This window comes from Calditrichota bacterium (assembly GCA_013151735.1).
Taxonomy (GTDB): domain Bacteria; phylum Zhuqueibacterota; class JdFR-76; order JdFR-76; family BMS3Abin05; genus BMS3Abin05.
The window spans coordinates 1-57671 of sequence record JAADHR010000137.1; the positions used below are offsets into that span (position 1 = coordinate 1).

Sequence of the window (57671 nt, forward strand, 5' to 3'; positions counted from 1 at the left end):
GGGATGAAATTCCGAATTTCAATAGCCAAATAAATTCCAAAATTCAATTATCAATAACCAAAACAAGAGAATCTCCAAAAAACACCGAAGGCGTTGAACATTTGTAGATCTTAATTTCACCCAAAAATATTGGTTCTACTGGCTTTTTTGTAGATTTATTTTCTTAAAACACAAAAAGCATTCCATTCTGACCCTCCCTCTGGCCCTCTCCCTGAGATCAGGGGGGGAGTCAGGGGGTGGGTTCAAAAGAGGCCGTGCCTCACTATTCAGGAATATTGCTTTTCCCATAAAAATTTCAGTAGAGTCCAAAATATTAAACCTTTTTTTACTGTGGTGTGTATTATTTGAAAAATGCAATCGGTTGCAGGCGGAATTTTTGAATATTTCATGTAAATCGCGGAGGAGAACATGAAAAAATCACTGATCTTCGTCTTCTTATTAGTTGCAGCAGGAGCTTCATTCACCCGCGCACAAAATCCCACTCACACCCTGATCATTACCCGAAATACAAGTACCGACACCCTTCTTCAACCCCTTTTGGGCGTCATTTCCGGCCCGCTTCCGGGAAACGGCTCACCCGCACCCGATTTGACCCCGCAGTTTCAGGACATTGGCGTCACAAGCATTCGAAACAACGCCTACTGGGACGACCGACTGGACATTGAATCCATTTTTAGTTGTCCGGACACCAGCACCTACCCATCGTGGGATTGCGACCCGGACAATGATGCGTACTACCATTGGGGACCCAGCGATACCCTTTTCCAGAGTTTTATTGACGGAGGATTCGAACCCTTTTTCCGTCTGGGAGGGGAGGCGCACTGCAGCGTTCGTGAGCACGATTTTCACGGCCCCCAAAACGAAATCCAGGAAGACCACTGGATTACCGCTGCCCTGAAGATTGCCCGGCGCTACACCCATTGGCGGGGGAATAAATCGCCCATTCGCTATTTGAACATCTTTACCGAATGGCCCAACAAAGAATTCTGGGATCGGTCGGACCCGGAGTTTATTCACTTCTGGGCCAAGGCGTTCAAGGCCGTCAAATCGGCTTTCCCCGGCTATAAAGTAGGCGGGCCCGGTTTTTTAGCGCCAACAATGAATGTGATTAAGGGGGAGACCACGCACAATCCGGCCATTGCCTTTTTGACGGAATTGTACAATCAGCAGTTGCGCCCCGATTGGATCGGCTGGCATCTGTGGCAAAATAATCCCGAGCGCTATTACCAGGCCGGGCGCCAATTTCGGGATTTGCTGAATGGCGTCGGGGACTTTGCTTCGGTCCCCTGGGCCGGAACGGATTTTTTCAAAGGAGTGGAACTCATTTGCGACGCCTACGGTGTCAATCCGTATGAAGAAAACAGTGCGGGAGGATTGGTTGAATTGCCTCGCACCAAACTAAACGAGTTGATGAACAAAAAAGAGGGCGCGGCCATGTTTACGGGCATCTGGATTGCCCTCCAGCAAACCGATGTGGTGCGAGCGTATTACTATCACGCAGGAGATGCCCTTTCTGACCCCAGTGCCGGGCCCAACGACCAAAACATGGGCTGGACGGGTCTTTTCTACGGCGATCCCCGGGGCTCGTACAAACCCAAGGCCCTTGCCTTCCGCCTCTGTTCTCAAATGGTGAAAAATTACCCTAAACTTTTAAGCAGCGATTTTCCCTCGGTGGGAACGGACAGCTTGAAACTGTGGGTACTGGCAGGAAAGGGAAAAAGCGGCTATGGTGTGCTTATTTCGAATACGGAAGAACAGGCCCAAACCTATTCCCTGATTTTGGAAGGTGTACCGGTTCGCCCGGCCAATTTTCAGGTAGAGGTATACCAGGTGGACGACACCAATGACGGACGCACACCCATACGATGGACTGGAGGATCGTTTGAAATTCCGGCTGGCACCGTGCAGATGCTGGTTCTGAAGCGTGGCACAACCGGCGTCCGGGAAGCCGCCGCGGAACGTCCCGTCACCCCCACATTGCTGACCAACTACCCGAATCCTTTTAATGGGGTGACGACCATCCGTTTTTCGATTTCCCGGCGGGCTCGTGTTCGACTGGACATTTTTAATCTGACCGGGCAAAAAATTACGACGCTTTTTGATGGGGTTCTGCCGGCCGGCGAAAAATCGGTTTTCTGGGACGGAACCAACGCAAAAAATGCGGCGGTGCCGTCCGGCACCTATTTGTGTAAACTGGAAATCGACGGAAGGACACAGACCCTTCACAAATTGGTTTATCTGAAGTAGAGTAACGTGCCGCCGAATTTGCAAGAGGGATAAGCTATCAAACCTGCCTGCCCCAGTTTTGGGTTTTGTCAAAGGAATTCGCCCGCTCCAAAAAGCGGAAAACATTTCAAAGGGATGGCCATAAGGTTAATATTTTCATATTTGCTCGCTCCTTTTGCTGAACGAGGCAGGATGGACCTTTCCTTCGACTGGACGTTTCTTACTTGATTTTGAAGAAAGAATGTCCTATATTTAGAACAAAATTTTGTGTATCTTCGGGGCCAGGTGAAAATCCTGACCGGCGGTGAAAGCCCGCGAGTTGCTCAGGCGACAGATTCGGTGAAATTCCGAAGCCGACGGTGACAGTCCGGATGGGAGAAGGTGCACGGAGCATTTGGTATAGCCCAAAATGTACCCAATAAAGCCCCGAAATTGATTCGGGGTTTTTTGTTAGATGGAAAAAGCCAATGACGGATGATCAAAAATGGATGCGTTTGGCGCTCAACCTGGCCCGGAGGGGATTGGGTCAAACCTCACCCAATCCCAATGTGGGTGCCGTGATTGTCAAAAATGGGACGCTGCTCGGGAAGGGCTACCACCGTCAGTTTGGTGGTCCCCACGCAGAAGTATTTGCGCTCCGGGAGGCCGGTGAGGCGGCACGCGGCGCCACCCTGTACGTGACGCTTGAGCCTTGCTCCCACTACGGGAAGACGCCTCCCTGTGTCAATCGGGTGATTAAGGCGGGAATAAGCCGCGTGGTCATTGCTACACCCGACCCCAATCCGCTGGTCAACGGCCGGGGCATTCGAAAATTGCAACAAGCCGGGATTGCCGTGACCGTTGGGGTAGAGGGCGAGAAGGCGCGCCAACTCAACGAACCGTTCTTCACGTTTATGGAAACCGGACTTCCGTTTGTAAGACTCAAAATTGCCCAAACCCTGGACGGCAAAATTGCGACCCCGACGGGTGATTCCCGCTGGATTACAGGAGAAGCATCCCGCAGGCTGGTGCATCGGTGGCGCGCGCAAATGGATGCCGTTTTGGTGGGAATTGGCACCGTTCTGAAAGATAATCCTGCACTCACCGTGCGGATGGTTCGGGGAAGGAATCCCCGGCGGGTCATTTTGGACCCCGGATTACGGGTGCCGCTTTCGGCCCGAGTCGTCAGTGACGGGGAAGCCGCCCGAACGATTCTTTTTACCGCCGCGGCCAATCGCCAGAAAATTAGTGCATTACAGGGAAAAGGTGTGACCGTTTTTCAGATTGAAAAAAAGGCTGACGGCCATTTTGATTTAAAACAGGTGCTTGAAAAACTAACAGAATTGGGAATCATTTCGGTTTTGGTCGAAGGGGGAAGCGGGGTTTTTTCCTCGTTTCTAAACCAAAAGGCCTTTCACCGGCTGGCCGTGTTTCAGGCCCCCAAAATTGCAGGCAGCGGATTGGGACCCTTTGACGGCATTGGCTTTCAAAAAATGGAGGAAGCCATTCCGCTAAAGCTCCTGAAACAACGGAAAATCGGGGAGGACGGGCTATTCGAATTCAAGCAAATAGCCTGATCATAAATTTCGAAAAAAATCTCTAACAAAATAGAAAATCAATTCCGAAACTCATTGAGTATAAACAGGATTAAAGCTATGTTTACAGGTTTGGTTGAAGACGTTGGCACCGTGGACACCATCCGAAATGAAGGAGCCGGGGTACGGTTTCGGATTCGGGCCCCTCACATGGCCGGAGACCTGGTGTTGGGAGAGAGTGTCGCCGTGAACGGTGTTTGCCTAACAGTGATTTCTGCAAGTCAGGAATCATTTGAGGTTGATGTTGTTAAGGAAACCCTTTCAAGAACAACATTAGGTCAATTAAAAATCAATGATCCGGTCAATCTGGAGCGCTCGTTGCGCCCCTCTGATCGTCTGGGCGGCCATTTTGTCCAGGGGCATGTGGACGGTGTGGGACGCATTGAATCCTTTTCACGCGAGGAAACCGGAAATTTCAGGCTAACCCTTCATTTGCCGGAAGATCTGAGGCCGTTCGCTGTTGAGAAAGGTTCCATTGCCGTTGACGGTGTCAGTCTCACAATTGCCAAGATTCTGGAAACGGGTGTGGAACTAGCCGTGATTCCTTTTACGCTGGAGCACACAACATTTCGCACGAAGCGGCCCGGGGATTCCGTTAATGTGGAAATGGACCTTTTGGGCAAATACGTGTATCAATTCCTGAAAAACCAGCACGCCGCAGAGGATTCAAAAATCACTGAGGAGTGGCTGAGACAAGCGGGATTTTAGCAATGGAAATACAGAGCAAGAGACTATTTTTAAATCTCTGTGGTTTGCTTTCAAGCCGCGAATAACGCGAATTAGGGGACGTGTAAAATCTTTGGAAATAGAGGATTCTTTTAACGATCAATAAAGGAACAGATTAGATGAGTGATTTTAATACAATTGAAGAGGCTGTTGAAGCCATCAAAAAGGGCGAAATCATTATTGTGGTGGACGATGAGGATCGCGAAAACGAAGGCGATTTTATCATGGCGGCGGAAAAGGTGACCCCGGAAGCCATTAATTTTATGGCCAAACATGGGAGGGGACTCATCTGCGTGGCCATGACCCCCGAACGGCTTCAGGACCTCGATTTACAACCGATGGTTACGGAGAATACAGCCCATCTGGGAACGTCCTTCACGGTTTCCGTGGATGCCAAAAAGGGCGTAAAAACAGGAATCTCGGCCCACGATCGGGCCAAAACCATTCAGGTGCTGATTGATCCTCACACACGGCCCGGGGATCTGGCCCGCCCGGGGCACATCTTTCCATTGCGTGCCCGACGGGGAGGGGTTCTCCGGAGAGCCGGACATACGGAAGCAGTCGTGGATTTGGCACGCTTGGCCGGTTTGTACCCCGCAGGTGTGCTGTGTGAAATTATGGACGAGGATGGTTCGATGGCCCGCGTTCCCAAGCTGCTTGAAATCGCCGGGAAATTCAATCTGAAGATTGTTACCATTCGTGATCTGATCGAATATCGGCGCCGAAAAGAGCACCTGGTTCGGAAAGCGGCCGTAGCCAATCTCCCCACACGGTTTGGGCTGTTTGAGATTCACATCTACGAAAGCGATATCGATCCCAATGACCACGTGGCATTGGTCAAGGGAACCATCAATCCGGATGAACCCATTCTGGTACGGGTTCATTCTCAATGTCTTACGGGAGATGTGTTTCATTCTCTCCGCTGCGATTGCGGTGATCAGCTGGAGAAAGCGCTGCAAATGATTGCCGAAGAGGGCAAGGGGGTACTTTTATACATGCGTCAGGAAGGACGCGGAATAGGTTTGGCAAATAAGATTAAGGCCTACCATCTCCAGGAACATGGAAAGGATACTGTGGAAGCCAATGAGGCTCTTGGATTTAAACCGGATTTGCGCGATTACGGAATCGGAGCACAGATTCTGATAGACCTCGGTGTTCGGAAAATTCGATTAATGACGAATAATCCCAAAAAAATTGTGGGATTAAAGGGATATGGACTGGAAATTGTGGAACGGGTTCCCATTGAAGTGAAGCCCAATCCCATTAATTTAAAGTACCTTGAAACCAAACGCGATAAGATGGGTCATATTTTGAACGGATTGGCCGCAGAAAAGGATCCCCAAAAGAGCAAATAAGCGACAGGAATGGGAATGAGCCAATCCCTTACAAAATAACCATGGTGAATGGGGTTGAGCCGGCATTCCCCTCAACCTTCAGAAAGGGTGTTTGGGGACGAAACAATAAGCAAGGCAAGTCGTTAAACCCGTCCGTGCAATAAATCAAGTTGGGGTGGCCTTTTTAAGATGCGTAATTGCCAGCCTCACGAATTAAATCTTGATTTTTAAAGGGATTCATTTTACATTTAAATCAACTATTTCAGGAGGGACTATGCCAAAATTACTTGAAGGCCAATTAGAGGCAACCGGGAAGAAATTTGGATTTGTAGCCTCGCGGTTCAACGAACTCGTGGTTCGAAAACTGGTTGAAGGAGCCACTGACTGCATTGTGCGTCATGGCGGGGCCGAAGGGGATATCGAGATCGCCTGGGTTCCGGGGTCGTTTGAAATCCCGCTTGCTGCCCAAAAAATGGCGGCCTCCGGCCGGTACGATGCCGTGATTTGCCTGGGAGCCGTTATTCGTGGGGCAACGCCGCATTTCGAATACATTGCCGCAGAAGTAACCAAGGGAATTGCCCAGATAAATTTGCAAACAGGTATTCCGACCCTCTACGGAATTATTACGTCCGACACGCTTGAACAGGCACTTGAACGCGCGGGCACCAAAATGGGCAACAAGGGTTGGGATGCGGCGCTGTCAGCCATTGAAATGGTCAATCTGCTGTCACAAATTGAGGGAAAGTAATGTGAGGTATTTCGGACGATTACGTGGAATCGGGTGGGTAGTCCTGTTTTTTTTCCTCGGTGTACAGTTGGTGTGGGCCGATGTGGGGGATTGGAAAACGTTCACAAACAAATCACACATTCGTGATCTCACGTCCTGGAACCAATCCATTTGGTGTGCAACGAACGGCGGAGTCGTCGCTTTTTCACCCAACGGCAAGGAAACCCTTTCGCTGACGAATACAGAGGGATTAAGTTACAACGATGTGTCTCATATTGCCGTGGATCACACGGGGAGCCTCTGGTTTGGCTTCACAAATGGGCTCATCAATATTTACAATCCCCTGAACAAAAGCCTTAAGATTATTGATGATTTTAGTCGCAATCAGATAAAGGACATCGTGCCCCTGGGAGACAGCGTTTTTATCGGACTCAATATTGGGGTCAGTCTCTTCCTGCTGGACAAGATGGAAGTGAAGGAAACCTACAAGAATCTTGGATCGTTTCCTATTGAAGTGGCAGTCAATGCCGTGGCTGTGGATTATCCGTACATCTGGGTGGGGACACCGAATGGTATTGCCCGGGCAGATTTGCGTCAGGTCAATCTGAAAGCGCCTCAAAGCTGGGAAAACTTTACGACAAACGAAGGGCTGCCTTCCGATGGAATAACGGCGTTATTTGCGAAAGGTCAAACCATTCTGGCCGGAACCGATTTTGGCGTGGCCCAATTCGAGGGAGGACGCTGGGTTTATGCGTCTCAGGGATTGGGAAATAGCCAGGTTCAGCAGTTTTATCAGAAGGATCATACAATTTACGCGGTGACCGAAACCGGTCTTTACAGCTACCAATCTTCGGGGGAATGGAAGTTAGTTAAGGGACACCTGAATCGGGTCACGTCTGTTGCTGTTGATTCAACCGGAAATTTCTGGATGGGAACAGACGGTGAGGGAGTGACCTGGTATAATCCGCAAAAGGATTCGACAAAAATCCTGGTGCCGAATGGCCCCGGCGGAAACAATTTCAAGGCGCTTACAATTGATCAACAGAACACGCTGTGGACAGGATCGGCCAATATTTATGGATGGGGATTTGGCCGTTTCGATGGCCAAACCTGGACGGTCTTTAATCGAAAAAACTCAAACCTTCCTTCTGACAATGCGGAAGCGTCTGCTGTGGATTTGGCGGGTCATGTGTGGATGGGCACCTGGGGAGGCGGGGTTTATTTGGTTAAGGATAATCATATTCAGATTTTTAATCCTTCTACGGGGCACTTGGCGGGTATTCCTGTTGACACAAAATACGCTGTCGTTACAGATATCCAGGTTGAAAAGACAGGAACCGTCTGGATGCTCAATTACTACGCCTACAACCATCAGGTTCTGGCCGCCATGACGCCCGATTCTCAGTGGGTCTACTTTTCGGATTCCGAATTGGGGTTGTCGTCGGATAAAGTAACCTGTTTGTTGATTGACCATCGGGGGTGGAAATGGATTGGCACGGAGAACAGCGGGATCAGCGTTTTTTCCGACAACGGCACCCCCCTGGATAAATCGGATGACGAGATTATGGGCAATCTAACGACGGCCGACGGACTCGAAAGCAACGCCATTGCGGCGATCGCTGAGGACGATTTCGGGGCCCTCTGGATTGGGACAAAGGAAGGCCTGGATGTCTATCTGGATGGTACCGTCCAGCCTCGCTACGGCCTCATTACGAACGACATCAATTCCATTACGATTGATCCGCGAAATAACAAATGGATTGGTACAAGCGCGGGATTGAGTGTCTTGGATCCCGACGGCTATCGCTGGACCCACTACACGACGGAAAACAGTCCCATTGCCAGTAATAACGTCCAGGATGTGGCGTTCAATCCCCGAACGGGCGAGGCCTTTATCGGAACGACAAAAGGGCTCTCACGATTTGTGACCCCGTACACGGCCCCGAAAAATGACTTATCCGAATTGCGTGTCTATCCCAACCCTTTTTTGGTGGGGTCGGGAAATGAAAAACTCATTATCGATGATCTGGCAAAAGAAAGCAGTGTTTTTATTTTCACCGAATCCGGGAAAAAGGTGAAATCGTTCCCGGAGGAACAGGTATTGGGTGCCCGGATATCCTGGAATGGCCGGGATGAAAAAGGCACTCTGGTTTCCAGTGGTATTTATCTGGTAGTCGTGACTACTGCAGATGGAAAATCGAAAGTGGCAAAACTGGCTGTGGTGAAGGAATAGCGGGTGAGAAGGGGGAATCCCGAATTGGGAAGTAAATTTATAACCTGAATTTGGCTTTTATTTTTTCAAAGGATTTAAACGTGCAATACCGGTGTGACCAGAAATGCTAACCTCACTGTACATTAAAGACTTCGCCCTTTTTGATGAAGTAATGATTTCATTCCAAAAAGGGCTAAACATTATTACCGGTGAGACGGGTGCCGGAAAATCTCTCATAGTTGATGCGCTGAATATGCTTTTGGGGGAAAAAACGGATCGCTCAATTCTTCGGAAAAATGCCCCAAAAGCCATCGTGGAGGGTGTGTTTTCCCTTTCTCTTCCCGAGATTACCGTATTCCTCAGTGAGCATGATTTGGACATCCTGGATCATGAGATTCGGGTCAGGCGGGAAGTCCATGCCTCCGGCCGGTCCCGGTCTTTCATTAACGATACCCCGGTGACTGCCGAGATTCTTCGCGCATTCGGAGAATTGCTTGTGGATATTCACGGGCAACACGAGCATCAATCGCTTCTTAAAAACGAAAAACACATTGAATATTTGGATGCTTTTGCCGGCCTCCAATCTCAGGTACAGGAGATTGGGGCGAGTTACCGAAAAATCCGTTCACTCAAAAAGGATGTACAGTTTCTGATTGAGAAAGGCCGGCAACTTGAAGAGCGCCGGGACTATTTGCAATTTCAACTGGATGAAATCAAGCGAATTCAGCCTTTGCCCGGAGAAGATGAGGCATTGGAGAGAGAGGAAAGAATCCTTGCGAATAGTGAGAAGCTGTTTGGGTTGAGTTCGGATGCCTACCAGCTTCTGTACGAAAACGAGCCTTCTGCCTATGAGCTGTTAACGCGTGTTGAAAGCATTCTTTCGGAATTACAGCAAATCGATAAACAATTTGAAGAGTTTGCACAACTCAGCACGGAAGCAAAGATCAATGTGGATGAAATTGCGAAATTTCTTCAGCATTACACCACCCATTTCGAATTTAATCCGGAACGCTTGGAAAAAATTCGAAATCGTCTGAATACACTGGCTCGTTTGAAGAAGAAATACGGATCGACTATTGAAGATATCCTCGAAAAAAAGGCTGCAATTGAAAAGGAACTCCGGCTGGTCGATTCGGTAGAGGATGAAGTGGATCAGCTGAAAAAGAAAATAGACGCCGAAATTCATCGGTATACTGAACTTGCAGAGATTATTTCCGGTAAGCGAAAAGCGGCCGCGCAAAAACTTAAGCTCGAAATCGAAGGGCTTCTGAAAAAATTGGGCATGGAAAAGGCTGTTTTCCGCGTTCAGGTAGAGCCCCTTTTGGAGCCAGATGGCTGGGTTAAAATAGGTGAAACGTCTTATCAGGGAACAGCCAGAGGGATTGATCGCGTGCGGTTTTTCTTTTCGGCAAACCCCGGTGAAGCACCGCGGGAATTGTCCAGAATTGCTTCCGGAGGAGAAATCTCCCGAGTTATGTTATCCATCAAGTCGGTGTTGGCTGAGAAGGATCGCATTCCGGTGCTGATATTTGATGAAATTGACAACGGTATTTCCGGACGGATTGCACAAACAGTGGGGCGGCAACTGCATGCGCTGGCAGAGAGTCACCAGATTATTTGCGTTACCCACTTGCCCCAAATTGCCAGTGCCGGAGATGCACACTATACGGTTGAGAAAACGTTTGAAGCGAATCGGACGCACACGAAGCTGCGTGCTTTGAATGAGAGCGAGAGAGTAGTTGAAATTGCCAAATTAATTGGCGGTGAAAAAATAAGTGATGTCAATTTAAAAAGTGCTGAAGAGCTGTTAAAGGCCTTTGAAAACTCCTGATTATCTGTCTGAAAAAAGAGAACAACCATGTATAAATTTGTCATAAACGGCGGACGAACGCTTCACGGGCGGGTACCCGTCAGTGGCAGCAAAAATGCCACACTTCCACTCATGGCGGCCACGCTACTGGCAAGGGGGAAATATGTGATTACCAATATCCCCCTTCTACGGGATGTGACCACCATGAAGCAACTGCTTGAAATCATAGGTGTTTCCGTTGAGTTTGAGAATCACCGCATGGTTTTGGATTCCTCTCATTATGACAAATTAGAGGCTCCTTACGATCTGGTTAAAAAAATGCGGGCTTCCATTTATGTATTGGGGCCGCTACTGGCAAAAAATGGCTATGCGAAGGTTTCTTTGCCCGGCGGCTGCGCATGGGGGCCGCGACCGGTGAATTTTCATATTGAAAGCCTGAGGAAAATGGGCGCTGCCATCGATCTGGAAAACGGATATATCGTTGCCCGGGCCAAAAGATTGAAGGGGGCTGTTATTGCGTTTGACTTCCCGAGTGTGGGTGCAACCGGAAACGCGATGATGGCGGCTGCGCTGGCAAAGGGAACCACCGTTATTCAAAATGCGGCCATGGAACCAGAGATTACCAATCTGGGGGAATTCCTAAATGCCATGGGGGCAAAAATTAGCGGTCTGGGAACAAATCACCTGGAAATTGAGGGCGTGGACGAACTGCACCCGGCCGATGGAACAGTGATTCCGGATCGAATTGAAGCGGGAACGTTTCTGATTGCCGGAGCGATTACGGGGGGAGAAATCACCGTAGAAAAGGCCGAGGCCAAGCACCTCACGGCAATTCTGTCAAAACTGGGGGATACAGGTGCCCGAATTTCAGCGGATGAATCGTCCATTACATTGCGTGCAGGAAAAATAATCCGGTCCGTCAATGTTTCCACAGCCGTTTATCCGGGTTTCCCCACGGATATGCAGGCCCAATGGATGGCATTGATGTGCGTGGCTGATAAAACAAGTGTGATTACCGATACGGTCTACCTGGATCGGTTTGCCCACGTTCCGGAACTCATGCGCCTTGGGGCAAATATCACACTTGATGGCAATGTAGCTGCGGTGACAGGCGTGAAGAAACTGACCGGGGCAACGGTTATGTCAACGGACCTTCGGGCCAGTGCTTCACTTATTCTGGCCGGGCTGGTAGCCGAGGGGAAAACAGAGGTTCTGAGAATTTACCACATCGATCGTGGGTATGAGGCCATTGAAAAAAAACTGCAGGCTTTGGGGGCAGATATTCAACGCGTCAGAACGGAGGAGTTTTAACCCTGGGGTCTGAACAGGACCGTATCCCTTTTGATCAATTTCTAAATTGCCAGCGACGACAACACAAGGATAATATTTGAATTCTTTCAGATTCTCTTGCCATCTGCGATTCTTCACAGCGATTGAGATGTTGGGGGCTAAACGCAGGCCCTCTTACACGCTTAATTAACTAATCCTTAGTATTGTTTCCATAAAATCTCTATTCGCAAAAATAGGAAAATATTCCAAAAATAATCCCAAAAATAAGAATAATTCCCATGGCCCGTCTGCTGCTCTGACCATTCAATAAATGGATATATGTGTGTAAAATAAAGAGTAAAGGACACAGCGAGATAGACAGGCACGCTATTTGTAATCTATAGTAAAGAAAATAGAAATTCGAACACAGAAGAAGAAGGCCCCGTCGATGGAACTCACTATTGATGCAACGGAACCCATTTACACGATAGGAATTGCCGCTCAGAAACTTCACGTTGCCGTTCCCACGCTGCGCATGTATGAAAAAGAGGGATTACTCATTCCCCATAAAACCAAAACGGGACGGCGCGTCTATTCCGCAAATGATCTTGTTTGGGTTAATTGTATTCGTCGAATGATCAATGAAAAAGGATTGAATATTGAGGGAATTCGAAGGCTGCTTTCATTAATCCCGTGCTGGGAAATAAAAAATTGTCCCCCCGAAAAGAGACAGACATGCCCCGCCTATCAAAATAGTGAAAAGCCCTGTTGGATGCTTGCACAAGAAAAAAAACGGGTTGCTCCTGAAGTTTGCCGGTTATGCCCGGTCTATTCAAAGGCACTGAAATGTGATAATATGAAAGCATTTTTAAATGAGATGAGAGCCATTAATCCATAAGAAACAAAAAAGGAGAGTTTAAATGAGGACATTGGATAACGCACGGACAAAATGGTTCCTGGTTTTCTTTTTTATGGCAGCCATACTCATGGCAGCGGGTTGTGCTCCGAAGGCCGTTCGGGTCATGTATGAGAGGCCGGAGTTCAAACCCGAAAAGGTGAACGCCCGGCAGGTGATCGAAGAAGCCAAGAAAAAGGGATACGATCATGCGCTTCGATTTGAAAAATATGGAATTACGTCCTACGAGGGACCCAAAACCTGCCTAAAATGCCACAAAACCATCCGGGTTCAAAATCCGGATACAGGGGAATGGGAAGATGTGAAAACAATGGACAATGTTGTGGAATCGGTTCACATGAAGTGGTATTCGATTCCTCAATACACCTATGACGTCCATGGGAAAAAGGTTAAACTTCCCATGGGAATGATTGATCGCGCATGCGGTATCCCCGGAGCACAGTCAGGGATTGCATGGGCTCTTCAAATAAAAAACCGGGAGGACGGGAAAATCTATTCAGAGGGGTGTGGACAGTGTCACATTGGCGGAACGTACGGCCCCCCCGTTTATCGAATGATGCGGGAAGTGTCGCCCATGGGAAAAATCACAAAAAATGAAAAAGAATCTGTGGATTGTCTGATTTGTCATGCCAAAGAGTATGACATTTCCAAAAAGGTCGTGGTGAAGGATGAGCACGGCTACCGCTGGGCACAAGACAGAAGTCTCAAAGCGGCCGTTAGCGTTGGAATACCAACCACCTGGAATTGCCGATTGTGCCATGATCATAATTTTATTGGAGATAACAGTCCGGATAACGTCAAAACCGCCGCCGGAACCCATTCTATTATCCATCAATACGTGAAGCGCGGCAGCCCCTACACACCCAAAGAGGATGTTCATGCGGCCGCTGGCATGAGCTGTTTGGATTGTCACAAAACCTACGGCCATTTTATTGCAAAGGGAAAGAAAACGTGCGATTTGGTAGCAAACGATTTGCCTCAGGTGTCACTCACGTGTGAACAGTGCCACACATCTGCCCCGCATAAAAAGAATGAAGATATAGCAGACATCCTGAATACACATACGGAAAAAATATCCTGTACAACCTGTCACATCACCGGTCTTCCGGATAATAATATTCGGTACAATGACTGGCGGCATCCGGTTTATGAAGACGGTTTTTATGTTCCAAAGCCAACCATCAAAGGGGGAACAAAGGGCGTTATGGCGTTTTGCTGGTTTGACGGTACAGGCGGCATAATGGCCACACCTAATGGCAAGAAAGATGATGGCAAATCCAAAATTACGCCATTCAAGCTGTTTAATGCCATGATGACCGAAGATTCACACAATGCAACGCCAACCCAACAGGGATGGATCCTTTCGTTCGATACCAAAACCTACATGGAAACAGGAAATCCCGAAAAAGCCATTCAGGTTGCACAAGATAAACCCTACATGAGGATGTTCTATGGCCTCCCCATGAAGATCATGTTTATGGATGAACTGGCCCGTGATATGGGGTTTAAGTCCTGGGATCGATCCTATTACAAGCGCCCCGTGAAGGATCGCTATTTCTGGACGGAGATGCGCTCTGACGGCTACCTGATGCTGGACCACGGTATCAAGGCCAAAGGACGATCCTGCAACGAATGCCACTCAAAAGACAGCATTCTCAACTTTAAAAAACTGGGTTACTCGCCGGACGAGATTGAAGCACTCGAAGAACCGAGAGAATAGAAAAAGACATCCCTGTTTTCACAAAAGATTCTAAAAGGCCCCAACTTGTTTGGGGCTTTTTTTTATTTCAGGAATGAAAGAATTTACCAAAGACTAAAAACGGTTCACCCAAACGAAGCAGATAAAATTAATGTTGATTTTTTCCATCTTTTGTGTTAAGATGAAAAAGCAGTTGATAATCATTACTAATGCATTCAAACAGGGAGTATTTGTGAATCCAAAGAAGATTTTTCGATATGCAGGGGGCAGTGTGGCGGGGGGTGTGGCGGGGTTATTTTCTAAGCTATGCTCTTCGCTGTTCGGGAGGAACCTGCCCGCTCTCACGGAATTCATTTACGGGCATTTTTATTGGGGTCGTTTTGGGGCTCGTGTTGGTTTGGGAGGGACCCCGGCGGAAAAAGCCGGAATCCAAATAACCTAAAAGATTCATTAGCCACAAAGTCAAAAAAGCACAAGGGTAAAAAAAGATAAATCAGGATTTATTGAAATAGGAAATCGATTCAAAACAAACTGATTGCTGAATATTTTAATTATAATAATCTTCGTAACTTAGAGTTTTTGTGGCGAAATTTTGTAAATAATACAGGACAAATATCGTAAAATACTCAAAATCCTAATTTTCATCTTGCTTTTTAAAAATGGAAATTGTAAATTAATTAAACTTGGAGGAAAACATGAAAGCAAATGTTGGAAGTACGGACCGGTTGATCCGAATTCTTCTCGGAATTATTTTTTTAGTCCTGGCCTTTGCAGTATTCGCAGGTACATTGAAGTGGATTTTTATTGTTCTTGGAATTATTGCGCTTTTCACCGGTATTGTTCGTTTTTGCGCCCTGTATCCATTGCTTAAAATTAATACGGCCAAAAAGGAATAGGATTGTAAAACTGACTGTAATTTATTACAAACGTTAAATTAGGAGGAAATGAAGAATGGCTTTAATGATCACCGAGGAATGCATCAATTGCGGTGCTTGCGAACCGGAATGTCCCAATGAGGCGATTTACGAGGGCGGCGTACCGTGGGAATTGAATGGTGAGACCCACGATCCTTTATCGGATGATATTTATTATATCGTTCCGGATAAGTGTACGGAATGCGTCGGATTTTATGACGAACCGCAGTGTGCAGCCGTCTGTCCGGTTGATTCCTGTGTGCCTGATCCTGATCATGTGGAAGACCATGACACGTTGTTGGCCAAAGCCAAGAAGCTGCATCCGGATCAGAGTTTTGATTAAAGATACGAATTTAGCCACTTATAAGGGATTTCTGAACGATGGTCAGGAATCCCTTTTCTGTTTCAGAGATTAAAGAAATGAACACGCGGAGCCAAGAAGAATAAAAAATGGTTGTTTCGGGAACCAAAATAGTTCCTCCTGGAACGGGCCGTCCCCATGTCAGCGAATATGTTGCCCGATACCTTCTGCGGCAAGTTTCACGGGATAATTCGTTCAACGCATTTAGAATAGGGAAAATAGATGACTGGTTCTTCAGACGATAAAAATCTTATCTGGACGTCGGATCATTTTCCAACAGAGGAAGATTTCCGAGATTTTCGTCAGGCAGGGGATGGGGTGCTGGCCGTGGACGAGAATCTGATTGTAATCAGCTTCAGCGAAGCCGCTGAACGGATTTCCGGAATAACCAGCGATCAAATTGTGGGGAAATCCTGCTACGATGTTCTGAAAATGCCCATCTGTCAGAAGGATCAGTTAGTGGGGCAAACCCTGAAATCAGGACGCATTTTCTCCAATATAACAACCACGCTTCGACATGCGGCCGGCGAAACCCTTGAAGTGGTGGTTAGCGTTTCTCCATTAATGAGCGTTGAGGGCGGAATTGCTGGTGCGGTCCTTTCCTTTCGCGATCTGACTGAAATGGACCGCCTGGCGAGTGAACTCCTGATTCGAAATCGGGAGCTTTTGCGCGAAAGAAATAAGCTGACGGCCATTCTGAACAGCATTACCGACGGCGTTTTTACAATAAACACGGATTGGCAGATCACCTCTTTTAACCTTGCAGCGGAAAGAATTACCGGATATTCCAGCAACGAGGTTCTTGGCAAACACTGCTGGGAAGTTTTTAGAGGGAGCAACTGTGACACAAATTGTCCCATGCGGAGGGCCCTCCAAACGGGCGAACCAACCTTTAATTTGGAGGTTGAAATTGTTTCCAGAGAAGGAAAAACGATTCCTGTAAGCGTAACCAGTTCTGCCCTGATCAATGAAAAAGGAGAGGCCAGCGGGGCGGTGGAAACCTTTCGCGATTTGTCTCCATTGCGGGAACTGAAATCAGAATTGGAAGAGCGTTACCGATTCGACCAGATTATCGGCAAAAGCAAACCCATGCAGGATTTGTACGATCTTCTGGAGGACGTGGCAGCCACGGATGCCACAGTTCTGGTCCAGGGTGAAAGCGGCACCGGAAAAGAGCTCGTTGTAAAAGCTATTCATTTTAACAGCTTGCGGCGTTCGGGACCGTTTATCAGCGTCAATTGTGCCGCGCTTCCGGAAACCCTTCTGGAAAGTGAATTGTTCGGCTACGAAAAGGGTGCATTTACGGGCGCCGTTCGAGAAAAACCCGGTCGATTCGAATTGGCCGATGGCGGAACCCTCTTTCTGGACGAAATCGGCGAGATGAGCTATCCCTTGCAAGCCAAGCTCTTACGCGTATTGGATGAACACGTGATTGAACGTGTAGGCGGCATTAAATCCATTCGGGTTGATGTTCGAATTGTGGCCGCAACCAATAAAAATCTTCGGGACGCCGTTGAAACGGGCGCTTTCCGGCAGGACTTATTCTACCGCTTGAATGTGGTTCCCATTCATTTGCCCCCGCTTCGGGAACGGAAAGAGGACATTCCCTTGCTGGTAGATTATTTTATTCAGAAGTTCAACGAAAAAATGGGGAAACGGATTCGCGGCGTTTCATCGGAGGTTTTGCGAATTTTTATGGATTATAATTGGCCCGGCAACGTAAGAGAACTGGAGAATCTCCTGGAATTTTCTTTTATTCAGTGCAAGACGGAGATCATTACCGTTCAACATTTGCCAACAGAGTTTCAAAGGAATTTCAACACCCTCCGATTGACACAAGAAAAGCCGGGAGAGGCACTTCTGGAATATGAGAAAAACCTGATCTACCAAACTCTCATTCAAAATATGGGCAGCCGCGTAAAAACCGCCCGACAATTGGGAATGAGCAAAGCCACCCTCTGGCGAAAAATGACAAAATACGGTTTGTTGAAAAAAGACAAAACGGATTGAGTGAAGCGGCCTTGCCCGCCACTCAATCCGTTCTTGAACTTATTGAATTCACTCCACACCCCACTAAGTTCACTCATTTAATTTCAATCAAATCAATTCGTGAAAATTCGTGAAATTGGTGGGCAACGCTTTTTAGGGCAGACTCATTGTTTCATATGAAATTGAAGCCCCAGTTCCACATTCCTTCCGGGCATGGGATATCCCTCTTCCATTTGATAGGCCTCATCTGTGATGTTTCGGAGGGCCACTTGCACATCTGCCCACCGATTCAGGTGAACACGCCCCAGAAGATCCGTCACAAAAAAATCCGGGAGCTTTTCGCGATGGTTGTTTTCGCTGTACAGATTGTGTACCCACACAGATTTGATCCCAATATCCACTCTCTTGTTCCGGAAGGTGAGGAGATTGACCAGCTTATGCTGCGGATTGTAACCCGTCACAGAACCGACATCCTGATGCGTAAAGGAAAGCGTGTTGTTGATGTGAGCGGTTAACCGCAACTTAAGGGAGGTTTCAACTCCCGTAAAATCAAAGGTTCCCACGTTTCGGAATTTTTTATCCGGGAAATAGAACTGAATGAGATTTTGCCCCTTTAACCGGTAAGCGGCTACATCCACCTGAATAAACCGGGTGGAGTAGTTTACACCCATCTCGAAACTCTTGCTTGTTTCGGGCGTCAGGTCGGTGTTGGAAGGCGGATACAGGTAGAGCTGCATCACGGAGGGAGATCGAAATCCCTGACTAACATTGGCGCGAAGCGAGAGGCTGTTATTGGCCTGAAAAACCAGTCCGATGGAGGGAACGGATTTAAATCCGTAAACCTCGTGATGATTCAAACGGTATCCCACAGACGCAATAAGCTTTGAAAACAGCATTTGTTGGGTCAGGAAATAGGGGGCCCATTCCAAAACACTCCAGGATTTATTCCGATTGAGATCCGTTCCACCGTAGGATCTGAGATCAAATCCTACGACGGTTTGATTGTTTTTCCACGGTGAAAATGCCTGACTGAATTTTGCACCGTTTGTAAAATCGTCGGAGAGATAACCGTCGTAGATGGCATGATGACCGTCGCTTCGGTACACCAGAAGCTCGGTATGTCCAAGAAAAGATTTACCTTTCAATTGAAAGTCGTATCCGCTGCGGGTAAACCGAAACCAGTTGTTCGTTAAAGGATGACTTTCGGGCCCGGGGTCCAGCCAGAAGCCCCGATAGCGCTTAACCGATGCCTGAATGCGCCAGTCCGGCAGGGGAGTGGCAAAAACCTTGGCAAAAAAATCGTGGGCCTGATATCCGCCGGTTTCACGGTTGCTGTCCGTGCCATATCCGTTCCAGTAGACAGCAGCGCCCAATCGATCGGAACTGTAAACTTCTTGAATATTAAAAATGCGTTCGCGGAAGCTCCCGGTGGAGAATCGTACCGAAGTTTTCTTTTGATTGCGAATATCCGGTGTTAAGAGATTAATTACGCCGCCCGTGGCGTTTGAACCGTAAAGCACCGATGCCGGTCCGCGCACAATCTCAATCCGACTGACGAGGTAGGGGTTCAATGCATTGGAAATGGGGTGATCAAAAATCCCCATCATGGTTGGACGTCCGTCAATCATCGTAACGGCATTCGTCCCCCGGATCAGAATTTTGCTACCACTCAGATTCTTCGAGCCGGCCGGCCCGCTCTGGCTGACCGAACCCAGCGTTCCGAATTGAATGGATGTGACTCCCGGAACCTCATCAATAATTTGCCCCAGATTTTGAGCCATTTCCATCCGGATTTCCCCGGCAGGTAAAACGGACACACTGATGGAAAGATCCCGTGTGGATTGTGGAATCTTTGTGGCCGTAATCACAACGGGGGCCAATTGGTAGGTTGACGTAACGTGACGGGATGTGTCGCTCCGGGCAGGTTGCCCGGCCATCGCCGCAAGGAATCCGGAAAATACAAAAATCCCGACTAAAACGACCTGTTTTGCGAATCGATTCATCTTAGAACCCTCCTTTTCCTTAATCTGACTGCATTCAATCCTGCCGTCTCCGGACGGAGCATTGTCATGTGATTTGAGTTTTCGAAGGTTCTTCGTGAACCGAATTAGGGAATGAAACAAAAGAAGCAGACGACGAAACGGCTAAAATCCCAATCCGCTGGCAGATCAGGACGATTGCTTTCCTTCCTTAAATTGGAGCACTTTCTCCACAATCTGACGAATCATTTCGGGAAGGCTGTCGCTGTTTTTTCCGACCACGTCCACATTGCACGTGGTAATGGGCAAAACAATTTTGTGCGCCGGTGAGGATGCCACGGCTTCGGCAATGGCAGGAGTTACTTCACCCAGCATGGCATTTGCCAGAAGTATGCCGATGGGTCCGATAATCAAATCGACCCGCGGTGCATTCCGGCAGATGGCATTTTCACCGGAGGCCCCTTTTTGTGCCCCGGATTTCATCATCTGGGAGGTGGCAATGGCATTTGTACCGAATGCCAGAATTTCATCTTCGGATGAAAGATTTTCTTTTAATTTTTGAATAATACTGCTTCCAAGGCCCCCTCCCTGGCCGTCAATAATGGCAATTTTCATAGTGAAATAATTTATCCAAAATAGTCCCGAAAATCAAGACGGAAATCACAAAAATAGTCCTCGACCTGTTCCAAAGGCCTTTTCCTGCGTCTTGAGTTTTTCAAATCACCGGTGGAATTTAGCCATCCACACACCGATGGAATCCTGCACGGCGCGATAGGGCGAAGCCGAACCGACAAAGTTCTGCATCAGCATGGAAAAGGCCCAGACGTCTCCATCCTGTGTGGGCACATAGCCTGAAAGAGACGACACCCCCCGAAGGCTTCCGGTTTTGGCCCGCAATTTTCCCTGAGCAGCCGTTCCGATCATCCGCTTTTGAAGGGTTCCGTCTACACCTGCAATGGGCAGAGAGGTCAGGTACTCGGAGGAAACGGTAAAATCGCCGTACATGTGTGCGAGTAATCGGGTGATGAGATCGGCATTAATCACATCGTAACGGGAAACCCCCGACCCGTCGACAACGAAGTAAGACGTGGAATCGATCCCGATGCTCTGCAGAAACTGCCGCATGGCCTGAAGGCCCTTTTCGGCCGTTCCCGGTTCTCCACGTGTAACCGCCCCCACGGTTTTTAGCAAAAGTTCGGCTGAGAGGTTGTCGCTGATTTTATTGGTGTTTTCAACCACATCGCGCAGCGGATGCGATTTATGAACGGCCAGCGTTTCAGCCGCGTCAGGCGATATGCCCTTTAAAATGTGTCCGTCAATTTGAATGCCATTTTTTTTCAACAGCTCACCAAAAACGGTGGCCGTGTAGCGTGTGGGATCTTCAATGTTGAGCGTGATCTGATAAGGCGGCGCATTCACGGGGAGCGTGTCCTTAACGGTAATGACATTCTCGCAGGTCATCCATTTACGGGAAATTTTAAGGCTGTTAGCCTGAGCCGAATCACCGGTTACGCCATTATTTTCGACCGTAACGTAGTGTGTTTGAGGGAAGATGAAAAGCTTCACTTTATCGGAGATTTTTTCAGAGGGTTTGGCCAGCACATTCACGCAGTTGTCATTGAGCGTCAGGGCGCTCAAATGTGCGGCGTAATCATCCGGATCGTCATCCCACATCCAGCCTTTTCCGCGGGGGAGACTGTCCAGTGCCGCAGCATCGGCCACGAGATTTCCGGTGATGTGAGAGATACCGTCTACCTGCAGTTGATCAATGAGATCTTGAAGGTCTTCAACCACCAGGTCGGGATCGCCGCCGCCTTTCAGGTAAAGGTTGCCCGTGATGACGGAATCACCGACACTTGCGCTGTCTGCCAGCAAACAGGTCTTAAAAGTAAAATTGGGACGCAGAAGGGTCAGTGCGGTTGCCGTTGTCAACAATTTCATATTGGAGGCCGGATTTAAAAGGAGATCGCTGTTGCGATCGTAAATAACCGTGTGGTTTGTGAGTGAAATTATCTTTACGGCAGCCTGTGTTTCTTTAAAGAGAGGTGTCGTCAGCAGCGAATCGATTTTTTCCTGCAGATTTTTTACCGGATTGCGGGGCTTTACCCGTTCTTTTTTGGGAACGACACCGGCGCAGGAGGTAAAAAGAATGAGTCCTGCAAGAATTAAAATCGTCCTAAAAAACAGCCTGGAATAACCTTTGTTCATATTAACACTCCTGCCGATTTTGTTTGAAGATAGTTTGGATTGGTGGCAGTTCAATTCTCTTTGTTCGGATTTTGTGCCCAATTATTTGTTTCTCTCGAATCGCGTCGTTTTACGATTCGCTATCATTTTAACGGTTTTGCAAATAAAAATCAAGGCCTTTTTAAATTACTTTAGAAAGACTTGCCAAGAGCAAGAAAAAATTGTAATTTTAAGTAAACTGATTCTGGGCCCTTGAGAAAAAAGTCCACTTTCATAAAAAAGGCCGGTTTCTGTTGGAACACGCCCAGGCGTGACGGAAACCGCAGGTTTTGGCGGATTGGGAATCTAAAAAATGAAACGACGAGAATTTTTGGAAGTATCCGCTTTGGGGAGTGTGGGGTTGGGAGCACCCCTGGTGCCTCCCTTGATTATCAGAAAGAAGAAGAACGGCATCAAGGATTTAATTGATCACAAGCACATTTTTGTGGCCAAGGAAGCCCGATTCTACAAAAAGTTAGAGCACGAGAAGATTCAGTGCGAAATATGTCCCCGGAAATGTGTAATTGACAATATGGAACGGGGCTTTTGCGGAAATCGGGAAAATCGGGGCGGAACGTATTACGTTCTGGCGTATGCCAATCCCTGTGCGGCCCATATCGATCCGATTGAAAAAAAGCCGTTTTTTCATTTTCTGCCCGGCACACAGGCCTTCTCCATTTCCACCGCAGGCTGCAATCTCGTATGCAAGTTTTGTCAGAACTGGCAAATCTCCCAGTTTCGGCCCGAACAGACCGAGAATATTTACCTTCCGCCGGACAAAGTGGTGGAAATTGCAAAGGATCGAAGGGTAACCTCCATCGCCTATACGTACGCCGAGCCGGTGGTCTTTTACGAGTACATGTACGATACGTCTGTGGATGCACGGCGCGAGGGTATTCGCAGTGTCATGGTTTCTGCCGGATTCATTAACCCGGACCCGCTTCGGAAGCTGGTCAAACGATTGGATGCCATTAAAATCGATTTGAAGGCCTTTACGGAAAAATACTATCACGACATCTGTTCGGCGGAGCTTAAACCGGTTTTGAAAACGCTGGAGGTTCTGCATGACGAAAAAATCTGGTTCGAAATTGTGTACCTTGTGGTTCCCACGTTGAATGATTCGGTAAATGAAATTCGGCAAATGAGTCAATGGATTGTGAAAACGCTCGGACCCGACGTCCCGCTCCATTTTTCTCGATTTTACCCGCAGTACATGCTCAAGAATTTGCCGCCTACTCCGGTTTCGACTCTGGAAAAACTCCGGAAAACGGCCATGGAGGCGGGAATCCACTATGTTTACATCGGGAACGTTCCCGGGAATCCGGCGGAGAGTACGTACTGTCCCCATTGCGGGAAACGCCTGATTTACCGGATTGGTTACGAGATTATTGAAAATAAGCTGAAGAATGGTAAATGTCCCTACTGTGGAACCAAGATACCCGGCGTGTGGTCGTAGGGCAGAGAGGAACTTATCTCCACAAGCGATCACCACATGAATTGTGCTGATTGGTCAAAGATGGGCAGGATTTTTTATACGATCACCCTGCTTCAACGGGGTGAAAGATTAGTGGGACTTAGAGAGCGGATGAGGAAATGGAAGAAACGGGAATAATTCGTGAAGTTCATGGGGACGAGGCTGTTGTTGAGCTGACACCGGTATCATCGTGTTCAAGCTGTGCGCTTCATTCGGTTTGCAATCCCAGTGAAGTGGAGAAGCCCGTGTTAACGGCAACCAATCCCATTCACGCAAGAGAAGGGGATTGGGTGAAATTGGAAATGAATCCCGGAGCGGCCATTACGTCTGCCTTTTTAATTTTTATTTTCCCCCTGCTTGGCTTGGCTGTGGGGTACGTTGCGGGACACGCATTCGGGCGTCTGGCTGAGATCATTGGGAGTGTTCTGGGGTTTGCGCTGTTTCTGCTTGTCGTAAAATTTTTGGATCCGGTTCTAACCAAAAAACGCGCCTTTAAGCCCATTGTGATTCAAGTGTTGAGCAACAGCCTGCCCCTGAATATTGAAATAAAAGATAAATCTCCCAAAAACTGACGGGCCAAAAAGGAGGGTAAAGCGATTGGAATTTACAGTGAATGCCCGGGTAATTTGCACGAAGTGGGTTTTTGTTCTGGTTTTGCTTCTTGTTTCGATTGGACAGGCTTCCGGAATGCTGCCTGGCGGCAAAAACGTTCAGGCCCATCGCTCATTTTTTCGCCTGCCGGTTTCAAATGGCTGGGTGGCGGCCACCGTTAATGTCAGAAGCCAGTCCATTGATGGGTTCTGGCCGCACATTTACAGAGCCATTGATGAAACCCACCCGGTTAAGAACCTCATAAAAAATCTCTCATTTCAGATTTCCATCAACGGACAGAAGGTTTTGTTATCCGACTGCAAATTTAAGGAAGCCCGATATTTAACAGGTACGGGAATAATTCGTGCAAATTATGTGTGGAAGAGCTGGCCCATTGAATTGACCGTTTTTTCCCCCATGAGCAGACGCGGGGCCTCTTTTGTCGTCATCGTTCAAGTTGTTTCCCCGGAAAAGAATTCTCAAAAGGATCTGCAGATTACCTGCGTACCCGCACGTCTTCCGACTATTCACATATCGGAATCTTCGGAATGGACCAGACAACGGCTTTTTCAAAAGATGTTCATTTTTTCTGTTCAAAAACGTTCTTCCGACTTTTTAAGATGGGCACGAAAAAAAACACCGCAGGATGTTTTGCATTCGGAAATGATGTGGTGGAAGACCTGGCAAAAGCAGTCCAGAATCCCAAAAAATCTCACACAAAGCCAGCGACACCTTTTTTTGCAATCCCTGGTCGTACTTAAAATGGCGCAGTGCCGGGAAGAAGGGTTAGCAAAGGGGCAAATTCTGGCCAGCCTTCCGCCGGGCATGTGGAACATCGCCTGGGTGCGAGACGGTGCCTATTCCATTGTGGCGCTCGCTCGATCGGGACATTTCAAGGAAGCCCGAATGGGACTCCAATTCATGCTCCGGGCCAAAAGCGGCTTTTATGAGCATTTTATCTGGAAGGGAAAGGATTACGGTGTCGGGATGCCGTACCAAATTTCCGTTTGCCGTTATTTTGGATCGGGGAAAGAAGAAAGTGATTTTAATGAAAACGGCCCCAACATCGAGCTGGACGGGTTTGGCCTTTTTCTCTGGGCAATGGATGAATACGTTTCCCGTTCAAAAGACGTGGCTTTTTTACGGGAGAATTGGAAGGAAATCCTGGAAAAAGTGGCCGAACCGCTTTTAAGGTCGAGGGATTCTCTGGGGGTCATTCGGGCAGAATCCGGTCCCTGGGAACGGCACCTGCCCGGGGCTCATTTTGCCTACACGACGGCATCGGCCATCAACGGATTTAGAGCGGTGAGCCATTTGGCCGGACTTTTGAATGATGAACCACATCACCAGTTTTATGCCAACGTGTCGGCTGATTTAACGCAGCATTTTTCAAGAGTCTTTTTGGATTCCACCCGTCACATTCTCAAGGGTCGGTTGGAAGGATCGTTTCCCGGGACATTGGATGCTTCTGCCATTGAGGCTTTCAATTGGGCTGTTTTCCCCCCGGACTCCCCGCTTTCCCGGAAAACACTTGCCGTATACCGCAAAAATCTGCACATCAAAAACCGGTCGTTTGGTTTCTGCCGCTTGCTCAGCCCGGACTGGTATGATCGTCAGGAATGGGTGTTTGTGGATTTCCGGATGGCAAAGGCGCTTCGGGCTGTGGGACAAACAAAAGATTCTCAGCAAATTGTGGCTTGGATCGAGGATCAGGCGGCAAAGAATTTTGATCTGATTGCCGAATTATTCGAAGAAAAAACGGCTGACTACAAAGGCGCCGTTCCCATGGCCGGATACGGCGCAGGGGCCTATATTCTTAATTTTTTGGAATAATAGCGTCAGAATTCGCCGAATTTGTATTCGTGGTTTTTTCATATAAAATGAAGGAGAGTGCCAAATGAAGATTCAAATTGAAAAACCCGATGAAAAAAGGATCAGGGAATTGGGCATCAAAAATTGGCCCGTCTGGGAACACGGTGTGGGCAGTTTTCCCTGGCATTACGATATGACCGAAGTATGTTATGTTTTGGAAGGAAAAATTAAGGTTAAAACGGATGAAGAAACCGTTGAATTTGGGCCCGGTGATTTGGTTACATTTCCCAGGGGGCTGTCCTGCGAATGGCAGATTGAGGAGCCGGTGAAAAAACATTACACGTTTCGATAGGCTTACAAGATTTTTTGTGGAAGGTGTCTTTGGCGGGTGGAGCTAAATCTCCGGATCGTTTTCCTTTAATTTAAGATAGGCGCGGTAATAAACTGTCCATTTATGAATTTCATTCAAAAGATATTTTCCGCCCGGGTGAAGTGTTCCGGATTGTTTTTTTTGAAGCATTTCCGCGGAACTTAGGTGGTATTTGTTTTCCAGTTTTTTTAGATTGATCTTGAGATCTTCAATAAATTCGTAATAAATCGGTTTTCTTTTTCGAACTGTTTTCATAATAAGGCTGCTCAAATGTAATTGAATTAAACGATTGAAAAGGGTTTTGCGGGAAACCCTGCTTTTCAGCTGTATTTACGCCATAACCGGGTAAATATAGTAAAAAAACCCGACATTTTCCAGAGCGAAATTTCAAAAAAGTTTCCTTTTGGTTCACTTATTCAATCCCAAAAAAATCAAATACTTTTGAAAAAATTATGACGCCGGGGAGATTTAACTTGATTTTTTGAAAGTTTCTAATTAATTTCTAAATGGATTTTTCTTTAAATCTACAATAGACAAAGGATTCCGCCTTAATTGCATGAGGGTTGGTGGAAGATCAAATCCAAACATAAATCATTGAAAGCTCAATGGTAGCTTTTTCCTCAAATAGAAGGATTCCTCCTTTGGGAATTTCTTGTCTCTCTTGCAGGTGTTTCTCTATTTCCTTCAATTCACAGAAATATTTCCAGAATAAAAATATTAATGATGGAGGCATGACATGTTAATCCGCAAAGAAGATGCCCTTGAGTATCATAGTAAGGGTCGCAAGGGAAAAATTGAGGTCAAAAACACGAAACCTTGCGCCACTCAACGGGATTTGTCAATGGCATACACCCCGGGTGTTGCTGTACCGTGCCGCGAAATTGCGAAAAATAAAGAACTTGTTTTTGAATATACGGCCAAGGGAAATTTAGTCGCCGTTGTTTCGAATGGAACAGCCGTTTTGGGGTTGGGAGACATTGGGCCGGAGGCGGGTAAACCGGTCATGGAGGGAAAAGGGGTTCTGTTTAAGCGTTTTGCCGATGTCGATGTATTTGATATTGAAATTGACTCGCATGATCCTGATGACATTATCAAGGTCTGCAAACTGATCGAACCTACTTTTGGAGGAATTAATCTGGAAGATATTAAGGCTCCCGAATGTTTTTATATTGAGGAAACCCTTAAAAAGGAATTAAGTATTCCAGTTTTTCATGATGATCAGCATGGAACCGCCATTATTTCCGGGGCGGCCTTACTAAATGCTCTGGAGCTTACGGGTAAGAATATCAAAAAAATCAAAATTGTTGTAAATGGTGCAGGTGCGGCCGGGGTGGCTTGTGCCAAATTTTACATCCAATTGGGGGCCAAAAAAGAAAATATTATTATGTGTGATTCCAAGGGCGTCATTTATAAAGGCCGAAAAGAGGGAATGAATCCTTACAAGGAGCAATTTGCGGTCGAAACAGACAAGCGGACACTGGCTGAGGCATTGGAGGGAGCGGATGTTTTTATTGGAGTCTCAGTGGCCAATGTGGTGTCGAAAGACATGGTTAAATCAATGGCCGATCATCCCATTATTTTTGCGATGGCCAATCCCGATCCGGAGATCACGTATGAAGATGCAAGGGAAGCCCGGCCGGATGTCATTATGGCCACCGGTCGATCCGACTATCCGAACCAGGTGAACAATGTGCTGGGATTCCCCTTTATTTTTAGGGGGGCTCTGGATGTTCGCGCAAAGCACATTAACGAAGAGATGAAAGTGGCGGCTGCCCATGCGTTGGCTGATCTGGCAAAGGAGGATGTCCCGGACTCCGTTATCAAGGCCTACGGCGGACAGCCGATTACATTTGGCCCGGAGTACATTATTCCAAAGCCGCTCGATCCGCGGGTGCTTTTGTGGGAGGCGCCGGCTGTGGCAAAAGCAGCAATGGACACGGGGGCTGCACGGATCCAAATTGACCTTGAAAAATACAAGGAGCGTCTGGAAGCCCTTCTGGGCCGTTCCCGTGAAATTATGAGAATCATCCTGAATAAGGCCCGCTTGAATCCCAAACGGATTGTTTATCCCGAAGGGGAAGAGGAGAAAATCCTGCGGGCGGCACAGATTGTAGTGGATGAAAATATCGCGAGGCCTGTTCTTCTGGGTCGGGAAAAGGTGATTCGGGAAAAGGCCAAACTGCTGCATCTGGAGCTTCGGGGTGTGGAAATTGTGGACCCCTGGCATTACCCGAAACTGGAGGCGTATGTTCAGGAACTGTATCGCCTGCGCCAACGCAAGGGGGTTACACTGGTCGAAGCCCATGAATTAATGCGCAATAAGAACTATTTTGGGTCGATGATGGTCCATTTCGGCGATGTGGACGGGTTGATCTCCGGGCTAACCATGCACTATCCCGACACAATTCGTCCGGCTTTGCAGGTCATTGGCATGCGGGATGACGTGTCGCGGGTATCCGGCCTGTACATTATTATCGGTGAAAGCGGCGTTTACTTTTTTGCAGACACCACGGTCAACATTGAACCGACCGATGAAGAATTGGCAGAAATCGCCATTTGCTGTTCAGAAATCGCCAAGCGCTTTGATGTGGAACCGCGAGTGGCCATGCTGTCGTTTTCAAACTTTGGAAGCACCCGGCACCCGAATTCGGAAAAGGTGGCCAGAGCGGTTCAAATCATTAAATCCCGGAAACCGAACCTCATGGTTGATGGCGAAATGCAGGCGGACACGGCGGTTGTCCATGAAATTATCGAGGGAACCTATCCCTTCAGCGATTTGAAGAAACCGGCCAATATTCTCATTTTTCCGGATCTTCAATCCGGAAATATTGGTTACAAACTGATGCAGAGAATTGGAAATGCCGATGCTATCGGTCCTATTTTAATGGGCATGCGGCGTCCTGTGCATGTGCTCCAGCGCGGTGACGAAGTGCACGATATTGTCAACATGACAGCCATTGCCGTTGTGGACGCACAGGAACTTCCGTCGATGCGGTGTAAATAGATCAAATCCAAATGAAAAAAATGGAAGCCGGTTTTGCCGGCTTCCAGAATTTAATTGGAGGTGATGTTTATGAAAAAAATCCTCGTTGTGGAGGATGAAGATAGCCTTCGGTTGCTGTACCAACAGGAATTGGAGCAGGAAGGCTATGAGGTTGTGACCGTCGAATCGGGCGAAAAGGCCATTGAGGTGCTGGAATCCGGGCCGATTGACCTGGTGGTTCTGGACATCCGTTTGACGGGAATGAATGGCCTGGAAGCTCTGGAAGAGATGTTATTGAAGAATCGAAATCTGAAGGTCATCATCAACACAGCTTATGCCAACTACAAAGATGATTTCAGCTCGTGGTTAGCCGATGCATATTTGATTAAGTCGTCCGATTTGAGCGAATTAAAAGAAACCATTAAGAATCTACTGGAAGACAAGGAATAGGACATCTCTCATGAACGTTGGCGTTCTGAAGGAGGATTTTCAAAAAGAGGGCCGGGTGGCTCTGATTCCGGCCACAGTAAAGGCCCTTGTTTTGAGAGGGCATGCCGTTTTTGTGGAATCAAAGGCCGGCACCAAGAGCCGATTTCAGGATGAGGACTACATCAAAGAGGGGGCCCAAATTGTTTATTCCAGCGATGAAATCTTTGGTCGCTCGGATATTTTGCTGAAGGTGGCGCCGCCCACCCTGGAAGAATATCAGAAAATGAAAGAAGGGCAGATTGTTTTTTCGGCGTTTAATCTGGCCATTGCCCGCCCGGAAGCCATCAAATTATTGCTCAATAAACACATTGCAGCCATCGGCTACGAAATTATTCAGGAGGACGACGGGACCCTGCCCATTTTAATTCCCATGAGTGAGATTGCAGGTCAGATGAGCATCCTGTCGGCTTCCCAGTATTTACAATCCAATTATGAAGGAAGGGGGGTGTTGCTGGGGGGAGTTGCCGGGGTTCCGCCTGCGATGGTTGTTATTCTCGGAGCCGGTGTGGCCGGCACCTGTGCGGCCCGGACCGCCCTTGGGCTGGGGGCCCAGGTCATCATGCTGGATCGGGATATCAATCGTCTGCGGCGTATCGGGGAGCTTTTTCAGCGGCGTGTCATTACGAGTGTGTCGAACCATTATAACATTGAAAAGGCCGTTAAGTTTGCCGATGTGCTGATCGGGGCCGTTTTGGTTCCAGGGCAGCGGGCACCTGTCCTCGTAAAACGGGAAATGGTTCGATCCATGCGTCCCAAGTCCATTATTATTGATATCTCAATTGATCAGGGCGGATGCGTTGAAACCTCTCGTCCCATAACCATTTACGATCCTCCGTATCTTGAGGAAAATGTGTTGCACTTTCCGGTACCCAATATGCCTGCCATGGTTTCCCGTACGGCAACGTACGCCCTGTCCAATGCCTTTTTGTCCTATTTATTGCAGGTTGTTGAGATGGGACTTGAGCAGGCTCTTCAGAAAAATCGTGCCCTCTTCAGGGGTGTTTACACGTACAAGGGGTTCCTGGTGAATAAAAATCTTTCGGAAGCGTTTCATCTTCCGTTCAAATCTCTTGGGTCTATTTTATAGGAACGGCATTTATTTATGAGTTGGATTTACCAGTATCGCGAAAAAGTGGTTTCTCCCGAAGAAGCTGTTTCGGTCATAAAAAGCGGCGATCGCATTTACATGTCGGGGAATGCGGCGACTCCCTACATCTTGCTGCATGCCCTCGCCAAACGAAAAGACGAACTGAAAAATGTGGAAATCACGCACGTCCTGCTTCTTGGGGACGACCCGCTTTCCGGGCCCGGGATGGAAGGACACTTCCGCCATCGCTCGCTGTTTGTCGGACCGGCAGATCGGAAAGCAGTGAATGAGGGGCGGGCGGACTATGTTCCGGTTTTTTTGTATGAAATTCCCGATCTCTTCTCTTCCGGAATTTTACCCATTGACGTGGCTATTGTACACACCTCTCCTCCGGATGAACACGGCTTCCTGTCCTACGGTGTTGAAACGGTGGCCACGAAGGGAGCCGTAGAAAACGCCAAATGTGTCATCGCCCAGGTCAATGAAAAAATGCTTCTGGGAGATGCCTTTGTTCATATTTCGCGCGTCTCCAAAATTGTGGAGGTCTCGGAGGATTTACCGACTCTGGAATTGGGAGAATTCTCGGAAGTCGAAAAGAAGATTGGCCGTTCGATTGCAAACTTGGTGGAAGACGGCTCCACTATTCAGTTGGGCATTGGCGGCATTCCCAACGCCGTGCTGTTCTTTTTGAAGGATAAACGGGATCTGGGAATCCATTCGGAGATGTGTTCCGACGGCATGATGGAAGCCATCGAAGCCGGGGTTGTGACCGGCGCCAAAAAGACACTCCACCGGGGCAAAGTCATTGCCACGTTCATTATGGGGACCCAGAAATTGTACGATTTTGTTGACAACAACCCCGTTTTTGAACTTCATCCGGTCAATTACACGAATGACCCCTTCGTGATTGCCCAGAATGAAAAAATGGTGGCCGTGAACTCCGCACTGGAAATCGATCTGACCGGTCAGGTGTGCTCCGATTCCATCGGCTACCAGATTTACTCCGGATTTGGCGGGCAGGTGGACTTCATCCGTGGAGCGGCCCGCTCAAAAGGAGGAAAGCCGATTATTGCCCTGCGCTCGACGGCAAAGAATGATACCATTTCGCGAATTGTTCCCCATCTAAAAGAAGGTGCCGGTGTGGTTACCTCGCGCGGCGACGTGCACTATGTGGTTACCGAATATGGCGTGGCCTATCTGCATGGGAAAAGCATTCGTGAACGGGCGGAGGCGCTCATTAACATAGCCCATCCCAAATTCAGGGAAGAATTGCTTCGATTTGCAAAGGAAAAACACTACATTCCCTGAAATCCTACCATTTTTGACCGTTTTACCGGCATTATTTATTAATTCTTGCCACGAAGACCCCAAAACACGAAGATTATTAGAATTAAAACAAGTAACTTTTCGAAACTCAATTTATTTTGCCCGTTTTTTTGTTTTAATGAATAGTCATCTATCCTTATGTTTTTTATCCCTTTGTGCTTTCGTGGCAAATGAATTTTTCTGGTCAAAAAACCTGTCAATAAAAATGATGACGGTTTAGTGAAAATGACCCAAAATGAAGGCAGGGGAAGTGTCCTCTAAAAAGAGGGGATTTAGGGGTGTGTTTTGTGTTTGCCTTGAATGTCTTCGAGTTAAGACAGAGAATTCCCCCAGAAGTGCATCAGGAATGATTCCAATTTTTTATTGATTCAAACCGATATTTTGGTTACTTTAAATAGGATTTGGGTTGAACTGCTGTGGCGAATTACGGCAGGTGAATTTGTGGATTTTGAGTTGATTTATTCGGCATTTTTTTAACAGAGATAAATAAAAGAGTTCACTCTAAAAACCACGAATTACACAAATTACGCCAATTTAATTTCACTAAAATCAATTCGTGAAAATTCGTAAAATTAGTGGGCAGAGGCTTTTTAGAGCAGACTCATGACGATTTCCGATGAGACCGATTGGGCGGGGGCAACATCCAGAATAAAATCCCTTTTCCAAAAACTGGGGTGCACTCTGGTCGGGGTGGCTCCGGTTAAAGAGTTTCCTGAATTGGCGTTCTTTGAAACCTGGTTGAATCGCGGATTTGCGGGAGAAATGGCCTACCTGCAGCGGCATCTGGAAAAATCCAAGGAGCCGCGAAAAATACTGCCTTCTGTAAAAACGGTGTTGGTTTGCGGGCAGAATTACAACACGGCCTACCCGCGTTCCACGTCTGTCCGGAAGAAAAAATCCCGCGGGTGGATTTCCCGGTATGCCTGGGGCGAGGACTACCATGATGTCCTCAAAGCCATTTTGGTGAAGGGTGCGGAGGCGCTTCGAGATGTTTATCCCGACCTTGAATTTAAGGTGTATGTGGATACCGGGCCCACACGGGACAGGGTTTGGGCAAAGTATGCGGGACTCGGTTGGTTTGGGAAAAACAGTTGTTTGATCAACCCCAAAATAGGGTCCTATTTTTTTGTGGGTGAAATACTGTGGAACCTGCCGCTTTTGACCGATCAACCGGTTGCCGATCGCTGCGGAACATGCACCCGCTGCATCGAGAGTTGTCCCACGCAGGCCATTGTGGAAAACGGGGTGGTGGATTCCCGAAGGTGTATTTCCTATTTGACCATTGAATTGAAGGGCAGCATCCCGGAAGAGATGAGAGAAAAGATTGGCAATCACATTTTCGGATGCGACATTTGTCAGGATGTGTGTCCCTGGAACCGAAGTGCACCTGTGAGTGATTTTTCGTATTATCAGCCGCGGCCCGAATTTTTCAACCCCGATTTAAAGGACATTTACCGGACGGTTCGGGAAAATTTCAGCCAGGCCTTTCGGAAATCAGCGATGAAACGCACCAAAAAGAGGGGGTTGCTTCGCAACCTTGCCGTGGCGATGGGCAATTCAGGGAATATATCGTTTGTTTCGGATTTAGAAGAATTAAGGGAATGGGACGAGCCGGTTGTACAAGAACACGCCGAATGGGCCTTGCAAAAACTGGAAAATCAAATAGAAAAATAGAGAAATGTTGAGGTAAATGAACATGGTGGATTCGAAAAAGGTTGCGTCTGATTTAAGGGAATTGATTCAGGGAGATGTTCAATTTGATGAGATTTCGCGGGTGCTCTTCAGCACGGCCGCGTGCATGTACCAGATCAAGCCCATGGGGGTCGTGGCACCGAAGGACAAAAGTGATGTGATTCAAATTGTGCGCTACGCACATGAAAATAATATTCCCATCACACCGCGGGGAGCCGGGTCCAGCCTGGCGGGACAGGCGCTGAGCTCGGGAATTATTATTGATTTTACAAAATATATGAACCAGATTTTGGAGATCAATGAAGAGAAAAATTTTGTTCGTGTTCAACCGGGGGCCATTTTTGGGAATTTGCTTGCGGCGTTGAAGCCTTACCGGAAATTTTTTCCGCCCGATCCGTCCAGCGGCAAGTTTTGCACGCTTGGCGGAATGGTGGCCAACAATTCCGGGGGAGCCCACTCTGTAAAATACGGGACGACGAAAGACCATGTTCTGGAACTCGAAGTGGTTCTGTCGAATGGAGAGTTGATTCAAACCAAACCGATTCCTGCCTCCAATGGAACGGTGAAATCGCCGTATCCGGAAAACAGTTTTGCATCCACGGTTTTTGAAAAAGCCTACCAGATTATTTCCAGTCACAAGACTGTTATCGATAAGCATACACCGAATGTTTCCAAAAATGCCAGCGGCTACAACCTAAAAGAAACGGTGACTCACGGAAGCTACGATTGGTCAAAATTGTTTACCGGTTCGGAAGGAACCCTGGGCGTGGTGACGGAAATGACGCTCCGCTTAACGGATTTACCCCGGGAACGGGCTGCTCTTCTGGCGTATTTTGACAGCCTGGACAAGGCAGGCCAGGCGTTGGTGAAAATACTGAAAAGCGGTCCGAGCGCTCTGGAAATTATGGACCGCTATTTCTTTGATTTTGTGCGGGAAAATGATCCCCATTTTGATGAAATGCTGCCCAAAAATCTGGAAGCGGCGCTTTTGATCGAATACGAGGGGGACACCCTTGAGACCGTCAGGGAGCAAATTGAAGCCCAGGAGAAAGCGCTCATCCGGGAGACAAAACTGGCATTTGGGGCAGAAGCGGCCTACGATCCTGCCGAGCAAGCCAGGCTCTGGGCCGTGCGGAGCTCGGCCTGGTCGCTGATTAACAAAGTGAAAGGACGCCGCCGGCCGCAGAATTTTATCGACGATGTTGCGGTGGATCCCGCCAAAATACCGGAGTATCTTCGGGGTCTTTACAAAATCTTTGCCAAGTACGACGTGGTTGCCATCAATTACGGCCATGCCGGAAACGGGAATATTCACGTCAATCCGCTTCTGGATTTGAAGGATCCGGCCGATCTGGAACGCCTGCGCGGACTGGCAAAAGACGTGGCGGAATTGGGAATCTCCCTTGGCGGAACTATTTCGGGCGAGCACGGGGACGGCCTTGTGCGGTCTCCGTTTTTAAAGTCTTTGTGGGGGCCGGTTTACGATTATTTCGAAGAAATCAAGGCCCTTTTTGATCCTCAAAACATCATGAATCCCGGAAAAATTGCCGGTCCCCTGAAGTTTCGTATGGATGAAAATCTTCGGTACGGGGAAACCTACAAGCGGGTTAAAACAAACACGTATTTTGATCTGGAAGAGCTTCAGGATGAAATAGAAAAATGCCACGGCTGCGGTACCTGTTTATCCTATTGCCCAATGGCCCTGGAATTAAAAGAAGAAGCGGCTGCTGCACGTGCGAAGGCCAATCTGTTGCGGCATGTGATTTCAGGCCGGCTGGATTCCTCGTATCTTTTAAACGACGATTTTAAACGGGTCATCGATACCTGTTACAATTGCAAACTCTGCCTGACCGAATGTCCCACAAATGTGGATATTCCAAGGATTGCCATTGAGGCCCGAACCTACTATGTGGAACACAAGGGACAGACGTTTCAAAATAAGGTACTGGAGCAGTCTACTCTCAACTCAAAAGTAAACAGCCTGTTATCACCGGTTTCAAATTGGGTCCTGAAAATACCGATTACACGAACTGTAATGGAAGCCGTTGTGGGCATCCACCACGAGCGGGTTTTCCCGGAATTTCGGCGGCCCTCACTGGAGGCCTGGGCACGGAAATACAAACCCGTCGACGGCAAGAGAAAAGTCGTCTATTTTGCCGGCTGCTTTGCCAATTTCAATGATGTGGACGGTGAAGGGCGGGCAACGGTTCAGGTTCTGGAAAAAAATCACGTGCGGGTTGTCATTCCCAAGTTTAAGGACAGTGGTGTGGCAAAAATTACCCTGGGCGATCGGAAATCCGTCAAAGGGGATGCCGAGTACAACATCCGGATCATGAAATATTACATAGAACAGGGGTACGATATTGTGGCCAGTTCCGCCAGCCCGGGCCTGGTTATTAAGCGAGATTGGCCCGAGATGCTGGGAACGGCCGACGCCCGGCTGGTGTCGGAGCACACCTACGACATTCACGAATATCTGTGGAAATTGTATCAGGAGGGGGATTTAAATACGGATTTCCGTCCGATTCACAAACGGGTCGTTTACCACAATCCCTGCCATTTAAAGGCGCAAAACATTATGCAGGAACCGATCGAATTACTCAAACTGATCCCGGAACTGGAGGTCGTGGAAATTGAAGACTCCTGTTGTGGAATTGCCGGGACATTTGGGTTCAAAAAACAAAATTTTGAACTTTCCATGAACATCGGAAAGCGGCTTTTTGAGAATATCAAAAATGCCGAACCCGAATGGATTACCACCGGATGCGGGACCTGCAACGTTCAGATTAAGCAGGGAGTGGGCCAGGAGGTGCTGCACCCGATGAGCATCCTCAGGGAAGCCTACGGATTGGACAAAACGTCTCCGACACTTTAAAAGTGCCGGGAACATTACTAGTTGAAAGAAAAAGATGAAGCCCATTTATCTCGACTACAACGCCACCACTCCGATTGATCCCGAAGTGGCCGAGGCCATGATGCCTTACCTGCGCGAGGCGTTTGGAAATCCCTCCAGCTCGCACTGGTACGGAAATCAGACCAAAAAGGCCGTGGAAGAGGCCCGGCGGCAGCTGGCGGATCTTCTGGGATGCCAGCCGGATGAGGTTGTTTTTACCGGCGGGGGGAGCGAATCCAACAATTGGGCCGTGAAGGGTGTGGCGGAGGCCCATCGGGAAAAGGGGACCCACATTATTACCAGTCAAATTGAACACGATGCGATTCTGAATCCCTGTCGTTATCTGGAACACCACGGATTTCGCGTGACCTACTTACCCGTGGATGAATACGGAATGGTAAAGATGGAGGCCTTCCGGGAAGCGCTCACCGACGACACGATTTTGGTCACCATTATGACGGCCAACAACGAGGTGGGAACCATTCAGCCCATTGCAGAAATCGCCCGGCTTGCGCACGAAAAAGGGATTTTGGTTCACACAGACGCCTCTCAGGCGGTGGGGAAAATTCCGGTAAACGTTAATGAGCTGGGTGTGGATTTGCTGACCGTGGCGGGACACAAGTTTTACGCCCCAAAGGGAATTGGAGCCCTGTACATCCGCCGGGGTACGCAATTGGAACGGCTTATTCACGGAGCCGGTCACGAGCAGGGAAGACGTGCCGGAACCGAAAACGTCCTGGAAATTGTCGGGTTGGGAAAGGCGGCTGAGATGGCGAAGCGTGATCTGCAAAAGAACAGGACCCACTACACCCGCCTGCGCGATCGCCTCTGGAAGGGACTTAAAGAACAGATTCCGGATTTACGGCTCAATGGTCATCCGGAAAAACGCCTTCCCAACACATTAAATGTCACATTTCCCGGAATCGATTCCAATACGCTGCTTTCGGAATTGGAAGAGCTGGCCGCATCGGCAGGAGCAGCGTGCCACACGGATGTGACCGTGCCTTCGGGTGTACTAGTGGCCATGCATGTTCCGGTTGAAGCCGCTCTGGGCACCATTCGCTTTTCTGTGGGGAAGTGGAATACGGAGGACGAAATAGACCGCGCCATTCAGATGATTACCGATGCGGTGAAGCGGCTGCGGCCGCCGGAAGAAAAATCCGGGGGAATGGACAATTCCGTTACAGCGGACATGAAAGAAATCAAATTGACCCATTTTACCCACGGCCTGGGGTGTGCCTGTAAATTGCGCCCTCAAAATCTCGAAAAAGTCCTTCAATCGCTGCCCAAAATTACCGACCCAAATGTTGTTGTCGGAACGGAAACGGCGGATGATGCGGCTGTTTACCGGTTAAAGAACGGGACGGTTCTGGTGCAAACCGTGGATTTTTTTACGCCGATTGTGGATAGCCCTTATCATTTTGGTGCCATTGCTGCAGCCAATTCCCTGAGCGATATTTACGCCATGGGCGGGCGGCCCCTGTTTGGCCTGAACATTGTGGGGTTTCCGGAAAAACGCCTGCCGCTGTCGGTTCTGGAGGAAATTCTTCGCGGGGCTCAGGACAAGGCGGCTGAGGCCGGAATGACCATTCTTGGGGGACACACGGTTGAAGATTCCGAACCCAAATTCGGCCTGGCCGTGACGGGAGTGATTGAATCGGGGAGGGTGATTACAAATGCCGGGGCCCTGCCGGGGGACGCACTCATTTTGACAAAACCCGTGGGTGTGGGCATTATCTCCACGGCCATTAAGAAGGGGCTGGTGGATAGCAGCGCGGCGGAAAAAGCCATTTTGATTATGTCTGAACTGAACCGCGCCGCCGCCGAAGCAATGATCGAGGTGGGCGCACATGCTTGCACGGATGTGACCGGCTTTGGACTGCTGGGACATTTAAAGGAATTGACGGCCGGCAGTCGGGTAGATGCGGAAATCTTTGCGGAACGCGTCCCCATTATTGACGAAGCCTACGCCCTGGCAAATGCTGGTGTGGTTCCCGGAGGAACCCTTTCCAATCTGGATTACGTAAAAGAAGTGGTCGAATGGGATGACCGGATTCCCACCGTCATTAAACGGCTTCTTTGCGATGCCCAGACCTCCGGCGGGTTAATAATTTCCATTTCTCCCGAGAAAAAACAATCTCTGATCAATAAATTGAAGGAAAAGGGGGTTTTGGAGACGGCTTACATCGGAAATATTTTGGAGGCCGGTACGGGACAGATTCGTGTGAGGCATTGACCCCGATTCGAAGAATGGAATCTTTGAGCAAAAACTTGCGCAAAAAAGGAGCGAACATGTCCAATCATAAAAAAGCAGACAGTGTTCATCCACCGGTTCCCATGTTTACAATCGACGAGAATTACCGCATTCAAACATGGTCGCCGCAAATGATAGAGTTATTTGAAATCCCCGCTGAGGAGGCCATTGGAAAATATTGCTATTCCGTTACCAAATGCCAGCACACGCAGGATTGTATTATCGATCGATCCAGGGAGGAAACAGATATTTTGCATGTGTGCCCGGTGGCTTTTCGATTGTCTGACCGCAATCGGAAAAATATGGTGCTAAACGAATTGCCTATTTTTAATGAGTCAAAGGGTTTCGCCGGCGCGGTGGTGTACGTAACGCGGCTTCCGTCCAATTCAAAATCAAAAACCTACTGTGTGAGTGCCAAAGAGGAATTCTCAGCCATTATTAACAGCATTGCTGATGGCGTGTTCACAGTCGACCGGTCCTGGCGGATCACATCATTCAACCGGGCGGCGGAAGAAATCACGGGATTTAAGGCATCGGAAGTTAAGGGCAAATTCTGTAAGGACGTTTTCCGGACCAATCGCTGCGTGGAGGGATGCCCGTTGGCTCTGACGCTTGAAAAGGACCGTCAGATTTTTCGATACGAATTGGAAATACACGACCAAAAAAATCAGGAAAAGAGTATCAGCGTGAATACATCCGTTCTGAAAGACCTTGAAGGAAGGCCAATTGGGGGGATTGTCTCTTTTCATGATATTTCCACACTAAAACAGCTGGTTAATCACGTAAAGGGAGCAACCCTATTTGAAGGAATTGTAGGTCACAGCAAAAAAATGCAGGAGATTTTCAAACTGATTGAGGACATAGCGGACAGTCCTTCAACCGTATTGATTACAGGGGAGAGCGGCACGGGCAAGGAAATGATTGCTAATGCCATCCAGCGGCGGAGTAACCGGCGGAACAAGCCGTTTATTAAGGTTAATTGTAGCGTGTTTTCAGAGGGGGTTCTGGAAAGCGAATTGTTTGGCCATGTAAAAGGCGCCTTTACAGATGCCAAATTTGACAAACCCGGCCGGTTTGAACTGGCCAATGGAGGGACTATTTTCCTGGATGAAATTGGTGATACCACGCAAAGAATTCAGCTGAAATTGCTCCGCGTATTGCAGGAGCAGGAATTCGAACGCGTGGGCGGGGTCAAAACCATTAAGGTCGATGTGCGGGTTATTGCGGCCACAAATAAAAATCTGGAAAAGGCTATCGCGGATGGGGAATTTCGCCAGGACTTATTTTATCGGCTGAATGTCATTCCCATCCGCATCCCCCCGCTTCGTGAGCGGAAGGAAGACATCCCTCATCTGATTGAACGTTTCCTGGAAAAATATCGGCTTCTTACCGGAAAAGAGATCCGGGATATTTCCACAACTGCCATGGATATTCTCATGCTGTACGAGTATCCGGGTAATGTGCGCGAACTGGAAAATGCCATTGAATACGCCTTTAATATGGCAAAAGGAACGATTATTGAGGAAAGCCATCTGCCATTTAGTATTCGCAATTGCGGAACCCACTCCACGATTAGGAATCGGGAAAACATATTTTCTGAAAAAGATAACCTCTTAAAGGTGTTGGAAGATGTGCACTGGAACCGCCAAAGAGCCGCTGAGTTACTGGGAATCAGCCGGGTTACCCTCTGGCGTTATCTGAAGAAATATGGTCTTGAAAATGCGTAGCCAGTCTCCTGTGATTACACGTTTACAAAAAAATTTGGACAGGATTGACAGGATATGTTATTTGTAAATTCATTTGCAAAACCACGAACGATACAAATGAAACGAATTAAATTTCACTAAAATTAATTCGTGAAATTCGTGGGAAAAGCCTTTTGGGGTTGAACATTATTCATGGGCTTCTTCCTTTTTAATGGCATTCCAGAGATCGTCCATCTCCTTCAGCGTCGATTCCTCGGGAGATTTTCCCTGTGATTGAAGCCTTTCTTCCACCTTTTGAAAGCGTTTGCTGAACTTTCCGATGGTACGCCGAAGGGCATCTTCCGGATTGATTTTTAGAAAGCGGGATAAATTGACCAGTGCAAAAAGGACATCTCCAAATTCATCTTCAATTTTGTCAGTGTTTCCCGTTTTAACCGCTTCCTTGAGCTCGGCGCACTCTTCATCGACCTTTGCCCACACGTCAGAAATGTGATCCCAGTCAAAGCCCACCTGGGCCGCTTTTTGCTGGATGCGCCAGGCGCGGAGAAGAGCGGAAAGCTCTTTGGGAACGCCCTCAATTGCAGACGACCGGCCCTCCTTTTTCTTCAGGCGTTCCCAGTTTCTCGTTTGTTCTTCGGCCGTGTTGATAACCGCATCGCCAAAAACATTGGGATGCCGCCGGATGAGCTTATCGCTAATGCCCTGAACCACATCTTCAATCGTAAAATGGCCTTCTTCTTTGGCCAACTGGGAATGGAAAATTACCTGAAGAAGCAGATCCCCCAATTCTTCTTTCAATGCCGAAAAATCGTCATTGTCCAGTGCCTCCAAAACTTCGTAGGTTTCTTCCAATAAATACTGCCGCAGCGATTTGTGGGTTTGTTCCCGATCCCAGGGACAACCGTCCGGCTGCCGCAAGCGATCCATGATGGATACCAGGTCTTCGAATTCCTTTCCAGCCATATTCTCTCCCGTTGTTTGAAGATTATTGGGACACCTTGCCAAAATGGGCACTTTTTTTAAATTCTAATAGCCATGAAAATTGAAAATAGTATACGAAATTTTTAGGCCAAATGCAAAACAATTCCAGCCCAAAAATGCCTTGATTATTTCCATTGAAATTTTTATATTTATAAAAAATATGACGGAAATTTATAATCAGTTAACCTGGGGAAACAACGGATCATTCGAGGAGTTCGATGGAATTACGTTATGAAGAAGTAACCCTGCACCTGAAACACACCTTTCGGTTACATGGGGGAAGTAAAGAAAGTGTCCGTGTTCTAATTGCCTATCTGGAACACGACGGACTGGTTGGCCTGGGCGAAGCTGACCCATCAAAGTACTACGGTGAAACCCCTGAATCTGTAAGGTCTGTCTGGGATGCGGTGGATTTTTCGAATCATTGGAACCCCTTTTTGTATGAAGCGATTTACAGCGACTTAAGGGAAAAATTCCCGAATGATCATGCAGCCCTGGCCGGAGTGGACATTGCGCTGTTCGATTGGGTGGCCAAATATTGGCGCCTGCCGCTGTACAAATTCCTGGGATTGGATAAATCGGCCATTCCGGAAACCTCTTTTACCATCGGATATGCCTCTGAAAAAACTCTTATTGAGAAGATAAGGGAGGCTGAGCCTTTTCATATTCTAAAAATCAAATTGGGCACCGATTATGACGAAGACATCATTGCCACGGTTCGCAACCACACGGATAAGCCTATTCGGGTGGACGCCAACGAGGGCTGGACACGGGAAGAAGCAGTGGAGAAAATCCGGTGGCTGGAGGGTAAAAATGTTCAATTTGTGGAACAGCCCCTGAAAAAAGAAGATATTGACGGACATGCCTGGTTAAGAGAAAGGGTATCGCTGCCTATTTTTGCTGACGAAAGCGCGCGCCTTCCCGGGGACATCTATAACCTTCGGGATGCTTTTGATGGTGTTGTGGTCAAATTAATGAAAGCAGGCGGGGTGCAGAACGCCATCGAAATGGCGCGTCTGGCCCATCGCTTTGGAATGAAGACCCAAATCAGCTGCTTTTTGGAAACATCCGTGGCTATTTCGGCCGCGGCCCACATTTCACCGCTGTTTGATTATGCCGATCTGGACGGCCATTTGCTGGTTGCCGACGATCCGTTTATGGGTCTTTCCTTTGAAGATGGAAAAATCATGGTTAACGACGATCCCGGGCTTGGAATTAAAAAACAGGCGAACTAAAATACCTTCAAAAGGGGTTGAATAATTGACCTCCAAAACACGAGCTAAATGAAAGAAGAACAATGCTGAAATCTCAGAAACTCAAATGGATGGTCCTGTCTTTTGGGGTGGCCGTGCTTTTTTCCGGCTGTGCGCTGCACCCCGGCTCCGCTTATCAAAAAAGACCTCCCCTGGCCAGACTCCGCCACGAGTTTAATCGGGCACTACAGGATCCCGCTTTTTTCAACGGATATTGGGGGGTTGCTGTTCAATCGCTCAAAACAGGTGAGTATTTTTATCTTCACAATGAAAATAAGAGCTTTCGCCCGGCTTCCAATATGAAGCTCTTTACGACCGGAACGGCACTGGTAAAATTGTCGCCGGAATTTACGTATCTGACGAGACTTTACCGCACGGGAAAAATCGAGAACGGCGTACTCAAAGGGGATGTTGTTATCCGGGGCTCCGGTGATCCCACCATTACAGGCCGATTCCACGATGGCAATAGGCTTCAGGTGTTTCAGGATTGGGCAGATTCGCTGAAAAAAAGCGGTGTGGAAAAAATTACCGGTCGTGTGGTCGGCGATGATAATGCTTTCGCGGATGAAATTATGGGTGAAGGGTGGGCCTGGGACTACCAGTCCGATTGGTATGCTGCACAAATCAGCGCACTTTCATTTAACGACAATTGTGTGGATATTCTTTTTACGGCGGGCAAAAGCGTGGGCGATACGGTGTCTTACCGGCTGGAGCCGCCAACCCGCTACGTGCGCATCATAAACAAGGTGGTTACGGCACCTCTGCATCAGGCAAAAGGCGTCTTTTTCCACCGGTACCGGGGAAAAAATATTGTGGTTCTTACAGGGTCTCTTGAAATCGGGACCAAAGAGAAACGTGACTGGTTTTCAGTGGAGAATCCAACCCTCTACGCGGCCACTGTTTTTACCGAAGTGCTTCAATCCGCCGGAATTGTGGTTAATAAAAAACCCGCAGACATTGACAGTCTCCCTGATTATACCTATTCTCAATCGGATAGCCTGCAAATGGCCTGTTACCAATCCCCTCCGTTGAGGGAAATTGTCCGGGCGACTAACAAAGTCAGTCAAAACCTCTATGCGGAACTTTTATTGCGCACATTGGGTAAAGTTTATGTGAATGATGGAAGCGCCCGCGGGGGGATTGCGGTGGTCAAGCATTTCCTGGCTTCCATCGGAATTGATACAAGTCGATTTGCCATGTTTGACGGATCAGGATTGTCTCATCTGGATATGGTAACACCCAGGCAGGTCATTACTCTTCTTCGAGCCCTCTACCGAAGTTCTGTAAAAGATGATTTTTTGAATTCTCTTCCGATTGCCGGTGTGGACGGGAGCCTTAGAAATCGAATGAAAATGACGGCTGCTCAGGGAAATGTGCGCGCGAAAACCGGGTACATCAGCAATACCCGTTCCCTGTCGGGATTTGTTCATACGAAAGACGGCGAACCGCTCGTATTCTCGCTGCTTGTCAATAACTATTTGGTTCCCACAAGCATGGCAAATAATCTTCAGGACTGGATTTGCGAAAGATTGGCCAATTTTTCACGATCCGGTCGTTTGTAAAGTGGGAGGGATTGATCATGTTATTCAGACAAACGATTAAACCTCATAAATTTGAATATCACCCTATTGTTTATGATCCTAAAAAAGACAAACAGGAAGACAGGCATCGAATTCGTTTTCCGCGTCATTATACAGCGAAAAAAAGGGGCGGAAAACAACTTTGGTTGCTTGTGCTGCTTATTGTTGTGGTGCTTCTGATCGAATGGCTGGGAGGCATTCAAAAACATCAATCCGTTGAAAAGGTGAAGTTTAAGAATGTGGAGGTAGTAAAATAGGTTTAACAAAAAAAGCGACCTGACACCAGTCGTGAATTGGAAAGGAAGCCCAGGATGGATGAAGACAGAATTGTATATACGGGTAAAGCCCCAATTGAAATTGAAGGCATGATTGTTGGATATGCAGATGTGGTGGTGAAAAAGGGTATCAGTCCGCATATTCATGTGGGAGGGCTGAATCCGGATATTCTTATTGCTGAAGCGACATACAAAGGAAAAACCTACCAGGCCAAATCTGTTCGCGGAGGAGTTGATGCTGTTATTGAAGATGTGGTGAAAGCAATACGAAAAAAAATGAAGTAGGGGTTGCCTCAGACCGGCAATTCAAAATGAGAGGTGAATCATGGCAACACATCCCAGATTAACGGCTCCGGAAGTACTGGCACTGGCCATAAAGTCGGAGGCCAATGCCTCGGATATTTACAAGGTAATGGCAGAAAAGGTCACAAATGAGCTGGTCAAGGAAAAGCTTCTTCAACTTTCCGAGGAAGAAAAAAAGCATGAAAATATGCTGCGTTCTATGTACAAACAGATAACCGGCGGACAGGAACCCGCTCTCCAAAGCAAGGGCATCTCGGAAGTGGAAGATTTTCTGCAAGGAAATTACACACATGAGACCGCCCTGGAACTGGCCATTCAATCGGAAGAAAAGGCTGAAAAGTTTTATCTGGATGCCGCCCGGCATTCTGAGGATCCAAACGGGCGGTTTATGTTTGAATATCTGGCCAATTTTGAACGGGGACACAAAATTTTGTTACAGAATGAATTGGACGCACTCAAGAGAAATCCCCACTGGTTTGATGACAAGGGATTCCCCTGGGAAGGCGATGCCTTTCATGTGGGCCCCTGAGAGTGCAAAACGAAAGGAGCAAAGAAATGGATTCTGTTTTCAAGAAAATTGAAGTAGTGGGAACGTCAAAGAACAGCATTGATGAAGCCATTCAAAATGCGATCGCTAAGGCCTCGGAAAGTGTGAAGGAAATCAGCTGGTTTGAGGCAACTGAAATTCGCGGTCATGTTTCCGACGGAAGAGTCGATCAATTTCAGGTTACCGTAAAGGTCGGATTTAAGGTGATGGATTAACCCTTATTCTTCAAAAATGATTTGGAAGACCTCCCGTTGTTTTGGGAGGTTTTTATTTGGAATCTGTTCCGATGTGGTGGAGAGAAATGTGCCCGCCTTCTGGAAAACGTCTGCCTGTTGTTTTTGAAAAAAATTCCTCCAAATTAAACTTGTGAATATTTAAAAAAATGTAGTATATTTTAATTTCATTAAATCAGGAATTTCGTTTTTTTAAGGGGCGAGCTGTAGCCGCAAGCTTTCTGTTTGCGGAGACTGTAGCCGCAGGCTTTACGCCTGCGGAAGAGGAACAGGGATTTTTTGGGGAATCGTTGCACCCATAAAGGGCGGGTAAAGGCGTTTTAAATCAGATTCAAAGGTGACAGCTAAAAGATGATGACTCGCAAAGACAGACTGGAAAAATTTTGGGAAACGCTGAAAAAGCGGGCACTTGTGGCCGACGGTGCCATGGGAACGGCCCTCTATGCACGGGGTATTCCCTTTTCACATTCTTTTGAAGAACTCAACCTGTCGAATCCCGCGCTGGTTCAGGAAATTCACAGGGGATATCTTGAGGCCGGGGCCGAGCTGCACGAGACGAATACCTTTGGTGCCAACCGGATTCGTCTGGCGCCCCACGGTTTTGATTCACGCGTTTCGGAAATCAACCGTGTCGGCGCGGCCATCGCCAGGGAAGTGGTTGGTGATGAGAAATGGCTTCTTGGATCGGTGGGTCCGCTTGGAAAAACACTGAAGCCTGTTGGAAAAATTGCCCCGGAAGAAGCCAGAAAAATCTTTCACGAGCAAGTGGAGGCACTGGTCGAAGGCGGGGTGGACGTGATAATTCTCGAGACGTTTACGGATCTCCGGGAAATCACGGAGGCGCTGCGGGCGGCAAAAGACGTGGGCGAGGTTCCGGTCATTGCCCAAATGACATTTACCGAAGAAGGAAAATCGCTTATGGGGGATAAGCCGGCTGAGGTTGTTAGAAAGCTCCGCGAACTGGGGGCGGACATTGTGGGAGCCAACTGCTCTGTGGGGCCTCAGGGGATCTACGAAGTAATGGAGATTATGACACAGGTGGATGAGGGCTATCTCTCGGCCATGCCCAATGCAGGAATGCCCAAAATGATTGAGGGGAGGTACATGTATTTGTCCTCTCCCGAATACATGGCGCAATACGCCAAGCGAATGGTTGAAATCGGCGTAAATATTGTGGGGGGGTGCTGCGGAACCACTCCGGAGCACATTCGTTTGATCCGCCAGGCCGTTTGGGGAATGAAACCGGGGAAACGGACTCAAAAACGTTCCAAATATTTTCAAATGATTGAAACGGTTGAGGCACCGGAAACGGTAAGCGAGGAAGCGCCGGTTCAGGAATCCAATTTTGCCTCTCGTCTTGGAAAGGAATTTCTGGTCAGTGTGGAAATTGATCCGCCCAGAGGAGTGGACCCCACAAAGTTCATTCAGGGGGCGCTTTATCTGAAATCCCGGAAAGTGGATGCCATAAATGTGGCCGACAGCCCCCTGGCTCGGGCAAGAATGAGCCCGCTCGTGTTATCGCACCTTATCACGGAAGAAACGGGCGTTGAAACGATTCTACATCTTTCCTGCCGCGATCGTAATATCCTGGGTCTTCAGGCCGAACTCATGGGCGCACACGCCCTCGGAATCAAGAACATTCTGGCTGTAACCGGCGATCCGCCCAAACTGGGTGACCACCCCACAGCCACCGGCGTATTCGACATCGATTCGGTGGGTCTGGTAACGCTGATCCGGAATCTGAACAAAGGTGTGGACTTGATGGGGCGTCCGCTGAAACCCAAAACCCATTTTACAGTGGGTGTTGGCGTAAATCCGACTGCTATCGACCTGGATTACGAATTGGAAAAATTCAGACGAAAAGCGGAGGCCGGGGCGCAATTCGCATTCACCCAGCCTCTGTTTGATCTGAATATTTTGGAAGATTTTATTCGTCGGACTGAAAAACTGGGTATTCCCATTTTTGTGGGAATTCTTCCACTGCGGAATTTTAAACATGCCGAATTCATGCACAACGAGATTCCTGAGATGTTTGTGCCGGAAATCATTCGTAAGCGGATGTTCGATGCCGGTGAAGACGGCCCCAGTGTGGGTGTTGAAATTGCCAGGGAATTTCTCATTCAGGCAAAGGATCTGGTGGCCGGCGTTTACCTGATGCCGCCGTTCAATAAATTTGAGATGGCCGGAGAGGTTCTGGAGGTTTTGGATTAGCGTAGTCGCACCCATAAAGGGTGCGCTTACGCTGTAGTCGCAGGCTTTATGCCTGCGGATTACAGACAGATGGTTTTGGGGGATCCGACGCACCCGTAAAGAGTGCGGTTATGCTGTAGCCGCAGGCTTTACGCCTGCGGATTGGAAACAGGTGATTTTGAGGAATGAGTCGCACCCGTAAAGGGTGCGGTTACACAAATGGGATGTTATGGCAGAAAATACACCCTTAATGGAACAATACTGGTCGGTCAAAAACCAGCATAAAAACGAAATTCTTTTTTTCAGAATGGGGGATTTCTACGAGCTTTTCTACGACGATGCCCGAACGGCCTCAAAGGTGCTCGGACTCACTCTGACCTCGCGGGGCCATGGCGCGGCGGGTGATGTTCCGCTGGCGGGATTTCCGCATCACGCCCTGGAGGGGTATCTGGCCAAAATGATCCGGGCAGGTTACAAGGTGGCCATCTGCGAACAGGTGGAAGATCCAAAAAAAGCCAAAAAACTGGTCAAGCGCGAGGTCACCGAAATCGTAACACCGGGCACCATTCTTACCGACAATCTCTTGGACAGCAAACAGAACAATTATTTGATTGGCATCTATTTCAGAAAAAACACCTGCGGCTTTTCCAAGGTTGATCTTTCTACGGGTGAGTTTGTTGTCGCGGAATTTCCGCTTGCGGCAATGGAGGAACAGGTGCTCAATGCCCGGCCGTCGGAGGTTGTTCTTTCCGAGGAACACGCAGACTATTTTAAAAAACACGTGCGAAATATTCCGGGGTTTACCCTTACCCTTTTGGAGGATTGGCTTTTTTCCAGGCAATATGCTTACGAAATCCTTACCGATCATTTTAAGACCAATTCACTAAAAGGCTTCGGAATCGATTCCATGTCGGAGGGGGTCAGCGCGGCCGGTGCGGTTTTGCACTATCTGAAAGAAAACCAAAAAAATGAGCTGAATCATATTCGTAAAATCCGGCTGTATAATCCGGGGGAGTTTATGATTCTGGATCCGGCCACGCTTCGGAATCTGGAGATTCTGGAAACCCTCTCGGACGGAGGGCGCGAGGGAAGTCTCTTCTCCGTCATTGACCGCACCCTCACCCCCATGGGAGGGCGGCTGCTGCGCCAGTGGGTGCAGAGTCCGCTCCGGGACGTCCGGAAAATCCGGGAGCGTCTGGACGGTGTGGAAGAGTTGGTGAATCACTCCAAAGTGCGGCAAAAACTGGAAACCGTGTTGAAAGATATTAATGATTTGGAACGTCTGGTTTCCCGGGCAAGTACCCGCCGTGCGAATGCAAAAGATCTGGTGGCCATTCGTTTCTCATTGGAAATCCTGCCGGAGATTCAGGACATCCTTTCGGATGTGGAGGCACTGACCCTCGATCATATTCGGAGCAATTTGAATCCGCTTCCCGAGCTTACCCGGGAGCTGGCGCGGGCTCTGGCCGACAACCCGCCCCTGACCATCACCGACGGAGGCATTATTCGCAGCGGCTACAACGCAGAATTAGACGAGCTGCGTGAGATTTCTTCTTCCGGAAAAAAATGGATTGCCAATCTGAGAAATCTGGAACGCGAGCGCACAGGGATTTCTTCTCTAAAAATAGGTTACAACAAGGTGTTCGGCTACTATATTGAAGTGACCAAACCCCACCTGTCCAAGGTTCCTGCCGAATACATTCGTAAGCAAACGCTGGTTAACGCGGAACGTTTTATTACACCGGAGTTGAAAGAGTACGAGGAAAAGATTGTTGGTGCCGAAGAGAAAATGGCTTCGCTGGAATATGAGCTGTTCGACGAGCTGCGGGTAAAGGTGGCCCAGCAGGCCGAAATCATTCAGCAAAATGCCCGGCTCATTGCCGAGTTGGATACGCTCTTGTCGCTGGCGATTGTGGCGGAGGTACAAAAGTATAAAAAGCCCATTGTAAATGAATCCGACCAAATTATTATTCGGAACGGGCGGCATCCGGTGGTGGAAACGCTTCTGCCCATCGGAGAAACCTTTATTCCCAACGATACGGAAATCAGCAATCAGAAACAGCAAATTCTGGTGATTACGGGACCGAACATGGCCGGAAAATCCACGTATATTCGGCAGGTCGGACTCATTGTTTTGTTGGCACAAATGGGCAGTTTTGTTCCGGCCGATTCGGCTGAAATTGGTGTGGTCGATCGCATTTTCACGAGGGTGGGAGCCTCTGACAACCTGGCCGGAGGAGAAAGCACCTTTCTCGTAGAAATGAACGAGATGGCCAATATTCTTAACAACGCAACATCCAGAAGTCTGCTTTTATTGGATGAAATTGGACGGGGAACCAGCACATTTGACGGGTTGTCCATTGCCTGGAGCATCGTGGAATTTCTGCACAATACGCCGGAGGTGGCGGCAAAAACGCTTTTTGCGACCCATTATCATGAATTAACGGAACTTGAATTGATTTTACCCCGTGTAAAAAACTACAATGTTTCGGTGAAAGAATGGGGAGATAAAATTATCTTCTTAAGAAAAATTGTTCCCGGGGGAAGCGACCAGAGCTACGGCATTCAGGTTGCCCGGCTGGCGGGGCTTCCCAAAGAGGTGATTTCCCGGGCAAAAGAAGTGTTGGCAAATCTGGAAGCCGATGTTCTTACACCCAACCGTGAACCCAAAATTGCCCGCCACCGGCGCGCCTCTGCACGGGAAAGGGCCCTTCAAATGGATTTGTTTGAAACAGAGAATCGTGAAATCAAACAGGCGCTTGAATCCATTGATGTGAATCGGCTGACCCCTCTGGAAGCCCTTCTGAAACTAAATGAGCTGAAGTCACTCATCAACGGGCAAAACAAGAGGAATAGTTGAGTTTTCTATTGACAATTCAACGGAATTGTCATAAATTTATATAACTATTAAAAAATATTGAAAATAATAGGTGTTTGAATGAAACGTAAATGGGTCATTCTGTTGGGTGTGTTTTTCATTTTGGGGGGATTGAAGGCTCTGGAAGCGGGAGAGATTACGGTTGCAAAGTATGCCGGTGATTTTATGTCCAATGGGGTGGGCGCGCGGGCCCTCGGCATGGGGGGAAGCTATGTGGCCGTAGCCCAGGGAGAAATTGCCGCCTATTGGAACCCGGCCGGTTTGGCCCGAATGAACTACCCGCAGATCAGTTTGATGCATGTGGAGCGTTTCAGCGGAATTGTGAAGTACGATTTTCTGGGCATCTCCAGACCCTTTGGGGAAAAAGCCACTCTGGCATTTAGCCTGGCACGCACCGGTGTGGACGACATTCCCATTACGGCACTCCGAAATCCCAATCTGCCAGTGGGCGCTGCCTACGAGGATGCACAAGGAAACCTGGTACGAAATTGGGTGTTTGTGGAGAAATGGACGAAATATGTCGATTACGTGGCCTATGTTTCCTATGCCCGGATCTGGAAAGACCGGTGGTTTCTGGGGGGGAACATCAAAATGGTTTACAAAGGCGCAGCCGATCACTCGGCCTGGGGCCTGGGGTTTGATGTGAGTCTATTGAACAACCCCTGGAAGAACCTCTGGCTTGGGGCAAATCTTCAGGATGCAACAACCACCTTTCTGGCCTGGGATACGGGACGCACGGAATTGATTGTGCCGACACTCAAATGGGGAGCGGCTTATCCGTTTCATTTTTATAAATTTAATATCACACCGGCATTCGATATAAATACGCAGTTCGAGGGGATTCGATACGGGGCCCAGGCAAATGTGGGAGCCGTCAGTTTTGATTTTCATGAAGGCGCGGAGGTATCCTACAAAAATCTATTGGCCTTTCGCATTGGCAGCGACCGCGGTCATCTGGCTCTGGGTGCCGGATTCCATCTCCCGCGTCTCAATATCGACTATGCCTTTTTGTCGCACAACGCTTTGGGAGAAACGCACCAAATTTCATTGTCTCTTACCCTTGAAGATGCTAAATTCAAACGGAAATAAAGGAACGGTTTTTTAATGATTATCAGTATGACGGGTTTTGGCAGGGGGGATTGTAAAAATAACGAATTGGAAGTATCGGTTGAGGTTCGTTCGGTTAATAACCGGTTCTGGGATGTGACGCTTCGGACTCCCAAATCCCTTTCAGCGCACGAACAGGCTATCAAAGACGTCACCCGGAAGTACATTTCCAGGGGGCGCATCAGTATTTACGTCTCGGTGAAATCCGTAAATCCGGAGAATCTTGGTATTCAGTTGGACCATGATCTGGTTCGTGCGTATAAAAAACTTCTGGAAGACTTAAAAGAAACAGCCCAAATTGAAGAACCGGTCAGGATTGAGCACCTGACCCAGTTTTCGGATATCTTTACAGTTGAAAATGTGGAGGAGGAATCTGCAGAGACCTGGGTGTGTACCCAAAAAGCCCTGGAAAAAGCCCTGGAAAGCCTGAATGAAATGCGCAGGAAAGAAGGGGAAACCCTGGGAAAAGACATAAAAAATCGGATTTCCAAATTAAATCAATATATAGAAGAAATAGAGATTATCTCCAAACAACACATTCCCGAAGAGTACGCGGCCATGAAGGACCGGCTCAGAGAGATTCTGGAATCACCTGAAATTGACACCAGTCGTCTGGAAACGGAAATCGCCATTTTATCGGACAAATTGGATGTAACCGAAGAATGCGTGCGGTTTAAAAGCCACACGGGCATGTTTTTGGATTTAATGAATTCGAATGAACTTGTTGGTCGAAAGCTCAATTTTTTACTGCAGGAAATGAACCGTGAAGTAAACACGATCGGGGCAAAGTCCAATTGTGCGGAAATTTCACACCGTGCCGTATTTATGAAGGAAGAAATCGAGAAAATCAGGGAGCAAGTTCAAAACATTGAATAGAAGAGGAGTGGTGATTTGGACTATCAGATGATTAGTGTAGGATACAAGAATATAGTTGCCAGAAACAGGATTATTGCCATTGTTTCTCCAAATTCCAGGCCGGTCAAGAATTTGATTCTTCAAGCACGGGAAAAAGGCAAGCTGGTTGATGCCACACTGGGAAAGCGCACAAAATCCGTTATTATCACCGATAGCGACCATGTAATCCTTTCGACCAATTCCACGGACACATTGTCCCAGCGCATCAAGGACATGAACCATAAGAATTCATGAGGGACTTTGTGGGGAAAGGATTACTCTGTGTTCTGTCATCACCTTCGGGTGGTGGAAAAACCTCGGTTATTCGGGAAATTCTGAGAAGGAAGCCTGATTACACCTATTCGATTTCGGCCACAACCCGACCCCGGCGCGGGCACGAGAAGGACGGAATAGATTATTATTTCTTAAGCAAAAAGGACTTTGAAGAAGGGATAAAACGAGGGGATTTTATTGAGTGGGCCGAAGTGCACGGGCACCTGTACGGAACTCCCCGGGAATCCATAGAAGTAAAATTGAAACAGGGGAAGGTTGTTTTGCTGGATATTGACGTGGAGGGGGGAATGGCAATCAAAAGGCTCTACACCGATCGGGCCTTGTTGATTTTCCTGAAACCCCCGTCCGTTGAAACACTTGTCGAGCGTTTGAAAAAGCGGTCGACTGAAACAGAGGCACAGATCAAAAAACGCCTGGAACGGATTCCAAAGGAAATGGCATTTGCCGATTTTTACGACGTGGTCATTATTAACGACGATTTTGATCAAACCGTTAACCAAGTGATAGAAGCAATTGAAACCTATCGAAAGCAAGTGGAGGTAAAAAAGAATGGTTGAAACACTGCCATTGGGCGAAATCAAGAAAAGAACAAATAATATTTATGAACTGGTGGTGGCCCTTGCCAAACGTGCGCGACAAATCAATGAAGAACGCCGGGCTCGTTTGCACATGGAAATTAATACAAACGATGAATTTGAGGACTTGGAAGACGCCCTCAATCTTCGTCCTTTGGAAGGCCATGTTTTTGAACGAAAAATCAAGCCCACGCGTCAGGCGATTGAAGAGTTTTTTCAGGGTAAACTGGAAATCAAGTATCCCGAAAACAACGTGAATTCCGAATGAAGTGGTTTGAAAATAAAAAGATTCTCTTTGGCGTGACCGGAGGAATTGCCGCCTACAAAGCCTGTGAATTGGTACGCGAGCTGAAAAAACAGGGTGCCGATGTTCAGGTGGCCATGACGCAGGCGGCCCAAAAATTTGTTTCGCCGCTCACATTTGAAACCCTGACCGATCAGGATGTTCTGACGGAGATGTTTCCCGCGCAAAAACGGGTCGGAACACGCCATATCGATATTCCCAGAATGGTGGACCGGGTTTTTATTTGTCCGGCAACCGCCAACTTTATTTCGAAAGTGGCACACGGCATTGCCGACGATTTACTTTCGACCATGGTGATGGTTGCAGGAGCGGAGAAGACGGTATTCTGTCCGGCCATGAATACGGATATGTACATGAACCCCATTTTTCAGGAGAATATGAAGCGTCTGGAAAAAATGGGCTACCGGTTTGTGTCACCGGAGACCGGAGAATTGGCCTGTCACACGGAAGGTGTGGGCCGGCTGGCCAGTAAAGAGAGAATTGTTGATATCTTTAAAAGGGAATTAATGGGATCAAGTGAGCTAAAGGGACATTCCATTCTTGTGACGGCCGGTCCCACGGAGGAGCCTCTGGATCCGGTGCGTTTCATTACAAATGCGTCCACCGGGAAAATGGGGTTTGCAATAGCGGAAGCGGCGGCCCTGGCCGGTGCTGAAGTAACACTCATCTCTGGTCCGACCCATCTTCGCCCCTTTACGGGTGTGAGGTTTGTGCGGGTTCGGACGGCCCTGGAAATGCGGGAGGCCGTTCTGAAGGCGTATGAAAGGGCAAACGGCGTCATTATGGCGGCAGCCGTATCGGATTACCGGCCTGCCACTTATTCCAATCAGAAAACAAAAAAGGGCGCCGGAAAGCTCGTACTGGAGCTGGAAAAAAATCCCGACATTCTGAAGGAATTGGGGAGAAATAAAAATGGCCGGATTCTTATTGGGTTTGCCGTTGAAACCACCAACGAGCTGGAATATGGTCAGCAAAAGCTCATTGAAAAAAATCTGGACATGATCGTGGTCAATAATTCTCAACGGGAAGGCGCAGGGTTCGGCGGGGATACGAATATTGTAACCTTTTTAATGCGTTCGGGGGAGCGGCAGGAGCTGCCGAAATTAACCAAGTTTGAAGTGGCCCAACGCATTATCCGACAGTACAGTCGAATTGGTGGCGAGCGGTTTCAAAAATAGAGCATCTTATGGCTGAAATGACAGAAATAGTGCCCGATTTTTTAACATACCTCAGGCAGCAACAAGAGATTTATGGAGACGGATATTTGGTATCAAAAGAAGAAGCCGACGAAATCATTGAACTGTTTCGGAAAAAAGAGCTGACACTGCAGGAATTTTATGAAGCGATCAAGGACTGCCAGAGATGTCCTCTGTCGGAAACGCGAACGCACCTTGTTTTTGGGGATGGAAACGAAAAAGCCGATCTGATGCTCATCGGAGAGGCTCCGGGCAGGGATGAAGATCTGAGCGGCGTCCCCTTTGTGGGAAGAGCCGGCCAGCTTTTGAATAAAATACTGGAGGCCATCCAATTTAAGCGGGAGGATGTGTACATCGCCAATATTATAAAATGCCGGCCCCCCAATAACCGGGATCCGTTGCCATCCGAAGTCGAAAAATGTGAACCGTATTTGAAAAAACAGATCGAAATCATAAAACCCAAACTTATTCTGGCATTGGGCCGCATTGCAGGACAAACGCTCCTGCGGACCAACGCCTCACTGACCGCGCTGCGAGGGAAAGTGCACAATTATCACGGGATCAAATTGGTGGTCACCTACCATCCTGCAGCGTTATTGAGAAATCCCCACTGGAAAAAACCCACGTGGGAGGATGTGCAATTTTTGCGAAAATTATACGATGAAGAAGTAGGCAAAAAAGAATAATCATTGAGTTCACTCTAAAAACAATAGATTACAGAAATTACGCGAACTTAATTTCATAAAAGTCAATTCGCGAAAATTCGTGAAATTGGTTGGCAACGCTTTTTAGAGCAGATTCATCATTTATTATTTGTGGAAGCACCCGTGAATTACAGGAATTACAGAACAAAAAATCAGCAGAGAGATCCCAACCGGGCATCCAACTACGATCGGGTTCCCCCCCAGGCTGTGGATGCCGAAAAATCGGTGTTGGGAGCCATGCTTCTGAGCCGGGAGGCCATCGGGAAGGTCATCGAAATTTTGGATGAGCAATCCTTTTATCTGGAAAATCACCGTAAAATTTTTCAGGTGGCCATTGACCTTTACGACCGGAATGAACCGGTTGATATTTTGACGATTTCCGAGGAAATGAAAAAACACCCGGCTACTTCATCAATTCAGGCTGGCGGAAACGGCGATAGTCCGAAAACCTGGCTGGATGAGGTGGGCGGAAGTTATTATTTGACGGAGTTGGCTGAAAGTGTTCCGACCGCTGCCAACGTTGAACATTACGCCAAGATTGTTCTGGAAAAGGCGCTCTTACGCCAGTTGATCACCGTAGCGGCCGATATTACGGAAGACAGCTATCGGGCCGATGAGGACGTATTCGATATTATTGACCGGTCGGAACAGCGCATCTTTTCCTTGTCGGAACGCAGGCTGCGGAAGGGATTTCTTACACTCGATTCCGTTTTGCATGAAACCTTTGAAGAGATTGAGGAGTTGCACCACAAGGACTCCGGAGTGACGGGTGTTCCCACCGGATTTAAGGAATTGGACGAAATGACCTCCGGCTTTCAGCGCTCAGACCTGGTCATTATTGCCGGACGTCCCTCCATGGGAAAAACGGCGTTTAGCTTGAACATCGCCCGGCACGCGGCCGTAGAGGCGGGTGTTCCCGTTGGAATTTTTAGTCTGGAAATGGCCAACTATCAACTGGCCATGCGGATGCTCTGTTCGGAGGCACGCATTAATTCACACTTGTTGCGTACGGGTCGATTGGCAGAAGAAGACTGGCCCAAACTCAGCCTTGCCGTGGGAAAATTGGCATCGGCACCCATTTACATCGATGACACCCCCGGTCTAAACCTTCTGGAATTGCGTGCGAAGGCCAGGCGGCTTCGAGCCGATAAAGGATTGGGGATGTTAATCATCGATTATTTGCAGCTTCTTCAGGGGCCCAAGAATGCGGAAAGCCGCCAGCAGGAAATTTCCAGTATCTCCCGCTCGTTAAAGGCCCTGGCGAAGGAACTGAATATTCCGGTCATTGCCTTGTCTCAGCTGTCGAGAGCAGTGGAGTCCCGGGGAGGAGATAAACGCCCGATGTTGTCCGATTTACGGGAATCGGGTGCTATTGAACAGGACGCGGATGTGGTTATTTTTATTTACCGTCCCGAACGATATGGTGAAACAATGGATAAAGACGGAAATTCGCTTGAAGGCGTGGCCGAAATCATTATCGGAAAACAGAGAAACGGTCCCATTGGAACCGTAAAATTAACCTTTTTAAGTGACTATGCGCGATTTGAAAATGCATTTTTTACCGATATGGATGTTATTCCGGGTGTTTAAACAGGGGAAACAGGAAATCGACTTTTTGATCGGTGGCAACAGCCCCAAAAATAAATCATTAAAAACGTGATGTGAATCGAATAGTTTATGAAAGAAGCTCAGAAAAAAGAATATGAAAGCCAATTCGA

Annotated in this window: 47 protein-coding genes and 1 riboswitch (1 of these 48 running past the window's edge); of the genes, 42 read left to right on the forward strand and 5 right to left on the reverse strand. The window is 48.0% G+C overall.

What is annotated here, in order from left to right:
• Window positions 1–408: 408 nt before the first annotated feature.
• The 13 genes from GXO76_09550 (at window position 409) to GXO76_09610 (ending at window position 17778) form a co-directional block, all read left to right on the forward strand.
• A complete protein-coding gene (locus tag GXO76_09550) occupies window positions 409–2247 on the forward strand; it encodes a T9SS type A sorting domain-containing protein (GenBank protein ID NOY78095.1) in 1839 nt (612 codons plus the stop codon).
• Between the two features lie 246 nt (window positions 2248–2493).
• Window positions 2494–2613, forward strand: a riboswitch (FMN riboswitch).
• Between the two features lie 80 nt (window positions 2614–2693).
• Window positions 2694–3782 carry a bifunctional diaminohydroxyphosphoribosylaminopyrimidine deaminase/5-amino-6-(5-phosphoribosylamino)uracil reductase RibD gene (gene ribD / locus GXO76_09555; GenBank protein ID NOY78096.1) on the forward strand — a complete coding sequence of 363 codons (1089 nt, stop codon included), beginning with the start codon at window positions 2694–2696 and terminating at the stop codon, window positions 3780–3782.
• A gap of 78 nt (window positions 3783–3860) precedes the next feature.
• On the forward strand, window positions 3861–4508 hold the full coding sequence (locus tag GXO76_09560) for a riboflavin synthase (protein NOY78097.1): 648 nt from the start codon (window positions 3861–3863) through the stop codon (window positions 4506–4508).
• A gap of 137 nt (window positions 4509–4645) precedes the next feature.
• Window positions 4646–5881 carry a bifunctional 3,4-dihydroxy-2-butanone-4-phosphate synthase/GTP cyclohydrolase II gene (locus GXO76_09565; protein ID NOY78098.1) on the forward strand — a complete coding sequence of 412 codons (1236 nt, stop codon included), beginning with the start codon at window positions 4646–4648 and terminating at the stop codon, window positions 5879–5881.
• A gap of 253 nt (window positions 5882–6134) precedes the next feature.
• Entirely contained in the window at window positions 6135–6608 is a 474-nt protein-coding gene (locus GXO76_09570; protein ID NOY78099.1) for a 6,7-dimethyl-8-ribityllumazine synthase, read from the forward strand.
• Between the two features lies 1 nt (window position 6609).
• Window positions 6610–8820, forward strand: a complete 2211-nt coding sequence (locus GXO76_09575; GenBank protein NOY78100.1) for a T9SS type A sorting domain-containing protein — start codon at window positions 6610–6612, stop codon at window positions 8818–8820.
• Between the two features lie 103 nt (window positions 8821–8923).
• The gene (gene recN, locus GXO76_09580) at window positions 8924–10630 is read left to right on the forward strand and encodes a DNA repair protein RecN (protein ID NOY78101.1); all 1707 of its coding nucleotides are present in this window, start codon (window positions 8924–8926) and stop codon (window positions 10628–10630) included.
• A gap of 27 nt (window positions 10631–10657) precedes the next feature.
• Window positions 10658–11920, forward strand: a complete 1263-nt coding sequence (gene murA, locus GXO76_09585; GenBank protein NOY78102.1) for a UDP-N-acetylglucosamine 1-carboxyvinyltransferase — start codon at window positions 10658–10660, stop codon at window positions 11918–11920.
• Between the two features lie 418 nt (window positions 11921–12338).
• Entirely contained in the window at window positions 12339–12776 is a 438-nt protein-coding gene (locus tag GXO76_09590) for a MerR family transcriptional regulator (protein ID NOY78103.1), read from the forward strand.
• A gap of 22 nt (window positions 12777–12798) precedes the next feature.
• A complete protein-coding gene (locus GXO76_09595) occupies window positions 12799–14514 on the forward strand; it encodes a hypothetical protein (GenBank protein ID NOY78104.1) in 1716 nt (571 codons plus the stop codon).
• A gap of 674 nt (window positions 14515–15188) precedes the next feature.
• The gene (locus GXO76_09600; GenBank protein ID NOY78105.1) at window positions 15189–15389 is read left to right on the forward strand and encodes a DUF2892 domain-containing protein; all 201 of its coding nucleotides are present in this window, start codon (window positions 15189–15191) and stop codon (window positions 15387–15389) included.
• 55 nt (window positions 15390–15444) lie between these two features.
• Window positions 15445–15750: a YfhL family 4Fe-4S dicluster ferredoxin gene (locus GXO76_09605; protein ID NOY78106.1), complete on the forward strand. Its 306-nt coding sequence runs from the start codon at window positions 15445–15447 to the stop codon at window positions 15748–15750.
• 240 nt (window positions 15751–15990) lie between these two features.
• Window positions 15991–17778, forward strand: coding sequence for a PAS domain-containing protein (locus tag GXO76_09610; GenBank protein ID NOY78107.1), 1788 nt, complete (start codon window positions 15991–15993; stop codon window positions 17776–17778).
• A 143-nt stretch (window positions 17779–17921) separates the two neighbouring features.
• Here the strand turns inward: GXO76_09610 and GXO76_09615 are convergent, their stop codons facing one another.
• The 3 genes from GXO76_09615 to dacB (GXO76_09625) all read right to left on the reverse strand — a co-directional run bounded on the left by GXO76_09615 (window position 17922) and on the right by dacB (GXO76_09625) (window position 21944).
• Window positions 17922–19760 (reverse strand): TonB-dependent receptor, encoded by a 1839-nt coding sequence (locus tag GXO76_09615; GenBank protein ID NOY78108.1) that lies wholly within the window; start codon window positions 19758–19760, stop codon window positions 17922–17924.
• 165 nt (window positions 19761–19925) lie between these two features.
• A complete protein-coding gene (locus tag GXO76_09620) occupies window positions 19926–20351 on the reverse strand; it encodes a DUF3842 family protein (GenBank protein NOY78109.1) in 426 nt (141 codons plus the stop codon).
• 105 nt (window positions 20352–20456) lie between these two features.
• Window positions 20457–21944, reverse strand: a complete 1488-nt coding sequence (dacB, locus tag GXO76_09625; GenBank protein NOY78110.1) for a D-alanyl-D-alanine carboxypeptidase/D-alanyl-D-alanine-endopeptidase — start codon at window positions 21942–21944, stop codon at window positions 20457–20459.
• Between the two features lie 331 nt (window positions 21945–22275).
• Here dacB (GXO76_09625) and amrS point away from each other — a divergent pair, with 331 nt between their 5' ends.
• The 4 genes from amrS to GXO76_09645 all read left to right on the forward strand — a co-directional run bounded on the left by amrS (window position 22276) and on the right by GXO76_09645 (window position 26191).
• The gene (gene amrS / locus GXO76_09630; GenBank protein NOY78111.1) at window positions 22276–23418 is read left to right on the forward strand and encodes an AmmeMemoRadiSam system radical SAM enzyme; all 1143 of its coding nucleotides are present in this window, start codon (window positions 22276–22278) and stop codon (window positions 23416–23418) included.
• Between the two features lie 137 nt (window positions 23419–23555).
• Window positions 23556–24008: a SoxR reducing system RseC family protein gene (locus GXO76_09635; GenBank protein ID NOY78112.1), complete on the forward strand. Its 453-nt coding sequence runs from the start codon at window positions 23556–23558 to the stop codon at window positions 24006–24008.
• A 25-nt stretch (window positions 24009–24033) separates the two neighbouring features.
• A complete protein-coding gene (locus tag GXO76_09640; GenBank protein NOY78113.1) occupies window positions 24034–25860 on the forward strand; it encodes a glycoside hydrolase family 15 protein in 1827 nt (608 codons plus the stop codon).
• 64 nt (window positions 25861–25924) lie between these two features.
• Complete coding sequence (locus GXO76_09645; GenBank protein ID NOY78114.1) at window positions 25925–26191, forward strand: cupin domain-containing protein; 267 nt, start codon at window positions 25925–25927, stop codon at window positions 26189–26191.
• Between the two features lie 42 nt (window positions 26192–26233).
• Here the strand turns inward: GXO76_09645 and GXO76_09650 are convergent, their stop codons facing one another.
• The gene (locus tag GXO76_09650) at window positions 26234–26464 is read right to left on the reverse strand and encodes a hypothetical protein (protein NOY78115.1); all 231 of its coding nucleotides are present in this window, start codon (window positions 26462–26464) and stop codon (window positions 26234–26236) included.
• Window positions 26465–26945: 481 nt separating this feature from the next.
• Here GXO76_09650 and pta point away from each other — a divergent pair, with 481 nt between their 5' ends.
• The 8 genes from pta (at window position 26946) to GXO76_09690 (ending at window position 40660) form a co-directional block, all read left to right on the forward strand.
• Window positions 26946–29213 carry a phosphate acetyltransferase gene (gene pta, locus GXO76_09655; GenBank protein ID NOY78116.1) on the forward strand — a complete coding sequence of 756 codons (2268 nt, stop codon included), beginning with the start codon at window positions 26946–26948 and terminating at the stop codon, window positions 29211–29213.
• 69 nt (window positions 29214–29282) lie between these two features.
• Window positions 29283–29642 carry a response regulator gene (locus GXO76_09660; protein ID NOY78117.1) on the forward strand — a complete coding sequence of 120 codons (360 nt, stop codon included), beginning with the start codon at window positions 29283–29285 and terminating at the stop codon, window positions 29640–29642.
• 10 nt (window positions 29643–29652) lie between these two features.
• On the forward strand, window positions 29653–30768 hold the full coding sequence (gene ald, locus GXO76_09665; GenBank protein NOY78118.1) for an alanine dehydrogenase: 1116 nt from the start codon (window positions 29653–29655) through the stop codon (window positions 30766–30768).
• A gap of 15 nt (window positions 30769–30783) precedes the next feature.
• Window positions 30784–32076 (forward strand): acetyl-CoA hydrolase/transferase family protein, encoded by a 1293-nt coding sequence (locus tag GXO76_09670; GenBank protein ID NOY78119.1) that lies wholly within the window; start codon window positions 30784–30786, stop codon window positions 32074–32076.
• Between the two features lie 621 nt (window positions 32077–32697).
• Complete coding sequence (queG, locus tag GXO76_09675) at window positions 32698–33768, forward strand: tRNA epoxyqueuosine(34) reductase QueG (protein ID NOY78120.1); 1071 nt, start codon at window positions 32698–32700, stop codon at window positions 33766–33768.
• A 16-nt stretch (window positions 33769–33784) separates the two neighbouring features.
• Window positions 33785–36661 carry an anaerobic glycerol-3-phosphate dehydrogenase subunit C gene (locus GXO76_09680; GenBank protein ID NOY78121.1) on the forward strand — a complete coding sequence of 959 codons (2877 nt, stop codon included), beginning with the start codon at window positions 33785–33787 and terminating at the stop codon, window positions 36659–36661.
• A gap of 34 nt (window positions 36662–36695) precedes the next feature.
• A complete protein-coding gene (gene selD / locus GXO76_09685) occupies window positions 36696–38915 on the forward strand; it encodes a selenide, water dikinase SelD (protein ID NOY78122.1) in 2220 nt (739 codons plus the stop codon).
• A 56-nt stretch (window positions 38916–38971) separates the two neighbouring features.
• A complete protein-coding gene (locus GXO76_09690) occupies window positions 38972–40660 on the forward strand; it encodes a PAS domain-containing protein (GenBank protein ID NOY78123.1) in 1689 nt (562 codons plus the stop codon).
• Between the two features lie 165 nt (window positions 40661–40825).
• Here GXO76_09690 and mazG read toward each other — a convergent pair whose 3' ends face one another.
• Window positions 40826–41602, reverse strand: coding sequence for a nucleoside triphosphate pyrophosphohydrolase (gene mazG / locus GXO76_09695; protein ID NOY78124.1), 777 nt, complete (start codon window positions 41600–41602; stop codon window positions 40826–40828).
• Window positions 41603–41838: 236 nt separating this feature from the next.
• Here mazG and GXO76_09700 point away from each other — a divergent pair, with 236 nt between their 5' ends.
• The 17 genes from GXO76_09700 to GXO76_09780 form a co-directional block, all read left to right on the forward strand.
• Window positions 41839–42855 carry a dipeptide epimerase gene (locus GXO76_09700; protein NOY78125.1) on the forward strand — a complete coding sequence of 339 codons (1017 nt, stop codon included), beginning with the start codon at window positions 41839–41841 and terminating at the stop codon, window positions 42853–42855.
• Between the two features lie 62 nt (window positions 42856–42917).
• Window positions 42918–44435: a D-alanyl-D-alanine carboxypeptidase/D-alanyl-D-alanine-endopeptidase gene (dacB, locus tag GXO76_09705; GenBank protein NOY78126.1), complete on the forward strand. Its 1518-nt coding sequence runs from the start codon at window positions 42918–42920 to the stop codon at window positions 44433–44435.
• A gap of 17 nt (window positions 44436–44452) precedes the next feature.
• The gene (locus GXO76_09710; protein ID NOY78127.1) at window positions 44453–44710 is read left to right on the forward strand and encodes a hypothetical protein; all 258 of its coding nucleotides are present in this window, start codon (window positions 44453–44455) and stop codon (window positions 44708–44710) included.
• A gap of 54 nt (window positions 44711–44764) precedes the next feature.
• Window positions 44765–45013, forward strand: a complete 249-nt coding sequence (locus GXO76_09715; protein NOY78128.1) for a hypothetical protein — start codon at window positions 44765–44767, stop codon at window positions 45011–45013.
• A gap of 40 nt (window positions 45014–45053) precedes the next feature.
• A complete protein-coding gene (locus GXO76_09720) occupies window positions 45054–45560 on the forward strand; it encodes a ferritin family protein (GenBank protein ID NOY78129.1) in 507 nt (168 codons plus the stop codon).
• A gap of 26 nt (window positions 45561–45586) precedes the next feature.
• The gene (locus tag GXO76_09725; GenBank protein NOY78130.1) at window positions 45587–45793 is read left to right on the forward strand and encodes a dodecin domain-containing protein; all 207 of its coding nucleotides are present in this window, start codon (window positions 45587–45589) and stop codon (window positions 45791–45793) included.
• Between the two features lie 372 nt (window positions 45794–46165).
• Complete coding sequence (locus tag GXO76_09730; protein ID NOY78131.1) at window positions 46166–48022, forward strand: bifunctional homocysteine S-methyltransferase/methylenetetrahydrofolate reductase; 1857 nt, start codon at window positions 46166–46168, stop codon at window positions 48020–48022.
• Between the two features lie 208 nt (window positions 48023–48230).
• Complete coding sequence (gene mutS, locus GXO76_09735; protein NOY78132.1) at window positions 48231–50861, forward strand: DNA mismatch repair protein MutS; 2631 nt, start codon at window positions 48231–48233, stop codon at window positions 50859–50861.
• A gap of 78 nt (window positions 50862–50939) precedes the next feature.
• Window positions 50940–51968 carry a PorV/PorQ family protein gene (locus GXO76_09740; protein ID NOY78133.1) on the forward strand — a complete coding sequence of 343 codons (1029 nt, stop codon included), beginning with the start codon at window positions 50940–50942 and terminating at the stop codon, window positions 51966–51968.
• A 15-nt stretch (window positions 51969–51983) separates the two neighbouring features.
• Window positions 51984–52862 carry a YicC family protein gene (locus GXO76_09745; protein NOY78134.1) on the forward strand — a complete coding sequence of 293 codons (879 nt, stop codon included), beginning with the start codon at window positions 51984–51986 and terminating at the stop codon, window positions 52860–52862.
• A 15-nt stretch (window positions 52863–52877) separates the two neighbouring features.
• Window positions 52878–53135: a DUF370 domain-containing protein gene (locus tag GXO76_09750; GenBank protein NOY78135.1), complete on the forward strand. Its 258-nt coding sequence runs from the start codon at window positions 52878–52880 to the stop codon at window positions 53133–53135.
• Complete coding sequence (gmk, locus tag GXO76_09755; GenBank protein ID NOY78136.1) at window positions 53132–53731, forward strand: guanylate kinase; 600 nt, start codon at window positions 53132–53134, stop codon at window positions 53729–53731. Before GXO76_09750 ends, gmk begins: the two co-directional genes overlap by 4 nt.
• Complete coding sequence (locus GXO76_09760; GenBank protein NOY78137.1) at window positions 53724–54017, forward strand: DNA-directed RNA polymerase subunit omega; 294 nt, start codon at window positions 53724–53726, stop codon at window positions 54015–54017. Before gmk ends, GXO76_09760 begins: the two co-directional genes overlap by 8 nt.
• On the forward strand, window positions 54014–55231 hold the full coding sequence (gene coaBC, locus GXO76_09765) for a bifunctional phosphopantothenoylcysteine decarboxylase/phosphopantothenate--cysteine ligase CoaBC (protein ID NOY78138.1): 1218 nt from the start codon (window positions 54014–54016) through the stop codon (window positions 55229–55231). Before GXO76_09760 ends, coaBC begins: the two co-directional genes overlap by 4 nt.
• 8 nt (window positions 55232–55239) lie before the next feature.
• Window positions 55240–55935, forward strand: coding sequence for a uracil-DNA glycosylase (locus tag GXO76_09770; protein ID NOY78139.1), 696 nt, complete (start codon window positions 55240–55242; stop codon window positions 55933–55935).
• A gap of 141 nt (window positions 55936–56076) precedes the next feature.
• Window positions 56077–57543, forward strand: a complete 1467-nt coding sequence (gene dnaB, locus GXO76_09775; protein NOY78140.1) for a replicative DNA helicase — start codon at window positions 56077–56079, stop codon at window positions 57541–57543.
• Between the two features lie 87 nt (window positions 57544–57630).
• Window positions 57631–57671, forward strand: the beginning of a protein-coding gene (locus GXO76_09780) for a bifunctional (p)ppGpp synthetase/guanosine-3',5'-bis(diphosphate) 3'-pyrophosphohydrolase (GenBank protein ID NOY78141.1). The gene runs 2164 nt beyond the window's last position; only the first 41 of its 2205 coding nucleotides appear in the window; it begins with the start codon at window positions 57631–57633; its stop codon lies beyond the right edge, outside the window.

What these genes read in the sequence shown, in the direction of transcription:
- mutS (NOY78132.1), top strand. Translation starts at nt 48,231, where the DNA reads ATGGCAGAAAATACACCCTTAATGGAACAATACTGGTCGGTCAAAAAC.
- GXO76_09745 (NOY78134.1), top strand. Translation starts at nt 51,984, where the DNA reads ATGATTATCAGTATGACGGGTTTTGGCAGGGGGGATTGTAAAAATAAC.
- ribD (NOY78096.1), top strand. Translation starts at nt 2,694, where the DNA reads ATGACGGATGATCAAAAATGGATGCGTTTGGCGCTCAACCTGGCCCGG.
- pta (NOY78116.1), top strand. Translation starts at nt 26,946, where the DNA reads ATGTTAATCCGCAAAGAAGATGCCCTTGAGTATCATAGTAAGGGTCGC.
- coaBC (NOY78138.1), top strand. Translation starts at nt 54,014, where the DNA reads ATGAAGTGGTTTGAAAATAAAAAGATTCTCTTTGGCGTGACCGGAGGA.
- dacB (NOY78110.1), bottom strand. Translation starts at nt 21,944, where the DNA reads ATGAACAAAGGTTATTCCAGGCTGTTTTTTAGGACGATTTTAATTCTT.
- GXO76_09600 (NOY78105.1), top strand. Translation starts at nt 15,189, where the DNA reads ATGAAAGCAAATGTTGGAAGTACGGACCGGTTGATCCGAATTCTTCTC.
- GXO76_09710 (NOY78127.1), top strand. Translation starts at nt 44,453, where the DNA reads ATGTTATTCAGACAAACGATTAAACCTCATAAATTTGAATATCACCCT.
- GXO76_09690 (NOY78123.1), top strand. Translation starts at nt 38,972, where the DNA reads ATGTCCAATCATAAAAAAGCAGACAGTGTTCATCCACCGGTTCCCATG.
- GXO76_09605 (NOY78106.1), top strand. Translation starts at nt 15,445, where the DNA reads ATGGCTTTAATGATCACCGAGGAATGCATCAATTGCGGTGCTTGCGAA.
- recN (NOY78101.1), top strand. Translation starts at nt 8,924, where the DNA reads ATGCTAACCTCACTGTACATTAAAGACTTCGCCCTTTTTGATGAAGTA.
- GXO76_09550 (NOY78095.1), top strand. Translation starts at nt 409, where the DNA reads ATGAAAAAATCACTGATCTTCGTCTTCTTATTAGTTGCAGCAGGAGCT.
- GXO76_09635 (NOY78112.1), top strand. Translation starts at nt 23,556, where the DNA reads ATGGAAGAAACGGGAATAATTCGTGAAGTTCATGGGGACGAGGCTGTT.
- dacB (NOY78126.1), top strand. Translation starts at nt 42,918, where the DNA reads ATGCTGAAATCTCAGAAACTCAAATGGATGGTCCTGTCTTTTGGGGTG.
- GXO76_09595 (NOY78104.1), top strand. Translation starts at nt 12,799, where the DNA reads ATGAGGACATTGGATAACGCACGGACAAAATGGTTCCTGGTTTTCTTT.
- GXO76_09570 (NOY78099.1), top strand. Translation starts at nt 6,135, where the DNA reads ATGCCAAAATTACTTGAAGGCCAATTAGAGGCAACCGGGAAGAAATTT.
- murA (NOY78102.1), top strand. Translation starts at nt 10,658, where the DNA reads ATGTATAAATTTGTCATAAACGGCGGACGAACGCTTCACGGGCGGGTA.
- queG (NOY78120.1), top strand. Translation starts at nt 32,698, where the DNA reads ATGACGATTTCCGATGAGACCGATTGGGCGGGGGCAACATCCAGAATA.
- ald (NOY78118.1), top strand. Translation starts at nt 29,653, where the DNA reads ATGAACGTTGGCGTTCTGAAGGAGGATTTTCAAAAAGAGGGCCGGGTG.
- GXO76_09610 (NOY78107.1), top strand. Translation starts at nt 15,991, where the DNA reads ATGACTGGTTCTTCAGACGATAAAAATCTTATCTGGACGTCGGATCAT.
- gmk (NOY78136.1), top strand. Translation starts at nt 53,132, where the DNA reads ATGAGGGACTTTGTGGGGAAAGGATTACTCTGTGTTCTGTCATCACCT.
- selD (NOY78122.1), top strand. Translation starts at nt 36,696, where the DNA reads ATGAAGCCCATTTATCTCGACTACAACGCCACCACTCCGATTGATCCC.
- mazG (NOY78124.1), bottom strand. Translation starts at nt 41,602, where the DNA reads ATGGCTGGAAAGGAATTCGAAGACCTGGTATCCATCATGGATCGCTTG.
- GXO76_09700 (NOY78125.1), top strand. Translation starts at nt 41,839, where the DNA reads ATGGAATTACGTTATGAAGAAGTAACCCTGCACCTGAAACACACCTTT.
- GXO76_09660 (NOY78117.1), top strand. Translation starts at nt 29,283, where the DNA reads ATGAAAAAAATCCTCGTTGTGGAGGATGAAGATAGCCTTCGGTTGCTG.
- GXO76_09565 (NOY78098.1), top strand. Translation starts at nt 4,646, where the DNA reads ATGAGTGATTTTAATACAATTGAAGAGGCTGTTGAAGCCATCAAAAAG.
- GXO76_09725 (NOY78130.1), top strand. Translation starts at nt 45,587, where the DNA reads ATGGATTCTGTTTTCAAGAAAATTGAAGTAGTGGGAACGTCAAAGAAC.
- GXO76_09650 (NOY78115.1), bottom strand. Translation starts at nt 26,464, where the DNA reads ATGAAAACAGTTCGAAAAAGAAAACCGATTTATTACGAATTTATTGAA.
- GXO76_09760 (NOY78137.1), top strand. Translation starts at nt 53,724, where the DNA reads ATGGTTGAAACACTGCCATTGGGCGAAATCAAGAAAAGAACAAATAAT.
- GXO76_09670 (NOY78119.1), top strand. Translation starts at nt 30,784, where the DNA reads ATGAGTTGGATTTACCAGTATCGCGAAAAAGTGGTTTCTCCCGAAGAA.
- GXO76_09645 (NOY78114.1), top strand. Translation starts at nt 25,925, where the DNA reads ATGAAGATTCAAATTGAAAAACCCGATGAAAAAAGGATCAGGGAATTG.
- GXO76_09770 (NOY78139.1), top strand. Translation starts at nt 55,240, where the DNA reads ATGGCTGAAATGACAGAAATAGTGCCCGATTTTTTAACATACCTCAGG.
- GXO76_09680 (NOY78121.1), top strand. Translation starts at nt 33,785, where the DNA reads ATGAACATGGTGGATTCGAAAAAGGTTGCGTCTGATTTAAGGGAATTG.
- GXO76_09620 (NOY78109.1), bottom strand. Translation starts at nt 20,351, where the DNA reads ATGAAAATTGCCATTATTGACGGCCAGGGAGGGGGCCTTGGAAGCAGT.
- GXO76_09615 (NOY78108.1), bottom strand. Translation starts at nt 19,760, where the DNA reads ATGAATCGATTCGCAAAACAGGTCGTTTTAGTCGGGATTTTTGTATTT.
- GXO76_09560 (NOY78097.1), top strand. Translation starts at nt 3,861, where the DNA reads ATGTTTACAGGTTTGGTTGAAGACGTTGGCACCGTGGACACCATCCGA.
- GXO76_09720 (NOY78129.1), top strand. Translation starts at nt 45,054, where the DNA reads ATGGCAACACATCCCAGATTAACGGCTCCGGAAGTACTGGCACTGGCC.
- amrS (NOY78111.1), top strand. Translation starts at nt 22,276, where the DNA reads ATGAAACGACGAGAATTTTTGGAAGTATCCGCTTTGGGGAGTGTGGGG.
- GXO76_09740 (NOY78133.1), top strand. Translation starts at nt 50,940, where the DNA reads ATGAAACGTAAATGGGTCATTCTGTTGGGTGTGTTTTTCATTTTGGGG.
- GXO76_09730 (NOY78131.1), top strand. Translation starts at nt 46,166, where the DNA reads ATGACTCGCAAAGACAGACTGGAAAAATTTTGGGAAACGCTGAAAAAG.
- GXO76_09715 (NOY78128.1), top strand. Translation starts at nt 44,765, where the DNA reads ATGGATGAAGACAGAATTGTATATACGGGTAAAGCCCCAATTGAAATT.